Annotated in this window: 39 protein-coding genes and 1 riboswitch (1 of these 40 running past the window's edge); of the genes, 21 read left to right on the forward strand and 18 right to left on the reverse strand. The window is 41.3% G+C overall.

Annotated features, from left to right (window positions below):
* Positions 1 to 1,366 carry the 3' portion of an NAD-dependent malic enzyme gene (locus ACGF63_RS13345; RefSeq protein WP_152962792.1) on the forward strand. It extends 332 nt beyond the left edge of the window, so only the last 1,366 of its 1,698 coding nucleotides appear in the window; the start codon falls outside the window, past its left edge; its stop codon occupies positions 1,364 to 1,366.
* A gap of 582 nt (positions 1,367 to 1,948) precedes the next feature.
* Here ACGF63_RS13345 and ACGF63_RS13350 read toward each other — a convergent pair.
* On the reverse strand, positions 1,949 to 2,761 hold the full coding sequence (locus tag ACGF63_RS13350) for a 2OG-Fe(II) oxygenase (RefSeq protein ID WP_036850844.1): 813 nt from the start codon (positions 2,759 to 2,761) through the stop codon (positions 1,949 to 1,951).
* 691 nt (positions 2,762 to 3,452) lie between these two features.
* Between ACGF63_RS13350 and sanA the strand changes: the two genes are divergently transcribed.
* Positions 3,453 to 4,193 carry an outer membrane permeability protein SanA gene (gene sanA, locus ACGF63_RS13355; protein ID WP_387631375.1) on the forward strand — a complete coding sequence of 247 codons (741 nt, stop codon included), beginning with the start codon at positions 3,453 to 3,455 and terminating at the stop codon, positions 4,191 to 4,193.
* On the opposite strand, the gene yeiB is transcribed toward sanA, so the two are convergent.
* From yeiB to ACGF63_RS13370, 3 genes are all read right to left on the reverse strand, one after another.
* Positions 4,165 to 5,310: a DUF418 domain-containing protein YeiB gene (gene yeiB / locus ACGF63_RS13360; protein WP_036850842.1), complete on the reverse strand. Its 1,146-nt coding sequence runs from the start codon at positions 5,308 to 5,310 to the stop codon at positions 4,165 to 4,167. The genes sanA and yeiB overlap by 29 nt on opposite strands.
* Before the next feature lie 21 nt (positions 5,311 to 5,331).
* The gene (gene folE, locus ACGF63_RS13365; protein ID WP_036850839.1) at positions 5,332 to 5,991 is read right to left on the reverse strand and encodes a GTP cyclohydrolase I FolE; all 660 of its coding nucleotides are present in this window, start codon (positions 5,989 to 5,991) and stop codon (positions 5,332 to 5,334) included.
* A 175-nt stretch (positions 5,992 to 6,166) separates the two neighbouring features.
* Positions 6,167 to 7,360: a YbfB/YjiJ family MFS transporter gene (locus tag ACGF63_RS13370; protein WP_387631377.1), complete on the reverse strand. Its 1,194-nt coding sequence runs from the start codon at positions 7,358 to 7,360 to the stop codon at positions 6,167 to 6,169.
* Positions 7,361 to 7,698: 338 nt separating this feature from the next.
* Here ACGF63_RS13370 and ACGF63_RS13375 point away from each other — a divergent pair, with 338 nt between their 5' ends.
* From ACGF63_RS13375 to moeB, 4 genes are all read left to right on the forward strand, one after another.
* Positions 7,699 to 8,445 carry an SDR family NAD(P)-dependent oxidoreductase gene (locus ACGF63_RS13375; protein WP_152962790.1) on the forward strand — a complete coding sequence of 249 codons (747 nt, stop codon included), beginning with the start codon at positions 7,699 to 7,701 and terminating at the stop codon, positions 8,443 to 8,445.
* Between the two features lie 151 nt (positions 8,446 to 8,596).
* Positions 8,597 to 9,034, forward strand: coding sequence for a GNAT family N-acetyltransferase (locus tag ACGF63_RS13380; protein ID WP_152962789.1), 438 nt, complete (start codon positions 8,597 to 8,599; stop codon positions 9,032 to 9,034).
* A 194-nt stretch (positions 9,035 to 9,228) separates the two neighbouring features.
* A complete protein-coding gene (gene moeA / locus ACGF63_RS13385; RefSeq protein WP_152962788.1) occupies positions 9,229 to 10,470 on the forward strand; it encodes a molybdopterin molybdotransferase MoeA in 1,242 nt (413 codons plus the stop codon).
* Positions 10,470 to 11,222 (forward strand): molybdopterin-synthase adenylyltransferase MoeB, encoded by a 753-nt coding sequence (moeB, locus tag ACGF63_RS13390; RefSeq protein ID WP_036850823.1) that lies wholly within the window; start codon positions 10,470 to 10,472, stop codon positions 11,220 to 11,222. Before moeA ends, moeB begins: the two co-directional genes overlap by 1 nt.
* Before the next feature lie 65 nt (positions 11,223 to 11,287).
* Here the strand turns inward: moeB and ACGF63_RS13395 are convergent, their stop codons facing one another.
* The 4 genes from ACGF63_RS13395 to ACGF63_RS13410 all read right to left on the reverse strand — a co-directional run bounded on the left by ACGF63_RS13395 (position 11,288) and on the right by ACGF63_RS13410 (position 16,175).
* Complete coding sequence (locus tag ACGF63_RS13395) at positions 11,288 to 12,883, reverse strand: ABC-F family ATPase (RefSeq protein WP_162524144.1); 1,596 nt, start codon at positions 12,881 to 12,883, stop codon at positions 11,288 to 11,290.
* A 322-nt stretch (positions 12,884 to 13,205) separates the two neighbouring features.
* A complete protein-coding gene (locus ACGF63_RS13400; RefSeq protein ID WP_036850820.1) occupies positions 13,206 to 14,363 on the reverse strand; it encodes an iron-containing alcohol dehydrogenase in 1,158 nt (385 codons plus the stop codon).
* Positions 14,364 to 14,415: 52 nt separating this feature from the next.
* The gene (locus ACGF63_RS13405) at positions 14,416 to 15,453 is read right to left on the reverse strand and encodes an NADP-dependent oxidoreductase (protein WP_036850817.1); all 1,038 of its coding nucleotides are present in this window, start codon (positions 15,451 to 15,453) and stop codon (positions 14,416 to 14,418) included.
* A gap of 122 nt (positions 15,454 to 15,575) precedes the next feature.
* Positions 15,576 to 16,175 carry a TetR/AcrR family transcriptional regulator gene (locus ACGF63_RS13410; RefSeq protein WP_152962786.1) on the reverse strand — a complete coding sequence of 200 codons (600 nt, stop codon included), beginning with the start codon at positions 16,173 to 16,175 and terminating at the stop codon, positions 15,576 to 15,578.
* A gap of 1,176 nt (positions 16,176 to 17,351) precedes the next feature.
* Between ACGF63_RS13410 and ACGF63_RS13415 the strand changes: the two genes are divergently transcribed.
* Complete coding sequence (locus ACGF63_RS13415) at positions 17,352 to 17,762, forward strand: hypothetical protein (RefSeq protein ID WP_036850811.1); 411 nt, start codon at positions 17,352 to 17,354, stop codon at positions 17,760 to 17,762.
* Positions 17,763 to 17,888: 126 nt separating this feature from the next.
* On the opposite strand, the gene ACGF63_RS13420 is transcribed toward ACGF63_RS13415, so the two are convergent.
* On the reverse strand, positions 17,889 to 18,452 hold the full coding sequence (locus ACGF63_RS13420) for a TIGR00730 family Rossman fold protein (RefSeq protein ID WP_036850806.1): 564 nt from the start codon (positions 18,450 to 18,452) through the stop codon (positions 17,889 to 17,891).
* A 476-nt stretch (positions 18,453 to 18,928) separates the two neighbouring features.
* Between ACGF63_RS13420 and rhtA the strand changes: the two genes are divergently transcribed.
* From rhtA to ACGF63_RS13435, 3 genes are all read left to right on the forward strand, one after another.
* Positions 18,929 to 19,819, forward strand: a complete 891-nt coding sequence (gene rhtA, locus ACGF63_RS13425) for a threonine/homoserine exporter RhtA (RefSeq protein ID WP_036850805.1) — start codon at positions 18,929 to 18,931, stop codon at positions 19,817 to 19,819.
* A 351-nt stretch (positions 19,820 to 20,170) separates the two neighbouring features.
* The gene (gene dps / locus ACGF63_RS13430) at positions 20,171 to 20,677 is read left to right on the forward strand and encodes a DNA starvation/stationary phase protection protein Dps (protein ID WP_152962785.1); all 507 of its coding nucleotides are present in this window, start codon (positions 20,171 to 20,173) and stop codon (positions 20,675 to 20,677) included.
* A gap of 220 nt (positions 20,678 to 20,897) precedes the next feature.
* Positions 20,898 to 21,119, forward strand: coding sequence for an alkylphosphonate utilization protein (locus ACGF63_RS13435; RefSeq protein ID WP_036850798.1), 222 nt, complete (start codon positions 20,898 to 20,900; stop codon positions 21,117 to 21,119).
* Positions 21,120 to 21,180: 61 nt separating this feature from the next.
* Here the strand turns inward: ACGF63_RS13435 and dinG are convergent, their stop codons facing one another.
* Entirely contained in the window at positions 21,181 to 23,316 is a 2,136-nt protein-coding gene (gene dinG, locus ACGF63_RS13440) for an ATP-dependent DNA helicase DinG (RefSeq protein WP_387631386.1), read from the reverse strand.
* Positions 23,317 to 23,604: 288 nt separating this feature from the next.
* Here dinG and ACGF63_RS13445 point away from each other — a divergent pair, with 288 nt between their 5' ends.
* The 5 genes from ACGF63_RS13445 (at position 23,605) to ACGF63_RS13465 (ending at position 29,295) form a co-directional block, all read left to right on the forward strand.
* Positions 23,605 to 23,766 carry a hypothetical protein gene (locus tag ACGF63_RS13445; RefSeq protein WP_165577108.1) on the forward strand — a complete coding sequence of 54 codons (162 nt, stop codon included), beginning with the start codon at positions 23,605 to 23,607 and terminating at the stop codon, positions 23,764 to 23,766.
* Between the two features lie 45 nt (positions 23,767 to 23,811).
* Positions 23,812 to 24,648 carry a 3-mercaptopyruvate sulfurtransferase gene (gene sseA / locus ACGF63_RS13450; protein ID WP_152962783.1) on the forward strand — a complete coding sequence of 279 codons (837 nt, stop codon included), beginning with the start codon at positions 23,812 to 23,814 and terminating at the stop codon, positions 24,646 to 24,648.
* A 332-nt stretch (positions 24,649 to 24,980) separates the two neighbouring features.
* On the forward strand, positions 24,981 to 26,090 hold the full coding sequence (locus ACGF63_RS13455; RefSeq protein ID WP_387631389.1) for a lipase family protein: 1,110 nt from the start codon (positions 24,981 to 24,983) through the stop codon (positions 26,088 to 26,090).
* Between the two features lie 432 nt (positions 26,091 to 26,522).
* Entirely contained in the window at positions 26,523 to 27,641 is a 1,119-nt protein-coding gene (locus ACGF63_RS13460; protein ID WP_152962781.1) for a lipase family protein, read from the forward strand.
* Positions 27,642 to 28,185: 544 nt separating this feature from the next.
* Positions 28,186 to 29,295, forward strand: a complete 1,110-nt coding sequence (locus tag ACGF63_RS13465; protein ID WP_036851028.1) for a lipase family protein — start codon at positions 28,186 to 28,188, stop codon at positions 29,293 to 29,295.
* 102 nt (positions 29,296 to 29,397) lie between these two features.
* Here ACGF63_RS13465 and dusC read toward each other — a convergent pair whose 3' ends face one another.
* Together dusC and rhlE are read right to left on the reverse strand one after the other, a co-directional pair.
* The gene (gene dusC / locus ACGF63_RS13470) at positions 29,398 to 30,330 is read right to left on the reverse strand and encodes a tRNA dihydrouridine(16) synthase DusC (protein WP_036850777.1); all 933 of its coding nucleotides are present in this window, start codon (positions 30,328 to 30,330) and stop codon (positions 29,398 to 29,400) included.
* Between the two features lie 3 nt (positions 30,331 to 30,333).
* Positions 30,334 to 31,623, reverse strand: a complete 1,290-nt coding sequence (gene rhlE, locus ACGF63_RS13475) for an ATP-dependent RNA helicase RhlE (protein ID WP_036850774.1) — start codon at positions 31,621 to 31,623, stop codon at positions 30,334 to 30,336.
* 304 nt (positions 31,624 to 31,927) lie between these two features.
* On the opposite strand from rhlE, the gene cecR reads away from it, so the two are divergent.
* The 6 genes from cecR (at position 31,928) to ACGF63_RS13505 (ending at position 37,942) form a co-directional block, all read left to right on the forward strand.
* On the forward strand, positions 31,928 to 32,614 hold the full coding sequence (gene cecR, locus ACGF63_RS13480; protein WP_036850771.1) for a transcriptional regulator CecR: 687 nt from the start codon (positions 31,928 to 31,930) through the stop codon (positions 32,612 to 32,614).
* Positions 32,615 to 32,630: 16 nt separating this feature from the next.
* Entirely contained in the window at positions 32,631 to 33,623 is a 993-nt protein-coding gene (hlyD, locus tag ACGF63_RS13485; protein ID WP_036850770.1) for a secretion protein HlyD, read from the forward strand.
* 9 nt (positions 33,624 to 33,632) lie between these two features.
* Positions 33,633 to 35,369 carry an ATP-binding cassette domain-containing protein gene (locus tag ACGF63_RS13490; protein WP_387631393.1) on the forward strand — a complete coding sequence of 579 codons (1,737 nt, stop codon included), beginning with the start codon at positions 33,633 to 33,635 and terminating at the stop codon, positions 35,367 to 35,369.
* The gene (locus tag ACGF63_RS13495; protein ID WP_152962779.1) at positions 35,366 to 36,526 is read left to right on the forward strand and encodes an ABC transporter permease; all 1,161 of its coding nucleotides are present in this window, start codon (positions 35,366 to 35,368) and stop codon (positions 36,524 to 36,526) included. The genes ACGF63_RS13490 and ACGF63_RS13495 overlap by 4 nt, the downstream gene beginning before the upstream one ends.
* Before the next feature lie 12 nt (positions 36,527 to 36,538).
* Entirely contained in the window at positions 36,539 to 37,645 is a 1,107-nt protein-coding gene (locus ACGF63_RS13500; RefSeq protein WP_387631396.1) for an ABC transporter permease, read from the forward strand.
* A 99-nt stretch (positions 37,646 to 37,744) separates the two neighbouring features.
* A complete protein-coding gene (locus tag ACGF63_RS13505) occupies positions 37,745 to 37,942 on the forward strand; it encodes a hypothetical protein (RefSeq protein WP_088372395.1) in 198 nt (65 codons plus the stop codon).
* Here ACGF63_RS13505 and ACGF63_RS13510 read toward each other — a convergent pair.
* The 6 genes from ACGF63_RS13510 to moaA all read right to left on the reverse strand — a co-directional run bounded on the left by ACGF63_RS13510 (position 37,935) and on the right by moaA (position 42,132).
* Positions 37,935 to 38,984 (reverse strand): Fic family protein, encoded by a 1,050-nt coding sequence (locus tag ACGF63_RS13510; RefSeq protein WP_387631399.1) that lies wholly within the window; start codon positions 38,982 to 38,984, stop codon positions 37,935 to 37,937. The genes ACGF63_RS13505 and ACGF63_RS13510 overlap by 8 nt on opposite strands.
* A gap of 55 nt (positions 38,985 to 39,039) precedes the next feature.
* Positions 39,040 to 39,750, reverse strand: coding sequence for a Bax inhibitor-1 family protein (locus tag ACGF63_RS13515; RefSeq protein WP_387631401.1), 711 nt, complete (start codon positions 39,748 to 39,750; stop codon positions 39,040 to 39,042).
* Between the two features lie 179 nt (positions 39,751 to 39,929).
* The gene (moaE, locus tag ACGF63_RS13520) at positions 39,930 to 40,385 is read right to left on the reverse strand and encodes a molybdopterin synthase catalytic subunit MoaE (protein WP_387631403.1); all 456 of its coding nucleotides are present in this window, start codon (positions 40,383 to 40,385) and stop codon (positions 39,930 to 39,932) included.
* Between the two features lie 3 nt (positions 40,386 to 40,388).
* Positions 40,389 to 40,634 carry a molybdopterin synthase sulfur carrier subunit gene (gene moaD / locus ACGF63_RS13525; protein WP_036850760.1) on the reverse strand — a complete coding sequence of 82 codons (246 nt, stop codon included), beginning with the start codon at positions 40,632 to 40,634 and terminating at the stop codon, positions 40,389 to 40,391.
* Positions 40,631 to 41,110 (reverse strand): cyclic pyranopterin monophosphate synthase MoaC, encoded by a 480-nt coding sequence (gene moaC / locus ACGF63_RS13530; RefSeq protein ID WP_036850758.1) that lies wholly within the window; start codon positions 41,108 to 41,110, stop codon positions 40,631 to 40,633. The genes moaD and moaC overlap by 4 nt, the downstream gene beginning before the upstream one ends.
* 38 nt (positions 41,111 to 41,148) lie before the next feature.
* Positions 41,149 to 42,132 carry a GTP 3',8-cyclase MoaA gene (gene moaA, locus ACGF63_RS13535; protein WP_331251356.1) on the reverse strand — a complete coding sequence of 328 codons (984 nt, stop codon included), beginning with the start codon at positions 42,130 to 42,132 and terminating at the stop codon, positions 41,149 to 41,151.
* A riboswitch (molybdenum cofactor riboswitch) is annotated at positions 42,119 to 42,264 on the reverse strand. Its footprint overlaps the gene before it by 14 nt.
* Between the last annotated feature and the right edge of the window lie 151 nt (positions 42,265 to 42,415).

Raw genomic sequence — 42,415 nt, forward strand, 5'->3', positions numbered from 1 at the left:
TTGTGAACATTTTTCTGATATTTACCGCCGCGCCCGTGGCTTGTTCATCTCATATCCAAATAAAACGCATATTGATGACATGCTGCAAAATGCGACTAAACAAAATGTAAAAGTTATCGTTGTCACCGATGGTGAACGTATTCTTGGTCTGGGTGACCAAGGTATCGGCGGTATGGGTATTCCTATTGGCAAACTTTCCCTGTATACCGCCTGTGGTGGTATCAGCCCGGCTTATACACTGCCGGTAGTCCTGGATGTGGGAACGAACAACCCCCAGCGCCTGAATGACCCGTTATATATGGGCTGGCGCCATCCGCGGATTACCGGCGCAGAATATGATGAATTTGTTGATGAATTTATTCAGGCCGTCAAGCGCCGCTGGCCGAATGTGCTGCTACAGTTTGAAGATTTCGCACAAAAAAATGCCATGCCTCTGCTCGACCGCTATCGCCACGAAATTTGTTGCTTTAATGATGACATTCAGGGAACCGCCGCTGTAACACTGGGTAGCCTGATCGCAGCCAGCCGTGCTGCCGGTCGTCAATTGAAAGATCAAACTGTCACTTTCCTGGGAGCAGGTTCCGCCGGTTGCGGTATTGCAGAGCAGATTGTCGCCCAGATGAAATCTGAAGGTTTAAGTGAAGAACAAGCTCGCGCCCGTATTTTCATGGTTGATCGTTTCGGTTTACTGACGGATAAGCTGCCAAATTTATTGGATTTCCAGAATAAACTGGTACAAAAAAGCGACTCCTTGGCTGAATGGGATGTGAACAGCGGTTCTATCTCTCTGCTCGACGTTGTTCGTAATGCTAAACCTACGGTACTGATTGGCGTTTCAGGTCAAGCAGGTCTGTTTACAGAAGAGATCATCCGTGAGATGCATAAACACAGTGAACGTCCAATCGTTATGCCATTATCCAACCCAACTTCCCGTGTTGAAGCCCGTCCTGAAGATATTATCAACTGGACTAATGGCGCTGCGCTGGTTGCAACAGGTAGCCCATTCAATCCGGTAAAATACAAAGATCAAGAGTATCCGATCGCTCAATGTAACAACTCCTATATCTTCCCAGGAATTGGCTTAGGTGTTATTGCCTCCGGGGCCAAACTCGTCACTGATGATATGTTGATGGTAGCAAGCCGGACACTGGCTGATTTTTCACCATTGGCTAAAAACGGTACAGGCCCATTACTGCCACTCATTGATGATATTCAAGAAGTTTCTCGCAAAATTGCGAAACAAGTTGCAAAAGAAGCGCAAATACAAGGTGTTGCAACTGTCACATCCGATGGTGCGTTGGATGAAGCGATTGAACGTAACTTCTGGAAACCGGAATATCGCGTATATAAACGCACTTCATTGTGACAGTTATCCGCCTAAATCGGGCAAGGACTTACCCATGTCATCGGCTGTTACTCGTCCCTGGCGAGTCTGACACAAGCCCAGAAGGCAGAAACGACGAGTCCCGCAGCCTTTAAATCCACGATACCTCTATGCCGCATATTCATTGCGGCATTTTAATATCTGAAAACCCTGCAAGATTTTTTCCTTATATCTCTGTCCACATTGACCGAAGGTTTATGGCGATTTTTGCTAAATTATACTTAACCGATATAATATTATTGCGTTGCATACTCACAGCCCCCAAAAAATATTTTACGAATTTATCTGTGTTAAAAATATACCATCAAATAGTTGCCTGTAATCGAGTTTTAATATGATATCTTTATTTTCTTAACTTCTCTCATTCACCAAACATACCATAAATGCGCCTAAAAAACTCATCACAGGCATAAAATAGCATCAAAATAAACACTAAAAACAGTAGTGTAAAGATAATTTACATTCAAGTATTTAAACATAATTTCCATATTTATAGGATTGGGATGTGATACTCCCAATCCCTAAAAAAACATTCCCAATATACTAATTACATCAATAATATCATTAATTCCATAACATTAGATGTTTATTTGGTGATACACCGATGAAACTTTGCAATGATATTCTATTTCCCTCAGAAAAACTACGAATTGCATGAGGTTTCCTGGTGTTTATTATTATTAAATCCCCCAACTCTGGCTTAATAGAAATAGATGGAGGAAGAGAACCCCGCCAATCATGTTCTGAACTATCTTCAATCAACTCGGTAATAGGAATAGCTGGAACATCCCACAACTCTAATTCCCCTCCACTTACAGGTACTTTTATATATATGTTTACAGAAAATTGCCCTAGCAAATTGACAGATTGTTGTTGAAGGCCATCAAAGTGAGGTTGTATTTCAGACATGATAGAGAGTTCTGGTCTTCTCATGACCCTGGCAATCCCTGCATGCATCTTTTTACCTTCAAAATTTGCAATACTGGCACCCGCAGACCATACTTCATCCAGCTCTAAACGAAATTTATCGAAAGGTGCCAGCATTGGAGCACAGAAATTCCTGACGTTTCTTATCGCGGGTAATGCATTCTCAAAATATCTTTTATAACTATCACTATCTTTGGGTTTTCCAAAAGTCATATTATAAGGCACACCAACTCTATCAACACCATAATCGACTAAAACAATTTCATCTCCTTTTTTTAAATCATGAAGATAATGTTCTAAATTTTCATGAGAGAGGAAAAAATCAGAAAGTTTATCTGAAATATGATTATCTACATATTTTTTCACATGGACGGCTAACACTTCATCATTAAATAACTTCTCGAGATCACCTTCTTGCAAAGAATTAGATAAAATCACTTCATTTTTCATAAAAGTCACCTTGTTATACTTAACATGATTTTGGAAAATTCTCCTACATAAAAATACACCAGAAAATGTTAATCCAAACATTCTATCCAATAAAAACACTTTTAATCAACACGATATTAATCACCAAAATAGATATAGATATAGATTTAAGTTATTTTACTAATTCCATATTTAACAATAGAGGCAGTTCTGATGACAATAATTTTATTTTACAAGCTTTACTATCACTTTAAGAACAATCAATTTAATATTTAATGGCAATAATAAATAGACAACATAATCTCTCATAACTTTCTGGCAAATTAGAATGGGCATATCTATCGCAGAAACAGAGCCGGCAATATATTATTATTTAACATCAATATTGAGTATAAAGTAAAACGTGTAAAAATCAAAAATAACATGCCAGAATTCATAAAAAGAATATACATATTCTTAACCTGAATATTGTTAGCGAATTTATCTTAATGTCTTAATCTTCCGATATTTTTTCAATCTCAACATTTGACGGCTCTCTTAGATAACGTCCCCAGATGCGATGCCTGCCGATTGCGGTGGGACAAAACATTAAGAAACAGACAACAAAAAATCACTGTCAGGCTTTTTTCTTATAGAGAAAACTTGCTTCAAAATTTCAGGTAAAGTAGCCTTTAGTCAATATTAGTCATTGATACATATTAAAGGCAAAAGCATGTGGAAGCGCCTGATAATTGGTCTGTTATTCATCGCAGGGATGCTGACGCTCACAGCTATTGCACTTGACCGCTGGATTAGCTGGAAAACGGCCCCTTATATTTTTGATGATCTCAAACAACTTCCCGAACGTGAAGTAGGTATGGTGCTTGGTACGTCTAAATACTACCATTCTGGCGCACCCAATCAGTATTATATATACCGCATTCAGGGGGCAGTTAATGCTTATAACAGCGACAAAATCAAATATCTCTTACTGAGTGGCGATAATGCCCAGCAAAGCTATAACGAACCTGTCACCATGCGCAGGGATTTAGTAAGAGCAGGTATTCCTGCCACAAACATCGTGCTGGATTTTGCGGGTTTCAGAACCCTTGATTCGATAGTCAGAACCCGTAAAGTTTTTGACACCAATGATTTTACGATTATCACTCAACGATTCCATTGCGAACGAGCGCTGTTTATCGCTATGCATATGGGAATTGATGCTCAGTGCTATGCGGTTTCCACACCTAAAAATATGATTATCGTCCGGTTACGTGAAATAATTGCCCGCCTTGGCGCCTTAACTGATCTTTATATTTTGAAACGCGAACCGCGTTTCCTGGGTCCTTTGATCCCAATTCCTGCTCCACATAAAGTACCAGAAGGTATAACCGATTATCCGGCGGTAACTCCGGAAGAATTGCAGGAAATGGACAAAACCCAGCCTAAGAGGAGCGTGCCAATACCGCCGTAAGATTTCGCCACAGCCATTCTGATGGCCCTTGCCGGTGACGGCGTAACCACCAGCATGAAAAAAGCACATTCACTGTCCAAATAAATGGAATAAATGCCAGTAACTCCAGGCGGCTGAATTGACCAAATAATCCAAAGTGATAAAACAACACAGTGCAGATTAAAGTTTGTAGTAAATAATTACTCATCGCCATTCGTCCTACCTGCCTGAACCAGCGATTAATTCGCCAATATGCAATTACCGGCCAGAAACCATAGATCAAAGCCATATAACCCAGTGCCTGAAATGGAATTACCAATTCAGAAAGGATATAGCCAACAATACCTGACCAAAAGTAATCCCAATCATGCGCATATTGGAGCGCCACAGAGAATATCTGGACAGCAACACTGAGTGGTATCAGCAATAGCGCCACATTTCGATAATAGCTCACCGGAAATTCACCTTTCAACCAGCCATTACGCACTAATCCGGCACCACATAACATAATGCCGATCAGTTGCCAGCCATACTGAACAAATAGCATGACCATCATCAACATGACCTGATTGAAACGCTCTTCCACTGCCAGCCATCCACCACCCGTTTTCCAGAATGTTTCGTATAACATATGGAATTCGGTCGGTCGCCAGGCATCGTTAGATTCACCTCTGGAAAAAAAACCAAGAATAAATAACAGCACTAATCCAATCAGATAAAAAACAGCACCTTGCATAAATAACCGGCTACTGGTGCTATTTTGACTAATCAGATGAAAACTAAAAAAACCGGCCAAACTATAAGAGAGTAAAATATCACCATCCCAGAACAGGATGCCATGTATCCCGCCAATCAGGGCAAGTATGATTAATCGTGGATAATTCCAGACTTTTCCCCTTGGTAGTAGTAACTCCAGTGTTGCACCAAATAAGAAGGCAAAAATACACAGGAATTTTCCCTGAGCAAAGATACTGAGCACAGACCAGATAATCAAATCAGTTGCAGAAGCTGAACCATTATATCCTGGGTTCAAATAAGCTGCGGATGGCAAAGCAAAACCGGAGATATTGAGCAGCAATATCCCCAGAATCGCCAGACCACGAACACTGTCCAATGAATCAATTCTCTGACGGGTCATTTTTATATCCCGACGTAAAAATTACAAATGGCGTGTCGTGCGTAAAAACTCCTGACGGGTATTTTGACTGGATTTAAACAACCCACCCAAAGATGTCGTTGTCGTGGTACTGGTTGCATCACGGACGCCCCTGGCTTTCACACAGTAATGAACTGCATCAATAGATACGGCAACATTATTGGTACCAAGCAATATCTGTAATGCAATCAGAATCTGTTGGGTCAGACGTTCCTGTACCTGTGGACGTTGCGAAAAAAACTGCACAATGCGGTTAATTTTAGATAACCCAATCACTTTATCTTTCGGGATATAGGAAACAGTCGCCTTACCATCAATAGTCACAAAATGATGTTCACAGGTGCTGGTTAACGTGATATCACGCACCGTCACCATTTCATCCACTTTCATTTTATTTTCTATCAATGTGATTTTCGGGAAATTACTGTAGTCCAACCCTGAAAAAATTTCATCAACATACATTTTCGCAATACGATTGGGGGTTTCCGCTAAACTGTCATCATTTAGATCAAGATTCAACAGTTTCATAATTTCCGTCATATGCTCCTCAATCCGCTCCTTTCGCACTTCCGGCGCCAGCGCCTGACCACGAAGAGGCGTTTCAAGACCACGAGCTTCCAGCGCCGAATGCACAAGCTCGGCTTCTTTACTTAGGGATGACATTATTTTCTCCAAAGGTATTACTTTCCATTATCTGGCGGGAACTAAGACAATCTGATATTTCGCGCCGCGTTAACATCGCGGCTATGATTGGTATAGCACAACCAAGCGTCTGAGCCAACAATTCAGTTTGCTGTGATATGGGATAAACCGACATTTGTATGCGCGTTTCATGGCATTACACACCAGCCTCACCAGCGGATTTATGCCTGTTACAAACCAACAACCCAGCAATCACCAGAGTGATCAATGCCACATACAGCGCAGGCTCCAGTTTCCCGGTTATCGCGGTGGAAACCGCTGACAGCACCGGCCCAACAAGCTGCCCAATAGCATAACCTGTAGTCAGCAACCCGGCCATATAACGGCTATGTTCTGGCGCCAGTTCACGCCCATACTGAAACGCCATTTGCACCGAGCACATAAAACCACCACCAATCAGCAAAGCGCTTAACGCCAAACCACTTATTCCCGGTACAATCTCAGCGATAAGGATCCCCGCGGCCTGGATCCATAAAGTGATTGCCAGCCGGATTTGGGTTGTCAGTATATGATGGGTCAGAATAGCGAAACCAATGCCGATGACGGCGGCGCCACCAAATATCGGCCAGACAAACTGAGCAAACAAGCTGCCAGGGAAACGATCACTTGCCATTTGCGAAAGAAAAGTGGCAGGTAAAATATAACCAAACCCAGCCAAACTGTAGCTCCATACCAACCGCTTAATTGCTGGTGTCCAAATCAGCTTCTTCACCTCAGTCTGTGGACGATGTAGTTTACCGCTACGGGGCAAATGCTGACTAATATAGATACTAAAAATCAGCGCCACAGTGCCATACAACATCCACGCTTCGGCAGCACTCAGTTGCCATGCCTGAATCCCGACAGCAAGAATACCAGTAACGAATATCCCGACTCCGGGTCCCGCAAATATGGCAACACCCAATGCAGGACGGTTTAAGCTGGCTAACTGCTCATTTACCCATGCCGCTACCAGCACTAATGTCAAGCCACTGGCCCAACCAATAAAAAAACGGGCGACACTGTGTAATATCGGCCCATCCAGCAGTGCAGAGAGCAACGTGATAATGACCACTCCCCATAATCCTGCCCAGAGCCGATATTCAATAAAACGGCGCACCCGCATCGCATCATAGGAACCTGCCAGATATCCCAGATAGTTAAAAGCTGCGACGATACCCGCACCGGTCAGACTAAGCTGGGATTCTGCGATCATTAAGGGAACTTGAGGAGTGAAGGTAAAACGTCCAATTCCCATAGCAACAACCAATGCCAAAAAACCACTCATTGCGATATGAAAAACCTGATAGCTGCGATTCGGTTGGGGAGAAGTTGAATTGTTCATCGTCATGAAAACATCATTTATTAATTTATTTTTCATAAGCTATAACAAAAATCAAAGGCAATACACTCTTCTTATTAATAAAATTTACAAAAAAACGTAAATTATTTCTTCCCCTTAATAAAGTATTCAGTAAGCCTTAAGTTACAGTATCTGGAACGACAGAGTATTTGAAATCTCGTGCTCCACTCTATTCGTTCACCTTTACTAAGGTTAAATCAGGCTGTTACCGCGCAACATAAACTGAGCCTGCTCTCAATAATGCCATAATGATACTGTCAAGCCGCTACCAGAAATGTATGATTTGTCATGTTGTGTGTACCAATATTATTAATAAGGAGCTTTTTATGTATAAAGAATTCCAAGGTAAGACAGCAATTGTTACCGGAGGTGGAACCGGTATAGGACGGGCTATCAGTATCATGCTGGCGAAACAAGGTGCTGCTGTAGCAGTTATCTATTCACAAAGTGAACTTGAAGCTCAGGAAACAACAGCATCAATTATCAGGGACGGAGGGCAAGCCATCGCGATAAAAGCCGATGTTACCGACGAATCTGCTGTACAGGCAATGATCAACACTGTTGCCGAAAAATTTAACGGCATCGACTACCTGATTAATAATGCAGGAACAACAAAGCAACTTCAATTTGATGATCTCGAATCTATATCCGACAGTATTTGGGATACCATTCTTGACGTTAACGTGAAAGGCACATTTCATTGTTGCCGGTATGCAGCACCTTATCTTAGGAAAAGAGCAGGTAGTGCTATCGTGAATGTCGGTAGTATCTCTGGCGAAACCGGCTACGGTTCTTCTATTCCCTATGCGGTTTCCAAATCAGCCATTCACGGGCTCACAAGATCATTGGCCCGTGCGTTGGCACCATCAATAAGGGTTAACTGCGTGGCCCCAGGCGCAGTCGAAACCAGGTGGTGGAAAGGGCTGGAGGAGAAAATGCGAACCCTCTGTGCAAATTTGCCTTTAGAACGCATCTCAACACCAGAAGATGTTGCAGAAATAACCTTGATGTTACTAAAAGCAGAAGCAATGACAGGGCAGATCATCAAGATTGACAGTGGTCAAACTTTATAAAATTTACCTGATCACATCGTAAATATTAATAGCTGGATGCCTCCAGATTCAATCGGACTTACTGTGGTAGCCAGCTATTTCTCTCTGAGCAAACATTAGATAATATCTACGTTTATCTTGTAAAAATGAGCTAATTCTCAAAGGATATTGCATGCATATAACCCTTACTGATGTAAATAAGGATAATTATGAAGATGTCTGTGACCTCTCTGTAGCCGATCACCAATATGAATATGTTGCAGAGAATACGTGGTCACTCGTTGAGTCAAAATTCAACCCCTCATACCAAACACGCACAATTTGCTTAGACGATAAACCTGTCGGATTTTTTATGTGGGTACCTGAGACAGACCAGAGAATATCGATTTGGCGGTTTATGGTGGATCAGCACTATCAAAACAAAGGTATTGGACGCAAAGCAATGCTGCTGGCCCTTGATGAAATTAGTCGAACAGATGGATTAGAAGAGATCGAAATCTGTTACAACCCGAATAATCCTGTAGCGCGAAACTTTTACTCCAGCTTTGGTTTCGTTGAAGTCGGTATAGATGAAGACAACGAAGACATGTTGGCAATGATTAAAGTTTAATATAACTATACCCTATAGATTTCAAGATGCATCGCGACGGCAAGGGAGCGAATCCCCGGGAGCATAGCAAACTCTGTGACCGGGGTGAGCGAGTGCAGCCAACAAAGAGGCAACTTGAAAGATAACGGGTATAACGCATATGATGATCTCTGCCATAATAGTGCTATTACAAAATGCTATCTGGGAGCACCATTATGGATCATTGTCACACCTCTGGATTGATCTCTTTGGAACAAGCGCTGGAAAAACTCCTGACGCAAGTTGCACCACTGACTGACACAGAAACCGTCAATCTCACCCAATCATCAGGACGGATTACCGCGGCAGATATTATTTCTCCTATCAATGTCCCACCTTTTGCTAACTCAGCAATGGATGGTTATGCCGTTCGCTATACCGATTTGAATGGAAACATCTCCCTTCCTATGGCAGGAAAAGCACTGGCTGGCGCACCTTTTCAGGGAGAATGGCCTGCAACAACCTGCATCCGGATTATGACCGGCGCTCCTGTTCCCGCAGGTGCTGATACTGTCATTATGCAAGAGCACGCAGAAGTTACTGATGAGGGTATTGTTTTCTCTCAACCAGCCAAACAGGGCCAGAATATCCGTCTGGCCGGCGAAGATATCCCCAAAGGCGCGGTGGTATTGCCGGCAGGCAATAAATTATCCACCGCTCAATTACCATTGATTGCCTCTTTGGGCATCGCTGAAATCGAAGTGGTTCGCAAATTAAAAGTTGCCATCTTCTCCACTGGTGATGAACTGCAAGCCATCGGTCAGCCACTTAAAGAAGGTCAGATTTATGATACCAACCGTTTTGCTGTTCGCCTGATGCTGGAAAAACTGGACTGCGACGTTATTGATTTAGGCGTTATCGCAGATAACCCAGAAGCTTTGCGCCATGTTTTCGAAGAGGCAGATCAAAAAGCGGATTTAGTTATCAGTAGTGGCGGTATTTCCGTAGGTGAAGCAGACTACACCAAACAGATTTTGGATGAGCTGGGCGAAATCAGTTTCTGGAAACTGGCAATTAAACCGGGTAAACCTTTTACTTTTGGCAAACTGAAAAACGCCTGGTTCTGTGGTTTGCCAGGTAATCCAGTTTCAGCTGTCCTTACCTTCTATCAACTGGTGCAACCTTTAATCGCCCGTTTGTCCGGTTTTACAGCATGGCAACCACCCATGCGCCTCCATGCTAAGGTGACTACGCCATTGAAAAAAACACCGGGAAGAACAGATTTTCAACGCGGTATTGTCTCTGTGAATGAACAAGGTGAGCTGGAAGTGCGCACTACAGGGCATCAAGGCTCACATATATTCAGTTCATTCAGTCTGGGTAACTGCTTTATCGTTCTGGAGCGAGAACGTGGCCGGGTAGAAGCTGGCGAAATTGTTAAGATCGAATTGTTCAATCATCTATTGAAAAACGAATAATGACCATTGAACTGACAGACGCAGAAGCTCTGCGCTATAACCGACAGATTGTCCTGCACGGGTTTGATTTTGACGGCCAGGAAAAACTGAAATCCTCGAAGATCCTGATAGTCGGTGCAGGTGGCTTAGGCTGTGCTGCATCTCAGTATCTGACAGCAGCAGGCGTGGGAACAATAACACTGCTGGATTTTGATACCGTTTCTCTCTCGAACCTGCAACGGCAGATCCTCCATCGGGATGAACGCATCGGGATGGCCAAGGTACACTCGGCCCAAATAACGCTTCAAGCAATAAACCCGCATGCCACCATCAAAACCGTCGCTGCATTGCTGGAAGATCAGGCGCTGGATGAGCTTATCAGCGAAAATAATGCCGTATTGGATTGCACTGATAATGTGGCGATCCGCGAGCAGTTGAACCGCCTGTGCCTCGTCAGGAAAACGCCACTGGTTTCCGGCGCAGCTATTCGCATGGAAGGACAATTGACCGTATTTACTTATCAGCCGAATTCCCCCTGCTACCGCTGCTTGAACAGACTATTTGGTGAAAATAACCTGACTTGTGTGGAAACGGGCGTTATGGCGCCATTGGTCGGTACTATCGGGACATTGCAAGCCATGGAAACCATCAAATTACTCACTGGATATGGCAAGGTAAGCAGCGGAAAGGTTTTACTGTTTGATGCCATGACGATGCAATTCCGTGATATTACGTTACTAAAAGATCCAAATTGCGAAGTGTGCAGCAGCTAACCATCCACAGATAAAAATAAGTTGCCCCAGTTATCTAAACCGGAGCAACTTATGCTGCAAAGCGCTTACTCAGTAATCCCCTGACTTATCAGGTATTCATCATAAGTCCCTTTAAAATCAATGACTGTATTAGATTTGATTTCCAGAACACGGCTTGCCAATGAACTGACAAATTGCCGATCATGAGAAACAAATATCAAAGTCCCTTTATATAACTCAAGAGCCAGGTTCAGGGATTCAATGGATTCCATATCCAGGTGGTTTGTTGGTTCATCCATTATCAAAATATTTGGCTGTTGCATCATCAACTTGCCAAATAGCATCCGGCCTTTTTCACCACCAGATAACACCTTAACTTTCTTCTTAATATCATCCTGACCGAACAACAAACGCCCTAGCACACTGCGGACGGCTTGCTCATCGTCGCCTTCTCCCTTCCACTGACTCATCCAATCAAAAACCGTCAGATCGCAGTCAAAATCGCCGGCATGATCCTGAGCATAGTAACCAATGCTGTTGTTTTCAGACCATTTAACCGTGCCACTGTTTGGTTCTGCTTCACCAACCAGTGTTTTCAGGAAAGTCGTTTTACCGATACCGTTAGCACCGATAACCGCCATTTTCTCGCCAACTTCCAGCAACATATTGAGATTTTTAAACAGCGGGCCATTGTCATAGCCTTTCGTCAAACCTTCCAATTCCAGGGCATTACGGAATAATTTCTTATCCTGCTCAAAGCGGATATAGGGATTCTGACGGCTGGATGCTTTAACTTCATCCAACTGGATTTTATCAATCTGACGGGCGCGGGAAGTCGCCTGTTTTGATTTGGAGGCATTGGCGCTGAAACGGCTGACAAAAGACTGTAACTCCGCAATCTGTGCTTTCTTCTTCGCATTATCAGCCATCAAACGTTCACGTGCCTGAGTTGCGGCAACCATATATTCATCATAATTACCGGGGAACAGACGCAATTCACCATAATCCAGGTCTGCCATGTGAGTACAGACTGTATTCAAGAAATGACGATCATGGGAAATAATGATCATGGTACTGTCCCGATCATTCAACACCTGCTCCAACCAGCGAATAGTATCAATATCCAGGTTGTTGGTTGGCTCATCCAATAACAGAACATCAGGATTAGAAAACAGAGCCTGAGCCAGCAAAACACGCAATTTCCAGCCGGGAGCCACTTCGCTCATCAGGCCATAATGTTGTTCCACCGGAATACCCACACCCAGCAACAACTCGCCGGCACGCGCTTCGGCACTATAACCATCCATCTCGCCGTAGGACTCTTCCAGATCCGCAACACGATAGCCATCTTCTTCGCTCATTTCTGCCATCGCATAAATACGGTCACGCTCCTGTTTCACTTGCCACAGTTCCGTGTGTCCCATAATCACTGTATCCAGTACAGTGAACTCTTCAAAGGCAAACTGATCCTGACGCAGTTTACCAATACGCTCATTGGGATCCGTGCTGACGTTACCGGCAGTTGGCGTCAGATCGCCACCAAGGATTTTCATAAACGTGGATTTACCAGAACCATTAGCGCCAATCAGACCATAACGGTTACCGTTGCCAAACTTGACAGAAATGTTTTCAAACAGGGGCTTACTGCCAAATTGCATGGTGATGTTGTTTGTACTTAACACTGCATTCGCTCTTAAATTTAGAAACAAAAAGGAAATCGGAAAAATCGATAGCGGCGCATTATGCCACAATAGAACAACAGTATCGCCTATAGTTACATTTGTTCCTCAGTAAAAGACAGGAGTGTAGTAGGTAAGCAGATTAAAATGATTGAAATGACTGAGTAACATCTATATTCCTTCCCTTTTTTCATTAATCCGATAAAGATCATTTTCAGGCTGAATATATGATGATTGCTGATATTTGTTATTTATTTTTCAGGTATTTCTTTCCTATAACGATGTTGCGAGGAGAAGCCCTGGGTTCCCAAGGCATTCCTCCAGCTTAAAGACTTGCTTGCAAAATCTGACGACTAATATCTAAAGTAACATCTCTGTTTTCACCCAGCTGGGTCATTCCGTGAGCTTCCAATTGTTCTATCACACGCTCAATATCATCAACACCAAGGTTGTAATCAGACAAGCGGGTCTGGAGTCCCAAACTTTCGAAGAAATTGCGGGTATGTGCAATAGCTTGATCAATACGTTGTTCTTCATTGCCGCTGGTGATGCCCCAAACACGCTCACCGTACTGCAACAATTTGCCACGTTTGCTTTCCCGACGAATTTGCAAGTTTGCCGGCAGGAGAATAGAGAGTGTGCGTGCATGATCAATACCGTAAAGCGCTGTTAATTCATGTCCGATCATATGTGTGGACCAGTCCTGCGGCATGCCTGCACCAACCAAACCGTTGAGAGCCGTGGTCGCGACCCACATCAAATTTGCACGAATATCGTAGTCGTCTGGAAGCTTTATCGCCTGAGAGCCAATTTCAATCAGTGTCTGCAATAATCCTTCAGCAAGCCGATCCTGCACCATACCATTGGCTGGGTAAGTCAGGTATTGCTCTATAATATGCATAAAAGCATCAGCCACCCCGTTAGCCACCTGATGCAACGGAAGCGTATAGGTCTTCGTTGGGTCAAGAATAGAGAACCGGGGGAAAACAAATGAGCTTATAAGGTCCAGTTTGGCTTGTTTCGCCTTATTGGTGATAACAGCAACCTTATTCATCTCTGAACCCGTTGCCGGTAAAGTCAACACGGTACCAAACGGAAGAGCACCCCGAATATTACGACCATGCTCTTCCAAAATACGCCAAGGCTCCCCATCAAAATTCACAGCAGCAGCCACAAATTTAGTGCCATCAATCACAGAACCGCCACCGACAGCAAGCAGAAAATCCACTTCACTATTGCGCACCAATTCAACCGCTTTCATCATAGTTTCATAGGTCGGGTTAGGTTCAATACCACCAAACTCCCAAATGGGCCGATCAGCTAGCGCACACCTGACCTCATCCAATGTCCCGGTTTTTTCAGCGCTGCTACCACCGTAGAGAATCAATACCCGCGCATCCCGTGGCACCAGGTCATCAAGACGCCTAATCGTATCTTTACCGAAAATGATTTTAGTTGGGTTGTAATACTCAAAATTTCGCATAATTACCTCGCTAGATCAATCGGATATAATCCTTTAACGTTCTTCGCAGAATTTAATTATCAAGGCCGACACGGACAACTAATTTGCCAAAATTACGGCCTTGCAATAGTCCAATGAATGCCTCTGGAGCATTTTCCAAACCTGATACCACCTCTTCGCGGTATTTAATCCGCCCTTCGGCAAACCAAGTGGACATATCACGCCAGAACTCACCGAAACGCGAAGCGTAATCATCAAAAATAATAAATCCTTGCATCCGAATTCGTTTTCGCAACAATTTATCCATCAACAGCGACAAACGATCCGGGCCTTCCGGTAAGCTCGTAGAATTGTAACAAGACACCATGCCGCAAACCGGAACACGGGCAGACGTATTTAGCAAGGGCAAAACTGCGTCGAATACCTTGCCGCCGACGTTTTCGAAATAAATATCAATTCCCTGCGGACAAGCCTTGGATAATTGGTCGGCAAAATCTGGATCATGATGGTCAAGACAGGCATCAAATCCCAATACATCAACAGCATAGCGACATTTTTCCGTACTACCCGCCACGCCAACGACATAACAGCCTTTGAGCTTACCGATTTGACCAACCGTTGCACCAACCGGACCCGTTGCCGCAGCGACAACCAAAGTTTCACCAGCTTTGGGCTGGCCGATATCCAGCAACCCCATATAAGCAGTAAAACCAGGCATCCCCAGCACACCTAATCTATAGGACGGATAAACCGGAGATTGTCCCAAGTTGATGAGACCACTGCCATCGGAAACGGCATAATCCTGCCAACCGCTATACGCCAGTACCCAATCACCAGGCTGATATCTCCGATGGTTTGAAGACACCACGCGGCTCACTGTTGAACCCACCATAACGTTATTCAGTTCCACCGGCGGTGCATAAGATAGCGCATCACTCATTCGCCCACGCATATAAGGGTCCAAAGAAAGAAAAACAGTGCGTAACAACAGTTCTCCTTCCTTAATTTCAGGGATAGGTTGCTGTTCCAGACGAAAATCAGTGGGTTTCGGGAAGCCATGCGGACGTGAAACCAGTACGATACGGCGATTTATTTGTTGCGTTTGAAACATTTACATTCTCCTTCAACATTAAAGTCAGTATCATCGGGATACCCAAAAAGTAGACCAGTCGTCTAATCATTAAGTATAAAAAAACACTGGTGAAGAGTGATTTCCAACAGTGTTTTTATTCGTTATGCATTCAACAATCGCTTCGTAGTAACCATAGCGCTTTGTAGCGGTGCACTACTTTGTGTAATCTTCGCCATCAAGCTCGCCCCTAACCAAGTCTGGTACAACATTTCAGCCAGAGGGAAAGTTTCTTCAGCAGTACACTCCAACCCACCTTCACCAGCAACTCTTTCTACTACAGCAGCAAGACGCATAATGATATTTTTTGTACCATTTTCCAGCACCAAACGCATCGCTACAGAGAGATCACTGACTTCAGCGCCAAGCTTGACAACCAGACACTTCTGCCCACAGAAAGCACCGTCTCCCAAAGGCTCCAACCAACCCTGCCAGTATTGCAGCAGGTTCTCTTTAGCTGTCCATTCTTTACGCACCATGATGTTATCCATTCTTTCGAGATAGTGCGTAAAGTAATCTTCAAGCATAGCCGCGCCAAACACCTCTTTCGACGCAAAATAATGGTAAAACGAGCCTTTCGGCACTTCTGCCGCTTTGAGAATTTCATTGAGTCCGACAGCCGAAAAGCCTTTACATCCAATGACTTGTTGGGCAACTTCCAGGATGTGCTGACGGATATCTTGGGGGATTCTGTTTGTTTGCATTGAGATAACCTATACCTAATTAGACCAGTCGTCTACAATTTAAATAAGAATTTTTCTGTCAGCAAAGAAATTAGAAAACTCTCCTATAAATACAAATTCCTACCATTTTCTTACTGATTTATTACTCGATTCTTAAGCACATGTTGCGACAAAATATCATCAATAGAATAATGTATTATTAAGAATGCGCCATTAACTACGTTGATGACTCACGTTTAATAAGATAGAGAGAAAGTTCTTATTCTATTAACCACGTTGAATCATAAAACGATATCGTTATATCGTTTTATTTAATATCGAATGCATTCTCAAATTAGACACAATAAGGAAATAAGTGAGGAAAATAGTGGCATATTAAACCGCAAATAAACATATTAAGTATTAATGACGTTGAGTTTGCAATAATTTTTTCTTTGTTATGATATTTTCATCAACAATGTGATAATACCAATAGTGAATATAATCTTAGATCATTATCAAAATATCTGTTAATCAATAAGTGAATAATTCAATAAACTTCTGAACAATAATCAAAGTTTATTGAATTAGGATAGACGATTAAAATCATGCAGAAAAAATACAATCCGTCACCAACTCCCCCCATCCAACATTACAATACATTAACATTTCATCAATCCAGCGATGAATTAACGCTCAATAAGTAATGAAATCATTATTAGTTAATTATAAACCTGACAATCTATTTTTGTTTGTCATTACAATTATTTTACATATTAACCATTAAAAACATAGACATATTTTATCATCTATATCTATGTTTTTAAGTATAAAGATATAATTAATCACTTATTATTTTATAACAAAACTCAGCGGGCAAAAAAATTGACATTCATCCGAGAGAAAAGGTATCTTTGAAAAACACCGAAATTACAGAAATTTATTTTAACAAATGATTAGTTGTTAATTTCAACTTGTTAAAAAGATAAAAATCGACACTGACATTTGTAATATTGGGTGAAAAACCAAAATATAAATAAATTAATTTTTAGGAAGCGTTATGAAATGGAATTCTAATGAAAGGTAAAAAGACCAGTCATGAAATATGATTAAAAAGTTCGGTTCCACGCCAAAGTGTTTTATATAACCATAATAGGTTAAATTAAGATCTTGGTATTTAATAAGTATTTTTTTAAATTTTTTATAAGAGGTGATATTATGTCAGAGATTGAAGCGATTTCATTAAAAGCACCAATCAGTGTTATTGCAAAAGTAACTAATAAATCAGTATATAAACTTAAACTTATTCAGGATTCTATTCGTTTGGATCAGGGTGAGTGGACAACTCTTCCTCCGCAACTAATTAATAAAAGCAGTGATAATACCCCAGGAAAAGGCATTTGGAGAAGTGATTCAAACAGTCTGCTAGGTGGTGTTGCAGGGCGCTGTACTTATGTATTTGTAGACAGTAAAGGTGAAATTTACAGTATCTATATTACATGGAATAACCCTCTGATCGGAAGCAGCAGCTACTCAATATCAACAGACTATGAAGGTGATGATTTACATTTATCTTACTCAGCAGAGAACGGTAATAATCCAATCGTAGAATATACTATTGTAAGCTAATACTTAATCATTAATATTAACAACCATTCCTGTAGGAAATATTTATCCAACAGGAATGGTTTATTTATTTAAAGAAGTATCTTAATCAAAAATCAATTCTCATTATTCTACTCATTTCTTTATAATTTAATACGTTTTTACAGATGGCGCCCGATAAGTGTTAAAGCGATCAAGTAAGCAGACAGGATCTTGTTCGATGATTGCCATATAGCGATATTTTTCATGCAAGAATTGTTCATCCGCCATTTTATTAATCATGGTAATCAGCGGATCATAAAAGTTATTGATATTCAGAATACCGCAAGGCTTAGTATGCAGCCCAATCTGACTCCAGGTAAATACTTCACTGAACTCTTCCAACGTGCCAAAGCCCCCAGGCAAAGCAACAAAACCCTCAGCTAACTCAATCATCTTATTTTTACGCTGATGCATAGTTTCAACAACGTATAATTCAGTCAGATTTTTATGTGATATTTCACGCTCTTCCAATAATGTGGGAATAACACCAATCACTTTACCACCGGTTTCCAGAACAGTATCAGCAACAGTGCCCATAATACCCACACTGGCTCCACCATAAATCAGCGTAATATCACGCTTAACTAACTCCTTTGCGAAGATAATGGCATTTTCTTTATAGATTTCAGATATCCCCAAGCTTGAACCACAATAAACGGCAATACTTTTCATTATCTAAGCTCCTATTACTTCATCTTTACAGTGAAAGATATGATTATACGTTAGTATTACAGTCATACAACTCACTTATGCACAAAGATAATTTAAATTAAAAAAAACGCCATTAGGAAAAACAAGATAATGTAACAAATGAAAAAGAAAAAACAGCAATGAAGCTTATTTATACTATATTAGTCATAATTGTAATTTATGCTTAACCATTAAAATATAAAATAAATCATAATTTAGATTACAATAAACACTTTCATCATCTTTAACCCATAAGTTATTACTATCTGAAAATAAAATATAATTTTTCAGAACTATATTCCAATACTGAAATATAATTTCACTATCTATATATAATATAGTCTAATAAATAAAGAATATTTCTCTAAAATTATATTCTCTAAACCTATTGAGTTATCTGCATTTCACTGCGAAAATTACCGACCAGATCACTTGATTTTAATTGAGGTTTTGTCCGGATGTCTTCTTCCAAGCTCCAAAAGAATGCCTTTCCATTAATACCTGTAATATTGTTACTACTTGCCATGACATCAATTCAAGGCGGCGCTTCTCTTGCCAAAACGTTGTTTCCGGTTATCGGTGCACCTGGCGTTACCGCTTTGCGGCTGGGCCTTGGAACTATCATTCTGTTCATTATTTTTAAACCCTGGCGCCTGAGATTTCGCCGAAATTCAATTATGCCATTGCTTACCTATGGTATTGCTCTTGGAGCAATGAACTATACATTCTATATGGCACTGACAACAATTCCTTTAGGTATCGCCGTCGCTCTTGAGTTTACCGGCCCACTGGCCGTAGCCATGTTTTCATCGCGCCGGCCAATAGATTTTCTCTGGGTCGCGCTGGTTATCGCCGGTCTGGCTTTCCTGTTACCCATTGGCAATAATATTGATGGGTTGGATCCTATAGGTATTATATATGCACTCAGTGCGGGTGTTTTCTGGGCACTGTATATTATTTTTGGCCAACGCGCTGGAGCAGGTCATGGCGCGGCAACGGTTTCTATCGGTTCATTTATCGCGGCACTGATATTTTTCCCTGTGGGGCTGATACAAACAGGGCCAGAACTGTTATTTGATATGTCAATTATGCCCCTGGCACTGGCAATCGCCATTCTGTCCACTGCATTCCCCTATACGCTGGAAATGATTGCCCTGACCCGTTTACCTGCACAAACATTTGGTACTCTGATGAGCCTTGAGCCAGCCCTTGGCGCTCTATCTGGTATTTTTTTCCTCAATGAACACCTGACCATAATTCAATGGCTGGCACTGTTCTGTATTATTCTTGCCTCTATCGGTTCTACGTCAACGATTAAAGGAAAACCTAAAATCACCGAGATCGATTAATCGCTTTATCTAATCGAAATAGAATAAAAACCGGAGTAATTAATAAAATAATTCTCCGGTTATTTATAAATATAACTATTATCATTCATCAATAAATGAGTCATACATATCTAAGCAAAAATTATATTTTTAACACTATCCGTAAACCGCAAAAAACAATTATCGAAAAAAATCATCCCTCTATTGATATATAACCAAATAAATATATTAAACATAATTATTTTATCCAAAAACTTTATAAAAATGAACTATTGATTTAATAGGAATAATCTATATGATTTAAAACTAATATTGAGTTACATTCATCCCAATAAATGAGAAGCTCATTATTAATACTAGGGGAAAATTATTATGGGTACTGCCAAATTAGTCAAAACAGCACCATCCACACTGCTTTATACTCGTAATGATGTCGATGATAGCGTTAAGCAAGAAACAATTGAAATTTTAAACCATATGGTGATTCAATTTATTGATCTTTCCCTGCTGACCAAACAGGCACATTGGAACATGCGCGGCAGAAATTTCATTTCCATCCATAAAATGCTGGATAACTTTCGTGCCACTATTATTGAACATCTGGATATTTTTGCAGAAAGAGTTGTACAACTTGGTGGAATCGCTCTCGGAACGGTACAAGAAGTTAATAAACATACTTCACTGAGAAGCTACCCAACAAATATTCATGACGTGCAAGATCATCTAAAAGCACTGGCTGATCGTTATGCTATTGTCGCTAATGATATCCGCGAAGCAATTGGTGAGGTTGAAGATGAAAATACCACGGACATACTCACCGCAGCCTCCCGTAACCTCGACAAATTCTTATGGCTTATTGAAGCAAACGTTGAGCAATAAAATATAAAGAGCCGTTACATTAAGAGCTCTGCATTACTTACAGGCCCTCGTTAACAACGGGGGCCTGTTTATTACAACCCTTTATCGCCCAATACTCTGGCACAGAAAAATATCATAAAATAGCCTCCATACAGACAAACTTCACTATATCCTTTAAAAACCAGCATTAATTGTCTATAATATATGCTTATTTTCATAAATAACTTGAGGAAATAATAAAATGGATACCGAAGTAAAAGACAGCAATGGTACGGTGCTCAATGATGGCGATTCTGTACAGGTCATTAAAGATCTGAAAGTAAAAGGCACATCAGCGACATTAAAGCGCGGCACTATCATCAAAAATATTCGTCTGAACCATCGCGAAGATGAAATCGAATGTAACGCAGATAAAATCAAAGGATTGGTATTGAAAACCTGTTTTCTGAAAAAAGTAGGATAAATAGCCTTTTCTATCGATTTTATTTATAAAGGATAAATAAATTACAGTTTTTAGTGGTAAGTTATTTATCCTTTTTCAATTGTTTGATTTCCACCTCTGAAAGAATTTCCGGCTGTTCAATAGGGAAAACCGGCAGCGCCTTCAACAACCTCGCACCATATCTTTTGCTCAGTAAACGCCGGTCATAAATAACCACATCACCATAACACTCATGACTACGGATAAGCCTTCCCACTTGCTGAATCAGGCTGAAAGAAGCACTTGGCAAGCTCTGTACTTCAAAAGGATAGCGGTTGAGTGATTTCAACCACTCGCTTTCAGTGATAATGACCGGGTTATTGACTGGAGGGAATGAGATTTTATGAATATGAACCTGGGACAGGTAATCCCCCTTTAAATCCAGCCCTTCAGCAAAAGATTGCAATCCAATCAATACGCTACATTGCCCCTCATTTATACGCTGACAATGTGTTTCAACTAACCGATAACGTGGCTGATCACCCTGTACAAGCAACATCAGGCGTAAATCCGTCACATAAGAGAGGAAGATATCCATCGCCCTTTGGCTACTGAACAAAATCAACATGCCTTTATGTTGCTGACTCAGCAATTGAGTCCTGAAATAACGCGCCATTTCCGCCAAATGAGCAGTTTCATTATCAAGTGTCGGCTCCAATGACATTTTGGGAATAACCAGCCTCCCCTGACTCACATGATCAAAAGGCGATGACAACGTCACAAAACGGTCAGCCATTTTTTCAGTTAACCCAGTTAATTCCTGAATACGGGAAAAACTATTCAAGGAACGAAGCGTTGCCGACGTCACAACCACATGGGGAATATTACGCCAAAGCAGTTGATTGAGCTGTTCACTAACTCTGATACCTGCACAATGGAAGTAGAGGTGTGACTGATTTCTTTCATAACGGCGTTTCAGCCATTTTGACACCGGCGCATTGGATGACTCTTCCAGCGCCGCCAGGCGCCACAGTTTAGTCATATTTTCAAAATATCCCAGTGTACGGCTGGTCTGCAAAATAGACCGATGCAACCGGACAATATCCTGTTTAGCCGTTTGCTCAGTCAGATCATTCAGTATCACTTCTGCTAATCCTCGTAAACCATCGGTCAATTTAAACAGTTGCTGGCAGCAAAGTCGCAAATTATCCGGCAACTTACCCATCTCAAACAGATATTCATCTACTTCATTATTTTCAGGTAAAAATGCCTGTGCGATAGTAGCGAGCTCTTTAAAGCATTCCCGTAGTTTTTCACTGTGTTCATTGAGACGACTGGCATTAGCCAGACGTGGTGGCTTTGCCGGACGAAATTGTGCCAGATACTGTTCAACATGACGGATAAAAGTATCTAGCTGACCATTAAGCTGAAACAGGGTGATTTCCCCTTCAACTTCCAAAGAATCTCTGGCGACATCCGGTATATGATGTCCTTCATCAAGTACCAATAACAAATTTTTAGCATCAGGGAGTACCGATTCACTCTCTAATGCCGCTATCACTAACGCATGGTTAGCGACCACCACATCTGCATTCTCGATCTCACGGCGAGCAATAAAAAACGGGCAGCGATGATAATACTGACAGTTACGGCCCAGACAATTCGCCTTATCTGTACTGATTTTCGTCCACAAAGTATCGGGCAAAGCCCGTTTATGGTGATCACGCAAACCATCCCAGGCAAACGTTGTGTAGTCACTACGCAACCGGCGACAAAGTTCCCTCTCTTCACTACTGGCAAGTTCTGTTTTGTCCTCAACCAAAAACATTAAATCTATCTGTTCACTATCGTTTGCACAGATAGCTTCGAGATTACGTGGGCAAACATAACGACCACGTCCAAAAGCACCGGTAAATTTCAGATCGGGAATGATTTTGCGCAACAGAGGAAGATCTTTACTGTAAATTTGATCCTGTAAAGCGACATTAGCGGTACTGACGACCAATGGCTTACTTTCAGCCCTGCTGATCGCAATGCCAGGGAGCAAATAAGAAAGGGTTTTACCGATTCCGGTTGGCGCTTCAATAACTAAATGGCGCCCTTCCTGATCAGAGAGCGTTTTTGCAACTTCAGCAATCATTTGCCTCTGTGGAGTGCGAGGAATAAAGCCATTGATATGCTGAGGTAATGCCTTATACCACTGGCTTATCTGATTTTTTATTGAACTGGAAAGTGCCATTGAACTCTGCTGCCATAAAACCGGAGCGCTATTGTCCCACAGAGCAAGAACGAAATCAGCTGTATATCGAGAAACAAAACCAAATTGATAATTTAATCCCAATTTCAGTAAATTATGATGCCAATAAAAACTTAGCGAAAAACTTTATCAACAATAACAGTAAGCTAATTTCATTTACTTAATCAGCTCAAAGGATTATTCATTATCCGTAAAGTAAATTGGTTATTACCTTGTCAGCTATTCAGAACCCGATATACTGCCTATTTTCTATGGCAGTTGAGAACAAAAATGAAAAAACTACTTATCACTTTCATCGCACTTTTTGCATTCGGTTCAATCGGTGGCGTATTCTTGGCAGGTCTTAATATGTATACCCGCTCAACTACACCGATAGAATCACCCGCCAGTCAACAGCAAGAAACAACTATAGCGCCGGTACAGCAACAATAACGGGGCGCAACACTATCTATACTTTTGTATTAAGTGAGGGATCCCATGAATAATGCATACTTTGTCAGCCCACAATGGCTAAAAGATCATCTTGATGATGAAAACCTCGTCATCCTTGATGCGACTGCACCGCCACCACCTCAGCAAATTGATTGCCATCAGCTTTGGCTGAATACACACATTCCCGGTGCCCAATTTTTTGATTTGGATAAAATTGCCAATCATCAAAGCGGGTTACCTCATATGCTGCCAGATCCGCAAACTTTCAGTCAGGCTGTTGGTGAAATGGGGATCAGTGAGAATCATTTGGTCGTGGTTTATGACCAGGGAAATATGTTCTCCGCTCCTCGCGCATGGTGGACATTCAAGGTATTCGGCAGCCGTAATGTCCGTATTCTTGATGGAGGTTTACAAGGCTGGCAACAGGCAGGATTTCCAACAGAATCAGGTGAAGTGAAACGTCATTCTCAGGTTTTTAATACCGATTTCAATGCCGGCAAAGTGAAATCACTGAAACAAATTCTGGATTCGTTAAATGATCCACAAGCTGAGATTGTTGATGCCAGAGCAATAGACCGTTTTCAGGCTAGAGCACCAGAACCACGCCCTGGGTTAAGAATGGGCCATATTCCCGGCAGTAAAAATGTTCCATGGACTATATTAGTAGAGAATGGTCACTTTAAATCAGAAACTGAAATTGCAGATATTTTCCGTAAACAAAACGTTGATTTAAATAAACCGGTTATTGCCAGTTGTGGCTCTGGCATGACAGCCGCTGTTTTAATATTAGGTTTAAATATCATCGGTAAGAAAGATACTTATTTATATGACGGCTCATGGGCTGAATGGGGAGCAGATGATACCCTACCACTTGAGAAATAATTAAATACCCAAGGGCATATTTACCCTATGCCCTTTAATAAAAAAATTAATATATTTTTTGGAAGCTACACAAATCTAAAAGATAATTCCCATATCGTTATATTTCACAATCCCACTTATCCAATTTGCTTTCAATTTATTAATCAACACTCTTTTTTATCAGACAAAGTGATATAAAATAATACAACTCATATATTTGACAAATTTAAATATTATTATTAATTTAAAATTCAACTCTAAATTTATCTAAACAGAAAATTAAAAGGGTTGAGTATTGATACTTTAATCAGAAAATAATATCAGAATCTATATAATAAAAATGGAGAGTAAAAATGACTATTTCTCTTAGAGACCAAAAAATAAATCTCGCACTCAGCTTTATCAGTGGTGCAGGCAGTATAATAACAAAAAAATCTGAACCGGCTATCGTTTCGGAAAATATTAAAGAATCATTGGAAAAAAGTAAAGTGACGGCCAACAGATTCTCTATCGTTTGGGGACCGGCTGTTTTCCGGGTTAATAATGGGGAAAATTCTAAAGATAACAAAGACGATCATGTTTTATTTATTGTGAAAAATCGCAGATTCCCATATGACTATCGAATCGTTATCCGGGGATCATGGTCTGATGTTAACTGGCAGGTTGAAAACTTTGCGGTACATGAAACGGTAAATTGGTCACTCTGGGATCCTAATATCCCTGAAGAATTCAAAGACGCTAAGATTTCTTATGGAACACACTTAGCATTAGATTATATTGTTAACCAAGCAAAAAGTAACAATACACCAGGCTATGGTGAATCACTCATTGACGCAATTGATAAAATTGCCCTGGAAAAAGGAATACATAATATTACCATCACCGGGCACAGTTTGGGAGGTGCGTTGGCCTCTACTCTTGGCGTATATTTAAAACGATTATATATTAATAAGGGAAAAAGGAATATTCGTATTAACGTTTGTGCTTTTGCCAGCCCAATTATCAGTAATAGCACTTTTGCATCTTATATTGAATCTGTTTTTAACCGTATATCAACAACGAATTATAAAAGTCACTTTTTAAGGATCCATAACCGTAAAGATATTATTTCCTTAATTTGGCACCTGAATGGATTAGAAAAGATACCAACTATCTATGAACCATTAATTAAAATAGATGAGAAATTAATTAATAAATTTAACAAGATCGTCCTGATTGTGAAAGATACAGGTTACACAAAACTCACGCCAGACTTACCTTTCACAGCACCGATTTTAGAATCATCACCAGATTTAAATAATCAGGTCATTTTTCAACATATTAAAGCATATGCGTATAAATACGGCATGAATTTAGTTGAAGTGAATGACGGCACTCAACCACCTATTGATGATATTGTCGTTATTAACAGTAATCTATCTCAAGATATTGTCGCCTATTTCTTGCTTATACCGCTTCCTTAATTTAAGATAACACTAATAGTGTATAATTTGGTTATATTAGATCTGTGTTTTACTTAACAAAAATGGGGCCTTTATTAAAGGCTCCATTAATTTAAACAATCGTCACTTAAATATATAAATAAAATTGCTCTTATTTATATATCATTAAAATATTATCATTTGTTTTGTAATAACCCATAATAATATTCACGTATAATTAGTAAACATATAATTATTATGGTTTGTTTTAATTTCACAAAAAATAATTCATATTTTGACCAAATAAAATAATATAAGAAAATTCCATGTACCTATTTGACAGATCTAAAAGTTATTATTAACTTTAAGTTTAATCCTGTTTTTATCTGAATGGAAGACTAAAAGAATTAAATCTTAAATTTTAAACTGATAGCTCGAATTAACACTTATCATATGAAAAAATAGGGAGTGAAAATGTCTATTTCTCGTGAAGATCAAAAATTAAATCTCGCACTGAGCTTTATTATTAATTCTGGAGGCATAAAAACACCAAAACCAGAGCCGGGCATCGTTTCGGCAAATATTCAAAAATCATTGGAAAGCAGTCAAGCTACAGCAAATAAATTTGCTATTGTTTGGGGACCCGCAGTGTTTCGAGTTGGTAGTGCTGATAAGGAAAAAAGTGTTATAGATAGAAAGGATGATCACGTTTTATTTATTGTACAAAGTCTCCATGATTCAAATGATTATCGCATTGTCATTCGGGGGTCATGGTCTGATATTAACTGGATTAATGAAGACCTGATTGTCTGTAAAACTAAAGACTGGTCAAAATGGGATCCAAAAGCGCCTGAAAATGCTAAGATTGCTTACGGAACAAATTTGGCATTAGGTTATATTATCAACCAAATAAAAAGCAACAATCCTCCGGGTTATGGAGAATCGCTAACTGACGCCATCGATAAAATTGCCCTGAAAGAAGGGATACAAAATATTACCATCACAGGACACAGCTTAGGAGGTATACTAGCTTCTACCCTTGGTTTATATCTAAAGAGACAGTACCTTGATAAAGGAAACGATAATATTCGCATTAATGTTTGTGCCTTTGCCGGCCCAACTGCCGGTAATGATATTTTCGCCTCCTATTCTGAATCTATTTTTAATGAAGCATTATCAGCTGGTTATGCAAGTGATTTTATAAGGATTCATAATAGTATAGATGTCGTTCCCCTGGCCTGGTATATAAATGGGTTGAAGAAAGTTAAAGCTATTTATCCAATATTAACAGCAGCAGTTAATGCTCTTATTCTTCTTGTCCAAGATAAAAAATACACGCAAATTTTCCCAGATTTACCCTTTCATTCAGAAATTCCGACGATACCGATAAAGTCCCTCGAAGACTTATTTACTAACATAGGAAATCAACATATTCACGCCTATCACAAAGAGTATGGACTGAGTTTCACAGTCACTAATGACAGTTCAAACCCACCCACTGATTACGATATTGTTGTGATTAACGATACCCTATTGCAAAGTATTATCGATCTCCTCTCGTTTTTAATCAAAGGTAAAATCAATATCACATAATTTTATCCTATACCCTATAGATTTCAAGATGCATCGCGACGGCAAGGGAGCGAATCCCCGGGAACATAGCAAACTATGTGACCGGGGTGAGCGAGTGCAGCCAACAAAGAGGCAACTTGAAAGATAACGGGTATATCATATCTATTTTTTAATTAGCAATAATGGGGCCTTTATTAAAGGTTCCATTAGTTTCAATAAATCATTCTTAAATCTAACAAGGAAATTATTTTCTCTACATATCACCAAAATAACGCCATCCCATTATCACTCGACTTTGTAAATACCCATATAAATTATTTTCCACAGGTAATATTACAAAATCATTGCATAATTTTTATCACTTATTTTAAAGTTCATTGTAGATAATTTATTTTGTTAAATAAAATAACATTAAAAAATTATATACTCTCATCCGACAGATTTAGAGATTATTGTTAACCTTAATTCTGTTTTTATTTGAATGAAATACCAAAAGCATTGGTTATTGATGTTTAAGTTGAAACATCAGATCAATATTTATCATATTAAAAATTTGGAAGTAAAAATGACTATTTCTCTTAAAGATCAAAAAATAAATTTTGCGTTAGGCTTTATTATTAACTCAGGAAGCTTAATAACCTCCGAACCAGAACCCACTATCGTTTCAGAAAATATTCAAAAATCATTAGCAAGTAGTAAAGCAACAGCAAATAGATTCTCTCTCGTTTGGGGACCTGCTGTCTTTCGTGTAGGCAGTGTTGACAAGAAAACAAGTGTTGCCGATAAGAAAGATGATCACGTTTTATTCATGGTGAAAGATCTCAAAACCCCAAATGACTATCGAATTGTTATTCGCGGATCATGGTCTGATGTCAACTGGTATGATGAAAATTTTAATGTGGGTAAAACTGAAAACTGGTCAATTTGGGACTCAAAAGCCCCGACAAATGCAAAAATTTCAAAGGGAATACACGTAACGTTAGACTATATTATCAACCAAATAAAAAGTAATAACACGCCTGGTTATGGGGAGTCACTGATCGATGCAATTGATAAAATTGCTCTGGAAGAAGGGATACAAAATATTACTCTTACAGGGCACAGTTTAGGCGGTGTAATGGCTTCTACTCTTGGATTGTATTTAAAGAGGCGCTACCTTGATAAAGGAAACAATAATATTCGTATTAACGTTTGCTCCTTTGCTGCCCCAACTGCCGGTAACGATATTTTTGCATCCTATACCGAGTCTGTTTTTAACGGAATATCTCTACCGGCCTATGAAAGTAAATTTCTCCGGATCCATAATCGTACAGATATCGTTACTCTAGCCTGGTATACAAAAGGATTAGAACAAATTAAAGCTCTCTACCCAATATTATATCTGCCCGTTAGCGGTTTTCTCTTACTAGTGAAAGATAAAAACTACACCCAACTTTTTCCAGATTTACCTTTCACTACACCTATGTTAGATCCTTCTCCAGGTTTAATTGAACAGATCGTGTTCCAACATATCGACGCATATGCCAAAGAGTATGGTATGAGTTTCATTAAAATTAATGATAGCTCTAATCCGCCGACTAATTATGATATTGTTGTGATTAATGATGGCCTTGCCCGCAATATTAATTATCTTTTTTCATCTATGATTCAAGATGGAGCAGCCGATACCCGATAATCTTATCCTAAATTGAATTTTTCTTGATTTAACAAAAATGGAACCTTAATTAGAGGTTCCATTTATTGCAATAAGCATATTGAGATGGTTATGATAATATTGTCACATCAAAGAGATCACACGTGCTATATCAGCAGACGTTTTCAGCTTCCTTATCTCCTCAAAGAGTGTTATCGCTTCTTCATACTCTTTCCGCAAATAACCAAGCCACTGTTTAATCCGGGCAACATGATATTGTCCGGTATCACCTTGCTTTTCCAACCGGACATATTTTTGCAGTAATTGAACCACTTCCTGCCAGGCCATTTTTGGTTCGTTATATTTCACAACCCGACTCAAATTGGGAACATTAAGCGCTCCCCGCCCAATCATGACAGCATCACAGCCTGTAACTTTTATACAATCCTGCGCACTTTGCCAATCCCAGATCTCACCATTGGCAATCACCGGGATAGCAAGGCGCTGACGAATTTCACCAATCGCTTGCCAGTTAATGCGTTCCGCTTTGTAACCATCCTCTTTGGTTCGCCCATGAATCGTTATTTCCGTCGCACCCGCTTGTTGTACTGCATCAGCAATTTCGAATTGCCGATCACCACTATCCCAACCCAGGCGAACCTTAACCGTCACAGGTAAAGGAGAAGGTACAGCTTCACGCATCGCTTTTACCCCCTGATAAATCAGTTCAGGATCTTTCAGCAACGTTGCTCCACCGCCACTACCATTGACCGTTTTTGACGGGCAACCGCAATTTAAATCAACCCCACAGGAACCTAATTCAACCGCCCGTGCCGCATTTTCCGCCAACCATTGCGGATATTGGCCCAAGAGCTGAACCCGCACCAAAGTGCCGGACGGTGTCCGGCTTTGGTTACGTAATTCAGGGCAAAGCTTATAAAACGATTTTACCGGCAACAGGCTATCGACAACCCGTAAGAACTCTGTAATGCACAGATCATACTCATTGACTTCACTCAGAAGTTCCCTGACCAAAGAATCCAGCACCCCTTCCATCGGAGCCAGCAAAACCCGCATTAACTAACCTCTGGCACTAGACGCTTTATTTGATGCATCAGCATGATTACGGCTGCGCTGACGCGAAGGTGCTCCAGAACGGCGATGGCTATTTTTCTGCCGATCATCGCCGCGCCCCTGGCGACCATTCTGAATAGGTTCAGCCTTGATGGTTGGATCTGGCTCATATCCGGGAATCGCCATACGGGGAATCTCCCGTTTCAGCAGGCGTTCAATATCTTTCAGTAACTTGTGCTCATCAACACATACCAAAGAAAGTGCCTGCCCTGTCGCATCTGCCCGACCGGTACGCCCAATACGGTGGACATAATCCTCAGAGACATTAGGTAGTTCAAAATTCACCACATGAGGCAATTGATCAATGTCCAGACCACGGGCAGCAATATCTGTCGCTACCAGCACCCTGATGCGGCCATCTTTAAAATCAGCCAGCGCACGAGTTCTGGCACCCTGGCTTTTGTTACCATGAATGGCTGAAGCAGTTACGCCATCCTTATTTAACTGTTCTGCCAGACGATTTGCACCATGTTTGGTACGGGTAAAGACCAAAACCTGTTGCCAGTTACGGCTGCCGATCAGGAAAGAAAGCAGCTCCCCTTTACGCTTTTTATCGACAAAATGGACAAATTGTTCAATCTGTTCAGAAGCGGAGTTACGGCGTGCAACCTCAACACTGACAGGATCATGCAATAATTTATTGGCTAAATTTTTGATATCGTCAGAGAAGGTGGCAGAAAACAGTAAATTTTGCCGTTTCGGGGGCAACTTATTCAGTACCCGACGGATATCATGGATAAAACCCATGTCCAGCATACGGTCGGCTTCATCCAATACCAGAATTTCCACTCGCGACAAATCAACCGCATTCTGGTGTTCAAGATCCAGTAAACGACCTGGTGTCGCGACCAAAATATCAACACCACCACGTAATTTCATCATCTGAGGGTTAATACTGACACCACCAAAAACCACCAGAGAACGAAGTCTGAGGTGTTTGCTGTAGTCGCGTACATTTTCACCAACCTGAGCAGCCAATTCACGGGTTGGTGTCAGGACTAACGCTCTGACCGGCCTGCGCCCTTTCATCTGAACAGGGGAATCATTGAGCCGTTGCAGCATGGGTAAAGTAAAACCCGCAGTTTTACCTGTGCCTGTCTGAGCGCTCGCCAATAAATCTTTACCTGCTAATACAACAGGGATTGCCTGCTGTTGGATTGGCGTTGGCGCTGAATAACCTTGTTCTTCAATGGCACGCAAAATATCAGCACTTAAGCCAAGTGATTCAAAACTCATAAATAAGAAATACTCCAGACTTCACCATTCCTGAACTACATTCAGGGGCAGTTTTATGGGAAGAAAATCAGACGCGGTAAATACCACAAAAGGAAAAAACACAAACTGCAATGCTCCATATCCTGACTATTATACCAGATATACTTTCTAATAATGCAACTAAAACTACAGGTATTTACGCCGTAGTTTTCATGATCCATGACATTTTTATGCAATTTACATTGATTTACTATAAGTATAGAGTTAGCTATTTGATTGATATTTTGTTTAAGTCTTTTGATTATTTCCAATAGGATTCATGTCCATGTCAGTCAACAACATCCAAACCCCCAGAGGCGAGCAAGCCAAACAACAGCTACTCGAAGCCGCTCTTGAAATTTTCGGTAAATCAGGATTAACCGGCGCGACAACCAGAGAAATCGCATTGCGCGCTCAACAGAATATTGCAGCTATAGCTTATTATTTCGGTTCTAAAGAAGGGCTATATCAGGCAGTTGCCCAGTATATTACTGACACAATCAAGACTGAGTTCACTCATCTTTTTAAAGAGATTGATGATTTTTTTTCATCATCAGCACCTTACTCACCAGACAATATATTGAGGATGATTCACGAAGGATTTCTTGGCGTTAACCGACTGATGATTGAAAAAGAGAGCATTAATATCAGCCGAATTATGGCCAGAGAGCAACTCGCACCCACTGATGCTTATACCCTAATCCATGAGCAGGCACTGGCACCTCTCCACAACAGATTAAATAAACTGATCGCCAGCTATATCGACGCCGATGAACATCAACTTTCTACTATGCTCCATACTCACGCTCTGATGGGTGAAATTATCTCTTTCCGAATGGCGCAGGAAACCTTATTACGTCAGACAGGCTGGAATAATATCGGGCCAGAAGAATACAAATTAATTGATCAGATCCTCATCCAGCATATCGATTTATTACTGAATGGACTGAAAAAACATAACTCAAATAAATAAAAGAACAAGGAATATCATGTACAACAAGAAACTCACCCTCGCAATACTGGTCGTTGCTGTTATTCTTGGCTCAATTTTAGGAAGTTACTACTATCAAGATAAAAATGATAAAACGCTGACACTCTACGGCAACGTAGATATACGCACTGTCAATCTCAGCTTCCGGGTTGGTGGTAAACTTGCTAGCCTGCAAGTTGATGAAGGTGATGTTATCAATGCTAATCAGGTGATCGGCCAGCTGGACAATGCGCCATTTATTAACGCGCTCAATAAAGCGAAAGCCACACGCGATAGCGCTAAAGCACGTCTGGCTATGATGGAAGAGGGTTATCGCACGGAAGAAGTTGCCCAAGTACGTTCAGAAGTGACACAACGTGAAGCCGCCTGGCATTTTGCTGATAGTTTCTTCAAACGCCAGCAAGGGTTATGGCAAAGTAAAATGATTTCAGCCAACGAGCTGGACAATGCCAAAACTAACCACAATCAGGCGCTGGCTGCTTTACAAGCGGCGAAAGATAAACTGAATCAATTTGAAACCGGCTACCGTAAAGAAGAAATTACAGAAGCCAAGGGCCAGCTTGCTCAAGCCGAGGCGGCTGTTGCTCAGTCTGAACTGGATTTACAAGATACTCACCTGACTTCCCCCTCATCCGGCACTATCCTGACCCGTGCTATTGAACCGGGCACCATGCTGGCGGCGGGCAATACCGTGTTTACACTTTCTCTGACCCATCCCGTTTGGGTAAGAGCCTATATCAGTGAAAGCCATCTTGGACAAGCAACACCAGGACGTGAAATTTTACTCTACACTGACAGCCGTAAAGATCAGCCCTATCACGGTAAAATCGGCTTTATTTCACCGACAGCCGAATTTACACCAAAGAATGTAGAGACACCTGATCTGCGCACCGATTTGGTCTATCGGTTACGCATTATCGTTACTGACCCGGATGATTCCCTGCGTCAAGGTATGCCGGTTACCCTGCATTTTTCTGATTCAGATGTATAAGGGGCTGTGATGAACAGCTCTGCATATACGATAAGGTTAGAAAAGGTAGAGAAAACGTTTCCTGGCCTGAATAATCCTGCGGTATCTAGCTTGACCGCAGAGATCTACGGCGGCTCTGTTACCGGGCTTGTGGGGCCGGATGGGGCAGGAAAAACCACGCTGATACGCATGTTGGCTGGTTTACTGAAACCAGATAGTGGTTCTATTGAAATAATGGGGCTTGATCCGATTAAACAGGGTGTACAAGTGCGCTTTGAACTGGGCTATATGCCCCAGAAATTTGGCCTGTATGAAGATCTGACGGTTTTAGAAAACCTGAATCTGTATGCAGATCTGCGTGGTGTACTGGGTGATGAACGTAAAAAAACCTATGAGCAATTACTGACTTTTACTGACCTGACCCAATTTACCGGACGACTGGCGGGCAAGCTTTCAGGCGGCATGAAGCAAAAACTGGGGCTGGCCTGTACTCTGCTCGGCAAACCCAAAGTTCTGCTCTTGGACGAACCTGGAGTGGGTGTTGACCCGATAGCCCGCCGCGAACTCTGGCGGATGGTTCATGAGCTGGCAGATGATGGCATGCTGATCCTCTGGAGTACTTCCTATCTGGATGAAACAGAACGGTGCCGCGATGTCCTGTTACTCAACCAGGGGAAATTACTCTATAACGGGCAACCACAGAAACTGACCCAAACAATGTCCGGACGTTCTTTCCTGCTTAGTGCCAAACAGCATTCCCGCAGAAAAACGCTGCAACGTGCTCTTACTTTGCCACAGGTAACCGATGGCGTGATTCAGGGAAAATATGTCCGTCTTATTCTTAAACCTGATGTCCTGCCGCAAGAACTGCTTAATCAGCTTGCACTGCCTGATGCTGAAATCATGACAGCGGCTCCCCGCTTTGAAGATGCTTTTATTGATTTACTCGGCGGTGAGCCTGCCCGCCGTTCGGAACTGGCGGAAATCATGCCACAGATTGAAGCTAATCCCACAGAAACGGTGATTGAAGCACAGGACTTAACCAAGAAATTTGGTGATTTTGCTGCCACTGATCATGTTGATTTTCAGGTGAAACGCGGAGAAATCTTTGGCCTGCTTGGGCCTAACGGTGCCGGTAAATCCACGACGTTTAAAATGATGTGCGGACTCATGGTGCCGACTGAGGGTAAAGCGCTGGTATTGGGGATGGATTTGAAAACCAGTTCCGGGAAAGCCCGTCAGCATCTGGGTTATATGGCGCAAAAATTTTCACTGTACGGTAACTTGACGGTCGAACAGAACCTGAAATTCTTTTCAGGCATTTATGGCCTGCAAGGACGCAGACAAAAAGAGAAAATCGACGGGATGGTCGAAGCCTTCAATCTCAAATCTGTTTTACATCAGACAACCGACAAATTGCCATTGGGATATAAACAACGCCTTGCCCTTTCCTGCTCACTGATGCATGAACCCGATATTCTGTTTCTGGACGAACCGACTTCGGGTGTCGATCCGCAAATACGACGTGAATTCTGGTTACATATCAATGGCATGGTAGATAAAGGCGTCACCGTTATGGTGACCACCCACTTTATGGATGAAGCAGAATATTGTGACCGGATAGGGCTGGTATTTCGCGGTAAACTGATTGCCGCCGGCACACCGGACGATTTGAAACAGTTGGTCGCTACCGATGAAAACCCTGATCCATCAATGGAACAGGCATTTATTGATCTGGTCGTTAATTACGATGAGGAGCCGCAATGAGCAATCCAAAGCAACATGCTCCACAGAAGGCTGTTCGCTTCTCCTGGTGGCGACTGAAAGCACTTTGTATCAAAGAGACAAAACAGATCTTACGTGATCCCACCAGCGGGTTAATTTCTATTGTCATTCCACTGATCCTGTTATTTATCTTCGGATACGGCATTAATCTCGATTCCAGCACCGTCCGCATTGGTATTCTGGTGGAACAACAAAGTGAAGATGCCCGTGAGTTAATACAAGCTTTTGCCGGCTCGCCCTATATTGAACCTAAAATCAGCGATCATCGTCAGCAATTAATTAATATGATGCAATCAGGGGAGATACGTGGGCTGGTTGTCATTCCTGTGAATTTTGATGCTCAACTTGCCCGCTCTGATGGTAAAGCACAAATTCAAATCATTACTGATGGCAGTGAACCGAATACCGCAAGCTTTGTACAAAGTTACGCCAAAGGCGTATGGCAGATTTGGTTGCAACAAAAGGGACAGGATCAGGGAAACACGGCTAATCCATTGATTGATATGCAAATCCGTTATTGGTTCAATCCGGCAACCATCAGCCAGCATTTCATCATCCCCGGCGCAATCACCATTATCATCACCGTCGTTGGTGCCATTCTGACATCATTGGTTGTTGCCCGTGAATGGGAGCGCGGTACGATGGAAGCCCTGCTTTCCACCCAAATTACCCGTACCGAATTACTGCTTTCCAAACTTTTGCCTTATCAAGTGCTTGGATCGCTCGCCATGACGCTCTGTATGCTGGTGGCTGTATTTGTGCTGGGTGTCCCCTATCGAGGCTCGCTATGGGTATTGTCTGCTATCACCAGTCTCTACCTGGCCACTGCCCTTGGTATCGGGCTTTTAATCTCCACCATTACACGCAACCAATTTAATGCGGCAATGATAGCGTTGAATGTCGCCTTTCTGCCTGCAATTATGCTTTCCGGCTTTATTTTTGAAATAAACAGCATGCCTGCGTTTATTCAGGCAGTGACCTATTTCATCCCTGCCCGTTATTTTGTCAGTAGCCTGCACACGCTCTTTCTGGCTGGAAATATCAGTACAGTATTGATGATAAACCTGTTACTGCTGATTGCTTCCGCGATTTTGTTTATTGGTCTGACTGCATGGAAAACCCCGCGACGCCTGGATTAAGAAGGAATTACCATGTTTTATCGTCTTTACACACTGATTATTAAAGAATTACAGTCTCTGCTCAGAGATCCGCAGACACGAGCCATATTGGTGATGCCGGTTATCTTTCAGATGATCCTATTTCCACTATCAGCAACACTTGATGTCACTAACGCGACCATTGCTATTTTTGATGAGGACAAAGGCAAAGCTTCTATCGAGCTGACTCAACGGCTGGCAAAATCAAAAGCATTTCCTGACGTGATATTATTGACCCATTCACAAGAGATCCAGCCAATCATCGATCACCAAAAAGCCTTACTACTGGTCCGTTTCCCACAAGATTTCAGTGCTAAAATTGCCAGCCATGATCCCGTTTCTCTTCAAGTGCTGTTAGATGGCCGTAATTCTAACAGTGCTCAAATTGCTGCCGGCTATATCCAGGAAATTGTCCTGAATTATCAACAGGAGCTAATGGGTAATATGCCGAAAGCCAATAACAGTGAATTGGTGATCCGCAACTGGTATAACCCCAATCTGGATTATAAATGGTTTGTTGTACCTTCTCTGGTTGCACTGATTACCACGGTCGGGATATTAACGGTCACTGCATTGTCAATTGCCCGCGAAAGGGAACAAGGCACCCTGGACCAGTTACTGGTTTCACCTATGACCACTTGGCAGATTTTCATTGGCAAAGCGGTTCCTGCTGTAGTTGTGGCTACTTTTCAGGCAACTTTAGTGCTGGCTATTGGTATCTTTTGCTATCAAATCCCATTTTCCGGCTCACTACCGCTGTTCTACTTATCCATGTTGATATACAGCTTATCGCTGGTGGGATTTGGCTTATTAATCTCTTCTCTTTGTTACACTCAGCAACAGGCATTTATTGGTGTATTTGTCTTTATCATGCCCGCCATCTTGATCTCCGGTTACATTTCTCCGGTTGAAAATATGCCGGGATGGTTACAAGATCTCACCTGGATTAATCCTATCTGGCATTTTAATGACATAACCAAGCAGATTTATCTCAAAGATGCCGATTTCGCGGTTATCTGGAGAAGCCTGTTGCCCCTTCTGGCGATTACTGTCACAACCGGTAATCTTGCCTATTGGTTATTTCGACGGAAGATTGCTTGATGTGATTACACATGTACAAACTTATATGAAAAGTCGTTATATCCAGGAAGAAAAAATGTGTATAATATCAACAATACGACTCTTGATTAGGGTAAGATTATGAAAAACTCACACTCACAAATTGCCATACAAATTAGGGATAAGGAAAATACAACCAAATATATCTCTGATGCTAACCTGGAAGAACGGATTTGTCGTTCTTTGCGCGCATCTTTTTCTCTCGAAGGTAATAAAGTCAGTGATGAATCATGGAAGAAAATGAGCAAAGCAGCTCAATTCCTGACAAAAATCAACTAATCTCACTAACCGCCTTGTTAAATAAGGCGGTTAAATTTCTACTCTTTCCATCAATAGCTCTTCTTACCGCATAATGATAAACACGTTTGTTTTTTACAGAACCATCCAGTATTTCTGAGTTAAAATCAAATCCCTTAGATAAACATAATATTTGTAAATACAATCTAATAGTTCTACCATTCCCATCTTGGAATGGATGTATCCACGCTAATTCTCTATGAATAATAACCAACTTAGCTACGAGTTCATATTTTGTTGATATTTTATTCATCTCATTACGATTACATGTTCGTAAACAAGCTTTCATTGACTGCGATACATAATAATGTTCCATAGTTGGTCTCTCTCTATCACCGACTACAATAACATCTTTTCTATATTGACCAGCCCAACTGTATATATTTCCAAATAACATCTTATGACACTCTACAAACGCCAATTCACCAATAGGTAACGCTCTATTGACTATATATTCTCGAATAAACTTTCCCACTTTTACTCTGGATAAAATCATTTCAGCCCAATCAAGTTGATACTGATATTTAGCATATATCTTATTTTTAGTGGACAAATATTCATATCTTTCATTAACTCCATCACTTAAAATATAAATTTTATCTTCTTCATTCTTTATTTTAATAGATTTTTCTTTCCCAAAGGGAAAATCATTATGATGAGGCAATATATGAAAATACTTTTCATTATTAACAGCCAAATCTACACCAACTACTGAACCAGATAATAGCAATGAAGATTTTTTATTAAACAACACACCAACAGAATCACCTAACTGTATATCTCTATTCCGTATTTGCTCTGTAGACTCTTTATATCTTAATATATGAGCAACTGAAAATATAAATTCTTTTGTTTTCAATGTTCCTGAGCCGAAAATTACTTCCTTGGTTCTATTATTCCAATAATAATGGTAACTCATTTTCCCACGAATAGTCTTCTTAATATGAGTAATTGGCTCAATCAATAAAGATACTGTTGTGGTCTTTTTATTCTGACCAATGGATACAGGTATAAGTTTCGTCATATAAAAATAAGCGTCAGTGTAGCTAAAGTTATTTTAACTACACTGAAAATATCAATTAACGGCGATCGCCAAAAATACGCAGCAGCATCAAGAACATATTAATGAAGTCCAGATACAGGGTCAGCGCGCCGACAATAGAGAATTTACGCAGACTCTCTTTATCATTCACATCCAGATTTTCACCCATCTCTTTCAGTTTCTGAGTGTCATAAGCGGTCAGGCCCGCAAAAATAACCACACCAATGTAGGTTATCGCCCACATCAACGTTTCACTCTTTAACCAATAGTTAACCAGAGAAGCCAGAATGATGCCGATAAGCCCCATAAACAAGAAGCTGCCAAGGCCACTCAGACTACGCTTGGTGGTATAACCGTAAAAACTCAGTGCACCAAACATGCCTGCGGTCACGACAAAAGTCGTCGCAATGGAACCACCGGTGTATACGATGAAAATACTGGAAAGCGTCAGCCCGGTCAGAGCTGAATACAGCATAAACAACCCTGTCGCTAATGAACCGTTCATACGGTTAATCAAGCCGGAAAGAACGAAAACCAGTCCCAATTGAGCAATAATCAGCCCATAGAAAACAATTGAGTTTGAGAAAATAAATGCAATTACAGCCTGACTTTGTGACGCATACCAAGCCACAAACGCCGTTAACAACAAGCCACAAGTCATCCAACCATAAACTTGGGCCATATAAGTTTGCAGGCCGGTTCCAGCCTGCTGGATTATAGAACCATTTGAGCGTGGATAACGATCCATGGCGCTTACCTTCTATGACAGTGTTTAGAAATTCAGGCTGTTTAATATCAACAACCCACTCAAGTTTTATACATTATCACAGAATATAATCAAAACAATTAACCATTCAATAATTACTTGTATAGCCGTTCATCTATCTGATCAGTTTTCGAAGCGTTTCGCAGAAATAGAAAATACCTTCACAACCAACGTCTCGCTGCTTCTTGATCACTCTCGCGGGATTCAACCCAACGTTCACCCTCAGACAAGGACTCTTTTTTCCAGAAAGGTGCCTTTGTTTTCAAATAATCCATAATAAATTCAGCCGCTGCAAAAGCCATATGACGATGGGCGCTTGTCACACCAACAAACACAATTTCATCACCAGGGTAAAGCGTACCAATCCGGTGGATAACGCTGATACTCTGCAATGGCCAGCGATCCCGTGCTTCGGTGACAATATTTTGTAACGCTTTTTCCGTCATTCCGGGATAGTGTTCCAGTCTCAGGACACTCACTCGGTCACCCAGATTATGATGACGGACTTTACCCGTGAAAGTGACAATAGCCCCATCTTCATCACACTGAGAAAGCCATTGATACTCATCTCCTACACTGAAATTTTCCGGGCCAACAAAAATGCGCGTGTTTTCCATTAATTACCCTCCAGTCACCGGCGGGAAAAAAGCCACTTCATCACCATCCTGTAATGGATGCCCACCATGAACAAAAGTTTGGTTTACTGCTGACAGGAGTTTTCCATCTTCCAGCGCCATCGCCCAACGCTCACCTTTTAATATTAATGCCTTTCTCAAGCCATCAACGGTTGGGTAATGATTATCCAGATCCAGTGAATCAGTACCGACCAGTTCACGTACTTGAGCAAAAAAGAGTACTTTAATCATTCTTCCACCTTAAAATGCCCTAATCGCCCACCCCGTTTCTCCAGCAAACGAACCGGCCCAATGACCATATCTTTCTGTACGGCTTTACACATATCATAAATAGTCAGCGCCGCGACGGATGCCGCTGTCAGCGCCTCCATTTCAACGCCGGTTCTTCCTGTCAGACAGCAGCAGGATTCAATTCTCACCCGGTTATATTCTGTCTGCGCTTCCAGCTGAACTTCGACTTTCGTTAGCTGTAATGGATGACAAAGCGGAATTAATTCCCATGTGCGCTTCGCCGCCTGAATACCCGCAATCCGGGCGGTTGCAAACACATCACCTTTGTGATGGCTGCCGTTAATAATCATTGCCAGTGTTTCCGGCATCATTTCAATAAAAGCCTCTGCCCGCGCCTCACGTTCTGTTTCGGCTTTAGCAGAGATATCAACCATATGGGCTTCACCAGTAGAATTAATGTGGGTCAATTGAGACATTCTTTGCTCCTGAAAAAACAACAATACCAAGCAGTAAATTAACCGCCGATGACAGAAAGATTTGGGGTGATACCGCTGTCCCCCTGATGAAGGAAATGGGTTTCCCGTTTATGACGCAGCCCCCCCTGAATACGCAATTTCAAATCATTGAGTTGCTCTTCACTCGATAACAAATCACGCAGTGGTATCCCTTGTTCGCCAAACAGGCATAAGTGAAGATTACCTATTGCGGAAACACGTAAGCGATTACAACTCCGGCAGAAATCTTTCTCATAAGGCATAATCAGACCGATTTCCCCTTGATAATCAGGATGGCTAAAAACTTGTGCCGGACCATCACTGCGTGAGCGTTGAAGCTGATGCCAGCCATTGTGCAGCAAGCGTTCCCGGATAGTTTCGCCAGAAATGTGGTATTTGCGAAACATTTCGCCGCCATCACCGGTTTCCATCAATTCAATAAATCTCAATTGGATAGGACGATCTTTTATCCAGTACAGGAAAGCCGGCAAGCTGATGTCATTGACGTTTTTCATCAGCACCACGTTGACTTTCACTTTACTGAAACCCGCTTCAAATGCCGCATCAATACCACGTATCACCTGAAAGAATTTGTCCTGTCCGGTAATAGCATGAAACTGACGGGGATCAAGCGAGTCCATACTGACATTCACTGCGGTTAAACCTGCCGCCTTCCATTCGGCAACATTCCGTTCCATCCGATAGCCATTGGTGGTTACAGCAAGGGTTCTGATTAACTTATTTTCACGGATAACAGAAATAATATCCGTGAAATCACGGCGCATGGTCGGCTCACCCCCCGTCAAACGGATTTTCTCTGTACCAAGATCGGCAAACGCCCGACCAACAAGACGGATTTCAGGTAATGTCAAAAAGGAGTGATGCCCGCGGGGTTTATAACCATCCGGCAGGCAATACGTACACCGGAAATTACAGACATCGGTAATTGACAGCCTTAAATAATAAAATTTACGGGCAAAAGCATCTACGAGTTGTTCCACAATAACACCTTTCCAAATATGGGAGATGCAAGCATTTCTGCCCTACATCCTGGTGACTCAGTGGTCACGGCCAAAGCATCATATCGCTGTGTAAAACGGTGACTTAGACGCAGAGGCTAGGAGTTAATTTCAATATCTATGGTTTAATGCAAAACGACATTCTCAATGTCAATTCTAGCGCTTAAGCAAGAAAAATGCGAACATCCACTTTCGTTATATAATTTAATATACAATGACTTAGCCAATGTCAGAACAAATAGCAGACAGTTCTATTGGTGTTGATTAA

Origin of the sequence: Photorhabdus sp. RM322S (genome assembly GCF_042879395.1) — a bacterium.
GTDB lineage: Bacteria > Pseudomonadota > Gammaproteobacteria > Enterobacterales > Enterobacteriaceae > Photorhabdus > Photorhabdus khanii.

Excerpts from the sequence above, each read along its gene's own strand:
- ACGF63_RS13505 (WP_088372395.1), top strand. The coding sequence starts at position 37,745 with ATGAAAAACTCACACTCACAAATTGCCATACAAATTAGGGATAAGGAA.
- ACGF63_RS13405 (WP_036850817.1), bottom strand. The coding sequence starts at position 15,453 with ATGTTTCAAACGCAACAAATAAATCGCCGTATCGTACTGGTTTCACGT.
- folE (WP_036850839.1), bottom strand. The coding sequence starts at position 5,991 with ATGTCATCCCTAAGTAAAGAAGCCGAGCTTGTGCATTCGGCGCTGGAA.
- ACGF63_RS13415 (WP_036850811.1), top strand. The coding sequence starts at position 17,352 with ATGTCAGAGATTGAAGCGATTTCATTAAAAGCACCAATCAGTGTTATT.
- ACGF63_RS13500 (WP_387631396.1), top strand. The coding sequence starts at position 36,539 with ATGTTTTATCGTCTTTACACACTGATTATTAAAGAATTACAGTCTCTG.
- ACGF63_RS13375 (WP_152962790.1), top strand. The coding sequence starts at position 7,699 with ATGTATAAAGAATTCCAAGGTAAGACAGCAATTGTTACCGGAGGTGGA.
- rhtA (WP_036850805.1), top strand. The coding sequence starts at position 18,929 with ATGTCTTCTTCCAAGCTCCAAAAGAATGCCTTTCCATTAATACCTGTA.
- rhlE (WP_036850774.1), bottom strand. The coding sequence starts at position 31,623 with ATGAGTTTTGAATCACTTGGCTTAAGTGCTGATATTTTGCGTGCCATT.
- ACGF63_RS13400 (WP_036850820.1), bottom strand. The coding sequence starts at position 14,363 with ATGCGAAATTTTGAGTATTACAACCCAACTAAAATCATTTTCGGTAAA.
- dinG (WP_387631386.1), bottom strand. The coding sequence starts at position 23,316 with ATGGCACTTTCCAGTTCAATAAAAAATCAGATAAGCCAGTGGTATAAG.
- hlyD (WP_036850770.1), top strand. The coding sequence starts at position 32,631 with ATGTACAACAAGAAACTCACCCTCGCAATACTGGTCGTTGCTGTTATT.
- ACGF63_RS13445 (WP_165577108.1), top strand. The coding sequence starts at position 23,605 with ATGAAAAAACTACTTATCACTTTCATCGCACTTTTTGCATTCGGTTCA.
- ACGF63_RS13460 (WP_152962781.1), top strand. The coding sequence starts at position 26,523 with ATGTCTATTTCTCGTGAAGATCAAAAATTAAATCTCGCACTGAGCTTT.
- ACGF63_RS13435 (WP_036850798.1), top strand. The coding sequence starts at position 20,898 with ATGGATACCGAAGTAAAAGACAGCAATGGTACGGTGCTCAATGATGGC.
- ACGF63_RS13495 (WP_152962779.1), top strand. The coding sequence starts at position 35,366 with ATGAGCAATCCAAAGCAACATGCTCCACAGAAGGCTGTTCGCTTCTCC.
- moeB (WP_036850823.1), top strand. The coding sequence starts at position 10,470 with ATGACCATTGAACTGACAGACGCAGAAGCTCTGCGCTATAACCGACAG.
- ACGF63_RS13515 (WP_387631401.1), bottom strand. The coding sequence starts at position 39,750 with ATGGATCGTTATCCACGCTCAAATGGTTCTATAATCCAGCAGGCTGGA.
- yeiB (WP_036850842.1), bottom strand. The coding sequence starts at position 5,310 with ATGACCCGTCAGAGAATTGATTCATTGGACAGTGTTCGTGGTCTGGCG.
- moeA (WP_152962788.1), top strand. The coding sequence starts at position 9,229 with ATGGATCATTGTCACACCTCTGGATTGATCTCTTTGGAACAAGCGCTG.
- sanA (WP_387631375.1), top strand. The coding sequence starts at position 3,453 with ATGTGGAAGCGCCTGATAATTGGTCTGTTATTCATCGCAGGGATGCTG.
- cecR (WP_036850771.1), top strand. The coding sequence starts at position 31,928 with ATGTCAGTCAACAACATCCAAACCCCCAGAGGCGAGCAAGCCAAACAA.
- ACGF63_RS13465 (WP_036851028.1), top strand. The coding sequence starts at position 28,186 with ATGACTATTTCTCTTAAAGATCAAAAAATAAATTTTGCGTTAGGCTTT.
- moaC (WP_036850758.1), bottom strand. The coding sequence starts at position 41,110 with ATGTCTCAATTGACCCACATTAATTCTACTGGTGAAGCCCATATGGTT.
- ACGF63_RS13510 (WP_387631399.1), bottom strand. The coding sequence starts at position 38,984 with ATGACGAAACTTATACCTGTATCCATTGGTCAGAATAAAAAGACCACA.
- ACGF63_RS13455 (WP_387631389.1), top strand. The coding sequence starts at position 24,981 with ATGACTATTTCTCTTAGAGACCAAAAAATAAATCTCGCACTCAGCTTT.
- moaD (WP_036850760.1), bottom strand. The coding sequence starts at position 40,634 with ATGATTAAAGTACTCTTTTTTGCTCAAGTACGTGAACTGGTCGGTACT.
- ACGF63_RS13420 (WP_036850806.1), bottom strand. The coding sequence starts at position 18,452 with ATGAAAAGTATTGCCGTTTATTGTGGTTCAAGCTTGGGGATATCTGAA.
- dusC (WP_036850777.1), bottom strand. The coding sequence starts at position 30,330 with ATGCGGGTTTTGCTGGCTCCGATGGAAGGGGTGCTGGATTCTTTGGTC.
- ACGF63_RS13380 (WP_152962789.1), top strand. The coding sequence starts at position 8,597 with ATGCATATAACCCTTACTGATGTAAATAAGGATAATTATGAAGATGTC.
- ACGF63_RS13490 (WP_387631393.1), top strand. The coding sequence starts at position 33,633 with ATGAACAGCTCTGCATATACGATAAGGTTAGAAAAGGTAGAGAAAACG.
- dps (WP_152962785.1), top strand. The coding sequence starts at position 20,171 with ATGGGTACTGCCAAATTAGTCAAAACAGCACCATCCACACTGCTTTAT.
- ACGF63_RS13370 (WP_387631377.1), bottom strand. The coding sequence starts at position 7,360 with ATGACGATGAACAATTCAACTTCTCCCCAACCGAATCGCAGCTATCAG.
- ACGF63_RS13410 (WP_152962786.1), bottom strand. The coding sequence starts at position 16,175 with ATGCAAACAAACAGAATCCCCCAAGATATCCGTCAGCACATCCTGGAA.
- ACGF63_RS13350 (WP_036850844.1), bottom strand. The coding sequence starts at position 2,761 with ATGAAAAATGAAGTGATTTTATCTAATTCTTTGCAAGAAGGTGATCTC.
- moaE (WP_387631403.1), bottom strand. The coding sequence starts at position 40,385 with ATGGAAAACACGCGCATTTTTGTTGGCCCGGAAAATTTCAGTGTAGGA.
- sseA (WP_152962783.1), top strand. The coding sequence starts at position 23,812 with ATGAATAATGCATACTTTGTCAGCCCACAATGGCTAAAAGATCATCTT.